The sequence below is a fragment of the Peptoniphilus sp. oral taxon 836 str. F0141 genome, assembly GCF_000179335.1.
In the GTDB taxonomy this organism is placed as follows: Bacteria; Bacillota; Clostridia; order Tissierellales; family Peptoniphilaceae; genus Peptoniphilus_A; species Peptoniphilus_A lacrimalis.
In genome coordinates, this window is sequence record NZ_AEAA01000050.1 from 1 (window position 1) to 57,671 (window position 57,671).

Annotated in this window: 49 protein-coding genes, 1 tRNA gene, 1 other RNA gene and 2 other annotated features (1 of these 53 running past the window's edge); of the genes, 41 read left to right on the plus strand and 10 right to left on the minus strand. The window is 30.2% G+C overall.

Annotation, left to right across the window (positions count from 1 at the left end; translation table 11 throughout):
• Positions 1-260: 260 nt before the first annotated feature.
• From HMPREF9131_RS01980 to HMPREF9131_RS01995, 4 genes are read left to right on the plus strand one after another with little or no spacing between them, the layout of a single operon-like run.
• A complete protein-coding gene (locus tag HMPREF9131_RS01980) occupies positions 261-1,184 on the plus strand; it encodes a metal ABC transporter solute-binding protein, Zn/Mn family (protein WP_004823786.1) in 924 nt (307 codons plus the stop codon).
• Positions 1,177-1,827, plus strand: a complete 651-nt coding sequence (locus HMPREF9131_RS01985; protein WP_009345119.1) for a metal ABC transporter ATP-binding protein — start codon at positions 1,177-1,179, stop codon at positions 1,825-1,827. The genes HMPREF9131_RS01980 and HMPREF9131_RS01985 overlap by 8 nt, the downstream gene beginning before the upstream one ends.
• Positions 1,820-2,614 carry a metal ABC transporter permease gene (locus HMPREF9131_RS01990; protein ID WP_009345124.1) on the plus strand — a complete coding sequence of 265 codons (795 nt, stop codon included), beginning with the start codon at positions 1,820-1,822 and terminating at the stop codon, positions 2,612-2,614. The genes HMPREF9131_RS01985 and HMPREF9131_RS01990 overlap by 8 nt, the downstream gene beginning before the upstream one ends.
• A 12-nt stretch (positions 2,615-2,626) precedes the next feature.
• Entirely contained in the window at positions 2,627-5,116 is a 2,490-nt protein-coding gene (locus HMPREF9131_RS01995; RefSeq protein WP_009345095.1) for a hypothetical protein, read from the plus strand.
• Between the two features lie 235 nt (positions 5,117-5,351).
• Here HMPREF9131_RS01995 and HMPREF9131_RS02000 read toward each other — a convergent pair whose 3' ends face one another.
• Both HMPREF9131_RS02000 and HMPREF9131_RS02005 read right to left on the minus strand, forming a co-directional pair.
• On the minus strand, positions 5,352-5,543 hold the full coding sequence (locus HMPREF9131_RS02000) for a hypothetical protein (protein WP_019035078.1): 192 nt from the start codon (positions 5,541-5,543) through the stop codon (positions 5,352-5,354).
• Positions 5,530-8,328, minus strand: coding sequence for a transglycosylase domain-containing protein (locus HMPREF9131_RS02005; RefSeq protein WP_009345110.1), 2,799 nt, complete (start codon positions 8,326-8,328; stop codon positions 5,530-5,532). Before HMPREF9131_RS02005 ends, HMPREF9131_RS02000 begins: the two co-directional genes overlap by 14 nt.
• Positions 8,329-8,417: 89 nt before the next feature.
• Between HMPREF9131_RS02005 and hflX the strand changes: the two genes are divergently transcribed.
• The 11 genes from hflX to HMPREF9131_RS02060 all read left to right on the plus strand — a co-directional run bounded on the left by hflX (position 8,418) and on the right by HMPREF9131_RS02060 (position 17,757).
• The gene (hflX, locus tag HMPREF9131_RS02010; RefSeq protein ID WP_009345104.1) at positions 8,418-9,686 is read left to right on the plus strand and encodes a GTPase HflX; all 1,269 of its coding nucleotides are present in this window, start codon (positions 8,418-8,420) and stop codon (positions 9,684-9,686) included.
• Positions 9,679-10,311, plus strand: a complete 633-nt coding sequence (locus HMPREF9131_RS02015) for a YigZ family protein (RefSeq protein ID WP_009345106.1) — start codon at positions 9,679-9,681, stop codon at positions 10,309-10,311. The genes hflX and HMPREF9131_RS02015 overlap by 8 nt, the downstream gene beginning before the upstream one ends.
• Before the next feature lie 4 nt (positions 10,312-10,315).
• Positions 10,316-10,693, plus strand: a complete 378-nt coding sequence (locus HMPREF9131_RS02020; RefSeq protein ID WP_009345132.1) for a CoA-binding protein — start codon at positions 10,316-10,318, stop codon at positions 10,691-10,693.
• Positions 10,686-11,414, plus strand: a complete 729-nt coding sequence (gene nadE / locus HMPREF9131_RS02025) for an NAD(+) synthase (protein ID WP_009345091.1) — start codon at positions 10,686-10,688, stop codon at positions 11,412-11,414. Before HMPREF9131_RS02020 ends, nadE begins: the two co-directional genes overlap by 8 nt.
• An 85-nt stretch (positions 11,415-11,499) precedes the next feature.
• Positions 11,500-11,727: a binding site (T-box leader), on the plus strand.
• 40 nt (positions 11,728-11,767) lie between these two features.
• Positions 11,768-12,748 (plus strand): ABC transporter substrate-binding protein, encoded by a 981-nt coding sequence (locus HMPREF9131_RS02030; protein WP_009345127.1) that lies wholly within the window; start codon positions 11,768-11,770, stop codon positions 12,746-12,748.
• Between the two features lie 60 nt (positions 12,749-12,808).
• Positions 12,809-13,039: a binding site (T-box leader), on the plus strand.
• A 39-nt stretch (positions 13,040-13,078) separates the two neighbouring features.
• Positions 13,079-14,062, plus strand: coding sequence for an ABC transporter substrate-binding protein (locus HMPREF9131_RS02035; protein ID WP_009345113.1), 984 nt, complete (start codon positions 13,079-13,081; stop codon positions 14,060-14,062).
• A 19-nt stretch (positions 14,063-14,081) separates the two neighbouring features.
• Positions 14,082-14,951, plus strand: coding sequence for an ABC transporter permease (locus tag HMPREF9131_RS02040; RefSeq protein ID WP_009345097.1), 870 nt, complete (start codon positions 14,082-14,084; stop codon positions 14,949-14,951).
• Positions 14,948-15,736, plus strand: coding sequence for an ABC transporter ATP-binding protein (locus HMPREF9131_RS02045; RefSeq protein WP_009345122.1), 789 nt, complete (start codon positions 14,948-14,950; stop codon positions 15,734-15,736). The genes HMPREF9131_RS02040 and HMPREF9131_RS02045 overlap by 4 nt, the downstream gene beginning before the upstream one ends.
• Before the next feature lie 152 nt (positions 15,737-15,888).
• Positions 15,889-16,155: a Veg family protein gene (locus tag HMPREF9131_RS02050; RefSeq protein ID WP_004825835.1), complete on the plus strand. Its 267-nt coding sequence runs from the start codon at positions 15,889-15,891 to the stop codon at positions 16,153-16,155.
• A gap of 62 nt (positions 16,156-16,217) precedes the next feature.
• Positions 16,218-17,066, plus strand: coding sequence for a 4-(cytidine 5'-diphospho)-2-C-methyl-D-erythritol kinase (gene ispE / locus HMPREF9131_RS02055; RefSeq protein WP_009345118.1), 849 nt, complete (start codon positions 16,218-16,220; stop codon positions 17,064-17,066).
• Entirely contained in the window at positions 17,044-17,757 is a 714-nt protein-coding gene (locus HMPREF9131_RS02060; RefSeq protein ID WP_232202572.1) for a hypothetical protein, read from the plus strand. The genes ispE and HMPREF9131_RS02060 overlap by 23 nt, the downstream gene beginning before the upstream one ends.
• Here the strand turns inward: HMPREF9131_RS02060 and ffs are convergent.
• Together ffs and HMPREF9131_RS02065 are read right to left on the minus strand one after the other, a co-directional pair.
• An RNA gene (ffs, locus tag HMPREF9131_RS08195) (signal recognition particle sRNA large type) lies at positions 17,758-18,022 on the minus strand.
• 3 nt (positions 18,023-18,025) lie between these two features.
• Positions 18,026-18,115, minus strand: a tRNA-Ser gene (locus HMPREF9131_RS02065).
• 115 nt (positions 18,116-18,230) lie between these two features.
• On the opposite strand from HMPREF9131_RS02065, the gene HMPREF9131_RS02070 reads away from it, so the two are divergent.
• On the plus strand, positions 18,231-19,214 hold the full coding sequence (locus tag HMPREF9131_RS02070; RefSeq protein WP_009345092.1) for a biotin--[acetyl-CoA-carboxylase] ligase: 984 nt from the start codon (positions 18,231-18,233) through the stop codon (positions 19,212-19,214).
• A gap of 11 nt (positions 19,215-19,225) precedes the next feature.
• On the plus strand, positions 19,226-20,437 hold the full coding sequence (gene pepT, locus HMPREF9131_RS02075; RefSeq protein WP_009345126.1) for a peptidase T: 1,212 nt from the start codon (positions 19,226-19,228) through the stop codon (positions 20,435-20,437).
• 397 nt (positions 20,438-20,834) lie between these two features.
• On the opposite strand, the gene HMPREF9131_RS02080 is transcribed toward pepT, so the two are convergent.
• From HMPREF9131_RS02080 to HMPREF9131_RS02100, 5 genes are read right to left on the minus strand one after another with little or no spacing between them, the layout of a single operon-like run.
• Entirely contained in the window at positions 20,835-22,508 is a 1,674-nt protein-coding gene (locus HMPREF9131_RS02080) for an ABC transporter substrate-binding protein (RefSeq protein WP_009345105.1), read from the minus strand.
• 30 nt (positions 22,509-22,538) lie between these two features.
• Positions 22,539-23,522 (minus strand): ABC transporter ATP-binding protein, encoded by a 984-nt coding sequence (locus HMPREF9131_RS02085; RefSeq protein ID WP_009345134.1) that lies wholly within the window; start codon positions 23,520-23,522, stop codon positions 22,539-22,541.
• Complete coding sequence (locus HMPREF9131_RS02090; RefSeq protein WP_009345109.1) at positions 23,522-24,514, minus strand: ABC transporter ATP-binding protein; 993 nt, start codon at positions 24,512-24,514, stop codon at positions 23,522-23,524. The genes HMPREF9131_RS02085 and HMPREF9131_RS02090 overlap by 1 nt, the downstream gene beginning before the upstream one ends.
• An 8-nt stretch (positions 24,515-24,522) precedes the next feature.
• Positions 24,523-25,557, minus strand: a complete 1,035-nt coding sequence (locus HMPREF9131_RS02095) for an ABC transporter permease (protein ID WP_009345103.1) — start codon at positions 25,555-25,557, stop codon at positions 24,523-24,525.
• A complete protein-coding gene (locus HMPREF9131_RS02100; RefSeq protein WP_009345117.1) occupies positions 25,557-26,489 on the minus strand; it encodes an ABC transporter permease in 933 nt (310 codons plus the stop codon). Before HMPREF9131_RS02100 ends, HMPREF9131_RS02095 begins: the two co-directional genes overlap by 1 nt.
• A gap of 306 nt (positions 26,490-26,795) precedes the next feature.
• Between HMPREF9131_RS02100 and HMPREF9131_RS02105 the strand changes: the two genes are divergently transcribed.
• The 7 genes from HMPREF9131_RS02105 to yihA all read left to right on the plus strand — a co-directional run bounded on the left by HMPREF9131_RS02105 (position 26,796) and on the right by yihA (position 34,995).
• On the plus strand, positions 26,796-28,508 hold the full coding sequence (locus HMPREF9131_RS02105) for a proline--tRNA ligase (RefSeq protein WP_009345090.1): 1,713 nt from the start codon (positions 26,796-26,798) through the stop codon (positions 28,506-28,508).
• Positions 28,495-28,716: a YdbC family protein gene (locus HMPREF9131_RS02110; protein WP_009345094.1), complete on the plus strand. Its 222-nt coding sequence runs from the start codon at positions 28,495-28,497 to the stop codon at positions 28,714-28,716. The genes HMPREF9131_RS02105 and HMPREF9131_RS02110 overlap by 14 nt, the downstream gene beginning before the upstream one ends.
• Positions 28,717-28,775: 59 nt before the next feature.
• Positions 28,776-30,158 carry a trigger factor gene (tig, locus tag HMPREF9131_RS02115; protein WP_009345098.1) on the plus strand — a complete coding sequence of 461 codons (1,383 nt, stop codon included), beginning with the start codon at positions 28,776-28,778 and terminating at the stop codon, positions 30,156-30,158.
• 35 nt (positions 30,159-30,193) lie between these two features.
• The gene (gene clpP / locus HMPREF9131_RS02120; protein WP_004825804.1) at positions 30,194-30,778 is read left to right on the plus strand and encodes an ATP-dependent Clp endopeptidase proteolytic subunit ClpP; all 585 of its coding nucleotides are present in this window, start codon (positions 30,194-30,196) and stop codon (positions 30,776-30,778) included.
• A 7-nt stretch (positions 30,779-30,785) separates the two neighbouring features.
• Positions 30,786-32,015: an ATP-dependent Clp protease ATP-binding subunit ClpX gene (gene clpX / locus HMPREF9131_RS02125; RefSeq protein WP_004825800.1), complete on the plus strand. Its 1,230-nt coding sequence runs from the start codon at positions 30,786-30,788 to the stop codon at positions 32,013-32,015.
• Positions 32,016-32,079: 64 nt separating this feature from the next.
• Positions 32,080-34,398 (plus strand): endopeptidase La, encoded by a 2,319-nt coding sequence (gene lon / locus HMPREF9131_RS02130; RefSeq protein WP_009345120.1) that lies wholly within the window; start codon positions 32,080-32,082, stop codon positions 34,396-34,398.
• Complete coding sequence (gene yihA / locus HMPREF9131_RS02135; protein WP_009345100.1) at positions 34,399-34,995, plus strand: ribosome biogenesis GTP-binding protein YihA/YsxC; 597 nt, start codon at positions 34,399-34,401, stop codon at positions 34,993-34,995.
• 279 nt (positions 34,996-35,274) lie between these two features.
• Here yihA and HMPREF9131_RS02140 read toward each other — a convergent pair whose 3' ends face one another.
• Positions 35,275-36,021: an IclR family transcriptional regulator gene (locus tag HMPREF9131_RS02140; protein ID WP_009345096.1), complete on the minus strand. Its 747-nt coding sequence runs from the start codon at positions 36,019-36,021 to the stop codon at positions 35,275-35,277.
• A 353-nt stretch (positions 36,022-36,374) separates the two neighbouring features.
• Here HMPREF9131_RS02140 and HMPREF9131_RS02145 point away from each other — a divergent pair, with 353 nt between their 5' ends.
• The 17 genes from HMPREF9131_RS02145 to HMPREF9131_RS02225 form a co-directional block, all read left to right on the plus strand.
• A complete protein-coding gene (locus HMPREF9131_RS02145; RefSeq protein ID WP_232202573.1) occupies positions 36,375-37,289 on the plus strand; it encodes a DUF2232 domain-containing protein in 915 nt (304 codons plus the stop codon).
• A 1-nt stretch (position 37,290) separates the two neighbouring features.
• Positions 37,291-39,318, plus strand: a complete 2,028-nt coding sequence (locus HMPREF9131_RS02150; RefSeq protein WP_009345123.1) for a DHH family phosphoesterase — start codon at positions 37,291-37,293, stop codon at positions 39,316-39,318.
• On the plus strand, positions 39,290-39,736 hold the full coding sequence (gene rplI, locus HMPREF9131_RS02155) for a 50S ribosomal protein L9 (protein ID WP_009345116.1): 447 nt from the start codon (positions 39,290-39,292) through the stop codon (positions 39,734-39,736). The genes HMPREF9131_RS02150 and rplI overlap by 29 nt, the downstream gene beginning before the upstream one ends.
• 2 nt (positions 39,737-39,738) lie before the next feature.
• Positions 39,739-41,100, plus strand: coding sequence for a replicative DNA helicase (dnaB, locus tag HMPREF9131_RS02160; protein ID WP_009345129.1), 1,362 nt, complete (start codon positions 39,739-39,741; stop codon positions 41,098-41,100).
• Between the two features lie 71 nt (positions 41,101-41,171).
• A complete protein-coding gene (locus tag HMPREF9131_RS02165; protein ID WP_009345112.1) occupies positions 41,172-42,035 on the plus strand; it encodes an undecaprenyl-diphosphate phosphatase in 864 nt (287 codons plus the stop codon).
• A 9-nt stretch (positions 42,036-42,044) separates the two neighbouring features.
• Positions 42,045-42,839, plus strand: coding sequence for a nitrilase-related carbon-nitrogen hydrolase (locus HMPREF9131_RS02170; RefSeq protein ID WP_009345093.1), 795 nt, complete (start codon positions 42,045-42,047; stop codon positions 42,837-42,839).
• Positions 42,840-43,009: 170 nt separating this feature from the next.
• Positions 43,010-43,492: a CarD family transcriptional regulator gene (locus HMPREF9131_RS02175; RefSeq protein ID WP_004826468.1), complete on the plus strand. Its 483-nt coding sequence runs from the start codon at positions 43,010-43,012 to the stop codon at positions 43,490-43,492.
• Between the two features lie 32 nt (positions 43,493-43,524).
• Positions 43,525-44,613: a PIN/TRAM domain-containing protein gene (locus HMPREF9131_RS02180; RefSeq protein WP_009345102.1), complete on the plus strand. Its 1,089-nt coding sequence runs from the start codon at positions 43,525-43,527 to the stop codon at positions 44,611-44,613.
• A 94-nt stretch (positions 44,614-44,707) separates the two neighbouring features.
• Positions 44,708-46,315, plus strand: coding sequence for a gamma-glutamyltransferase family protein (locus tag HMPREF9131_RS02185; RefSeq protein ID WP_009345089.1), 1,608 nt, complete (start codon positions 44,708-44,710; stop codon positions 46,313-46,315).
• An 81-nt stretch (positions 46,316-46,396) separates the two neighbouring features.
• Positions 46,397-47,419 (plus strand): phenylalanine--tRNA ligase subunit alpha, encoded by a 1,023-nt coding sequence (gene pheS, locus HMPREF9131_RS02190; protein ID WP_004824342.1) that lies wholly within the window; start codon positions 46,397-46,399, stop codon positions 47,417-47,419.
• Between the two features lie 8 nt (positions 47,420-47,427).
• Complete coding sequence (pheT, locus tag HMPREF9131_RS02195) at positions 47,428-49,809, plus strand: phenylalanine--tRNA ligase subunit beta (RefSeq protein WP_009345101.1); 2,382 nt, start codon at positions 47,428-47,430, stop codon at positions 49,807-49,809.
• Between the two features lie 8 nt (positions 49,810-49,817).
• Positions 49,818-50,366: a cell division protein ZapA gene (gene zapA, locus HMPREF9131_RS02200; protein WP_004824338.1), complete on the plus strand. Its 549-nt coding sequence runs from the start codon at positions 49,818-49,820 to the stop codon at positions 50,364-50,366.
• Entirely contained in the window at positions 50,356-52,683 is a 2,328-nt protein-coding gene (locus HMPREF9131_RS02205; RefSeq protein ID WP_009345135.1) for a U32 family peptidase, read from the plus strand. The genes zapA and HMPREF9131_RS02205 overlap by 11 nt, the downstream gene beginning before the upstream one ends.
• Complete coding sequence (locus HMPREF9131_RS02210) at positions 52,680-55,046, plus strand: endonuclease MutS2 (protein ID WP_009345099.1); 2,367 nt, start codon at positions 52,680-52,682, stop codon at positions 55,044-55,046. Before HMPREF9131_RS02205 ends, HMPREF9131_RS02210 begins: the two co-directional genes overlap by 4 nt.
• A 9-nt stretch (positions 55,047-55,055) precedes the next feature.
• Positions 55,056-56,765, plus strand: a complete 1,710-nt coding sequence (gene argS / locus HMPREF9131_RS02215) for an arginine--tRNA ligase (protein WP_009345111.1) — start codon at positions 55,056-55,058, stop codon at positions 56,763-56,765.
• Positions 56,766-56,775: 10 nt separating this feature from the next.
• Positions 56,776-57,543: a hypothetical protein gene (locus HMPREF9131_RS02220; protein WP_004824346.1), complete on the plus strand. Its 768-nt coding sequence runs from the start codon at positions 56,776-56,778 to the stop codon at positions 57,541-57,543.
• On the plus strand, positions 57,533-57,671 hold the beginning of the coding sequence (locus HMPREF9131_RS02225; protein WP_009345121.1) for a lipopolysaccharide assembly protein LapB. The gene runs 1,004 nt beyond the window's last position; 139 of the gene's 1,143 nt are visible here — the first part of the coding sequence; the start codon lies at positions 57,533-57,535; its stop codon lies off the right edge, out of view. Before HMPREF9131_RS02220 ends, HMPREF9131_RS02225 begins: the two co-directional genes overlap by 11 nt.

Below are 57,671 nucleotides of genomic sequence, written 5' to 3' on the forward strand. Positions count from 1 at the left end.
AGTTTTTTATTTTATTTATTTAATTGCAATTTTTGATAAATTCTAAGATTATTCTATGAATTTTTAATATATTTATATAAAGCTTAAATAGGTGAGATGTAAAATTTCATTATTTTTTCTTTTCGGATGAAAATTCAGCAAATTTTATAAAAAAATTTTTAATTACTAAAAATATTTTGTATTGACAAAGGAAAAATATATTTGTATAATTTTAAACGCAAATGATTCGCATTAACTTTAAAATATTTTTAGGAGGATTTATGAATAAAAATTTAAGAAAATTTATATTTTTGTTTTTTCTTATTTCTTTAACATTTACAGCTTGTGCAAAAAAACAAGCACTAAGCAATAATAAAGATGATAAAAAAGTAATTTATGCAAGTTTTTTTCCTGTTTATGATCTAACTTCAAGGATTGTTGGAGATAAGATGGAAGTTCGACAAATTATTGAAGGCAACCAAGAACCTCATGATTTTGAATTACAAGCTAAGGATATGGCTAAAATTTCTAATGCAGATTTAATTATTTATAACGGAGCAAATATGGAAGCTTTTATTGATGATTTAAAAGAAGTCGCTGGAGATGAAAATAAATTTTTAGACCTTTCAAAAGGACTTACCTTATTGACAAAGGGAGATAATTCAGAAACTGATAAGGCAAGGGTTAATCCCCATACTTGGTTGAGTATAAAAAATGATATTGTGGAGCTTACAAGTATTTATAAAAAAGTTTCATCAATGGATCCTAAAAATGAAAAATTTTATAGGGAAAATTTGAATAAATCTGTAGAAGAGTTCAAAAATCTTGATAATAAATTCCAACAAGAGCTATCAAAAATTACCGACAGAGAAAAATATTTTGTTGTTTCTCACGCTGCTTTTAATTATTTGGCAAGGGATTATGGTTTGAAACAAATAGCTGTTACAGGAATTTCTCCTGATGAAGAACCATCTGCTAAAGAATTAAAGGTTATAGCTGATTTTGTTAAGGCTAACAACATAAAAACAATATTTTTTGAAGGTAAAGCTACTCCAAAAGTTGCAAAAACTCTTGCGGAAAACACAAATACTAAGACTGATACCTTATATACAATGGAAAATTTAACACCTGAAGAGATGCAAAAAGGTTATCTGGAGCTTATGGAAGAAAATTTAGAGGCTCTAATGAGGTCCTTTAATGAATAAGGTAGTTGAAATAGTAAATTTATCTTTTTCTTATGATAATAAAAAGATTTTAAATAATATTAATCTTTATTTGTCTGAAGGTGATTTTGTAGCCTTAATAGGAAGAAATGGAGCAGGGAAAACCACCTTATTAAAACTCATTCTTGGAGAATTAAAGACAAAAGAAGGAAACCTTAGATTATTTGGAGAAACTTCTAAGAATTATAAAAAAATTTCTTATATAGGTCAAAATATAAGTTCCACCTATAAAAATTTTCCGACAAGCGTTGAAGAAGTTGTAAAAATCCATTTAAGGTTTTTAAAAAAGAAAGTTGATATAAAGAAATATTTAAATATGGTGGGACTTTATGAGCATAGAAAAAAAACTCTAGGCTCTTTATCTGGAGGTCAGCTTCAAAGACTTAGCCTTTTAATTGCTCTTATAAAAGATTCAAAATTAATTTTATTAGATGAGCCAACAGCTAGTATTGATAAGAAATTTTCTGACGAATTTTTAAAAATTTTAAAAGATTTGGCAAGACAAGGAAAAACAATTTTGATGGTAACTCATGATTTTTTCAATATTAATACTTATGTAAATAAAGTTTATGAGCTAAGAGATAAAGAGGTTTTTCCTTATAAAGGAGAACTTATATATGGTTGAAATGTTAAGTTATGAATTTATGAGAAGGGCTTTTATAGTAGGTTCAGTTCTTGCAATTATTCTTCCATGTATAGGCTTTACAATTTTATTAAAGAGATTATCTATGATGGGAGATACTCTTTCCCATGCCTCATTAGCTGGTGTAAGTATGGGATTATTTATTGGCATAAATCCTCTTTTGGGTTCAATAATTATATGTATAATGGCAGGTTTTTTTATAGAATTAATTTCAAAAAAATTAAAAGCCTATGAGGAAATATCGACAGTTATAGTTCTTGCAAGCTCAATAGGACTTGCAGGTATTTTTTCAAGCTTTAATGGAAATGCTGCTTCAATTTCATCATATCTTTTTGGTTCAATTGTAACGATAAGTAATGGAGAATTTTATCTGATACTTGGTGTTTCATCTCTTGTAATCATCATCTACAGATTAATTTATGACAGACTTTATCTATGTGTATTTGACTTGCAAAGTGCAAAATTAATGGGAATCGACACAAAGTTAATTGATTTTATATTTACAATTTTAGCTGCAGTTGCAATTTCTCTGTCAGCCAAAACCATAGGTTCGTTGATTGTATCATCAATTCTAGTTATTCCGGTAATAACTGCTATGCAGCTTGCAAAAACTTATAAGGAAACTCTGATATTGTCTATAATCTTATCAGTAATTTTTGTTTATGCAGGCTTAATTATATCTTATATTTTTAATTTGAAGCCAGGCTCTGTAATTGTTATTATTGCAGTCTTAGCTTTAGCATTAACAATGTTATTTAATAGAAATTAAAAGGAGAATAAAATGAATAACAAAATTTTAAAATTAACAACAATTTTTACCTTAACTTTAAGTCTTTGCGCTTGTAATAAGGCGAAAAATGTAAGTTTATCTAATAATTACCAACCACAAGAAGAAAGTAAGTATCAAGTTGATGATACAACAGAAGTTCTTTTAGATGATTCCAATATTGATAAAGATGAAATTGTAAAAGTAATTCAACACGGAGACCACTGGCATGTTTTCACAAAAGATGGCAAGGAACATATTACCTATACTGACCCAAATAGCATTTCATCTGATCAATTAATGGAAATGGTTAGTGTTGTGAGCCTTGATCAATTAAAAGGTATGAATGTAAAAGAGATTAAAGTTCACGGAAATCACTGGCATGTTTTCACAGATGATGGAAGCGAATATTTGACTTATGATGATCCAAAAGATGCTTTTCCAAATATAAAAATCACAAAATATGAAGCATCTCACGAGGGTCATAAAAATTCAACACTTGCAAAATCATCTAAAACTGTAAAATTTCATGAGTCAAAAAATAAGCTCAATTCAGATGAAGTAGTAAAAATATTAAAACATGAGGACCACTACCATGTTTATACAGCATCAGGTAAAGAATTTATAACCTATGAAGATCCAAGTTCAATGTATCCAGGGATAAAAGTTGGAACTTACACAGGTAATCATGGAAAAAATCAAAAATTATCAGTGAAAAATAGAAGTTTAGCTTCTGCAAGTGCAAATAATGCGAGAATAAATAAAAATTTATCTGCCCATAATAATATTGAGTTTATTAGTACTATCAGTGGTGCAGATATGAAAAATCTTGATGTTGGAAAGATTTTAAAACATGGCGATCACTATCACATATATACAAAAGATGGAAGGGAATATATAACTTATGATAATCCTCAAAATATATTTCCTAATATAAATATAGGAACTTATGTGGGAATCCACAAGTCAAATAGAAATTCTTTGGCTAAGGGTAATTTTACTGGAGCAAATAATTTATTTTCAAACACTAATGCAAATAAAAATTTTTCAAATAATAATATTTTCTCAAACCCTATGGCTAATAATTTGGCAAATGCAAACAATGCTTTGAATGATCCAAATAGAGTTGTAAAAATATTAAAACATGAGGACCATTACCATGTTTATACAGCATCAGGTCAAGAATTTATTACCTATGAAGATCCAAGAGCAATGTATCCAAATGCAAGTTTTGGAATGTATCAAGGAAGTCACGCACCACTTAATGGGGGAACAAATAATGGAAATAGTGGATTTATGCCTAATTTAGCAAATAATAATATGATTAATCCAAATTATCCAAATTATCCGACTTATCCAAACTATCCAAGTATGCCTAACTATCCAAGTATGCCTAACTATCCAAGTATGCCTAACTATCCAAGTATGCCTAACTATCCAACTTATCCTAGCGAAAATCCACAAAATCCAAATAATTTCTTTATAAAAACCATTGGTTTGAGAGAATTGAGCTATTTAAAAATAAATAAAATAAAAAAACATGGAGACCACTATCATATTTATGATATTAGAGGAAATGAGTATATAAGTTATGTAAATTTAGGACCTGTAGGTTCAACTTATAGAGATGTAGTTATTGAAAAATATGTCGGAAGTCATGGTCACAATGATAAGCCCCACAACAATGAAAGTGATGCTTGGCCAAAGGGAGTAACAAAAATAGTTGACCACGGTGATCACTGGCACCTTTACGTTGGAGAAAAGGAAGTTGGTATTGTAAGAGTAAATCCAAAAAATATATATCCAAATGCTGAATATATTAAAGAATATATTGACCACACTGATGTGGAAATTAATGATAATGATATGTTTTCTTATGGTGAAGTACCAGCCCAACTTAAAAAATCAGTTCTTGCTTATCTAGATGAAAATTTACAAAAAATGACTAATTTTGGAAATATTAATTCAGATTTGCCAGTTTATGGTTCAAATGGTCAAAGAAATAATGTATTTTATTGGTTACACGGAAGCCATTACCATGCAATATCTATAAAACAAATCATTCAAAATGCAAAGGCTGGAGTCTATGGAGGAAACTCAGCTAGAGATGTCGTGGCAACTTTGAAATATTTAATCAGTCACAAAAATATTGATATTGAAGAAGAAAAGCCTGAACTATCAGTAACCATGGAAGAGGCTATAAGTTTCCTTAGAAATCATTATGGACCAGATGCAAGCATAAGTAATGATTTTGGTCAAAGTATCCTTGTAAGTAAAAATGATGAAGATAAAAGATTTAATTTAGCAGATTTTGATAAGGTGAATGGTGCAGTTATCTACAAGCTTGGAAAACTTGAAGACTTTAAAAAAACTATTAAAGTTGATGGGGAAATTGAGAAAAAAGAAAATATAGAAAAATTCCCTGAAGATAAAAAAGAAGTCACATCAGAAAATAAAAATGCAAATCAAGACAATAATACAGAAATTAAAGCTGGTAGAAATTAAAGGCGATAATAAAGCTAAGAGAAAATATTCGGAAGAATAAATATATAAAATCCTATGGGAATAACCTGTAGGATTTTTAAATTTGGAATTATTTCATATTTTTAAGAATAAGTTTATTTGAATTTTAAAAGGGACCTGTCCCTATTTGGGACTGTCCCCTATAATAAAATATGAAAAATTAAAATTAAAAAAGTTAATTAGTTTAATAGCAAGGAATTATTCCTTATAATAAACACTATTTCATATTTTTAAGAATAAGTTTTCTTGCTTTAATTCTTCCTAAATGATACAAAATTTTTCCACCATGCTTAGGACTGGTAATTAAATTTAGTTTGAATTTTTTTACAAATCTATTTTTTTTATTTTTCTTAATATTTCTTTTAATTAAATATTTTCCCACTATTAATGCTGGTTTAATCATTTTCATTATTTTTGTCTTCACTCCCTTTAACATTTTCCTTGTACCAGCTTCTTGTGTGAATATCACAATATTTCTTTGGAATTTCTACATAATCATCAGGATAAATATTATAATGTTCTTTTGGGTCATAACCACCAGGTCTTTCAAATAAAACATTATATTCAACACTTTCAGCTGGACAGTATTGTGTAGATAAAAGTCCTGAATCTACACATATTAATACTTTCTTATATAAATCATCATAATCAGTCGGTTCAGTGCCTTTAATAAAGATTTCCTTATAATTTGCACCGGCATCGTTTGTTAATTCTGTACCCAATTTTCCGCTTTTATTACATATATTTTTTTCTACAATGAAAGATGGTCTGTATTCATCTTTAGAATCATCATTAATATTAGAGGATAATTCATTAAATATCTTAGTAATAATATCCTCATCAGCATTCAAAGATATTTTTGGAGAATCGGCTCCAAGCCAAGTTCCAATTGTATATTTCTTAGAAAATCCCACAAGCCAAAAATCAGATGAAAATTCATTAGTTCCTTTATATGCGTAAGTTGTTGCACTATCAATTTTACTGCCTTTTGCATTACCTATTTCGACATTTGTTTTTAAAGCGTCTTTTAGAAGGTAAGCAGTTTCTTTATTGATTATATTTTTATGATTTGCCCTGTTATCAATAATAACTTTGCCAGTATTATCTTCAATTTTTACAATAGCAGTTAGGTCTTTAAAATCTCCCTCATTGGCAAGGGTTTGATACATAGATGTTATTTGAGCTAAACTTATACCTTTTTTCATATTGCCAAGACCAAGAGCATTTAAGTTCATATCATTTTTATCTGAATTTTCATTATCATCAATATAGGAATAATCAGAAGGGTTATTTTCAATAATATTAAACCTTTGAAGAACTTCCTTTGCTTTTTCAAGACCCAAGTCTTTTAAAATTTTAGCACAGACAACATTTGATGAATTTTCTATAGCCATCCTTAAAGTCATAAGACCTTTAAATGACTTATAATTATTTTCAGGCCACATATAGCCATCGGTAGTTATAGGTACATCATCAATCACAGTTCCTAAGGTGTAAGAATTTTCAAGAGCGGGAAGATATACGGTAAAAGGCTTAATTAAAGTTCCAGGGCTTCTGTGAGAATCAACAGCCCTATTTAAAATTTTTGCCTTATTTGTTTCAACATCAAGCCCACCAACAATAGCCTTTACAAATCCATTTTTATTATCAGCAATAATAGATGCTGATTGAGGCTCAATTATAGGATTTTTATTTAAATTAATATAGGTTGGATTTATAATTAAATTTTTATTTTGGTCGATCCTATAAAAATCACTGTGTTCTTTAACAAAGCTACCATCAATTATTAAATAATTTTTCTTCATTGCCATATAAGAACTATCAATATTTAAGTTACCTATATCAAAAATATTTAAAATTCCTCTTTGGTCAATTACATATAGGTCAATAAAATCAATTTTTTTACCTAATTGACGGAAAAATCTTCTATTTATTTTTATATCATTTTTTGAAGAAATATTGTAATCTGAAGGATTTACAATGAATGAAAAATCTTCTGCGAAATGGTCAAACCTCTTGTAATACAAAATTTCGTTATTGTATATAATTGAACCAAACTCATCTAAGGAAAAGTTGAGCATTTTGCTGCCACCCTTAGAACTTTTATTTTCTATAAAATTCTGTGCAAAATTTTCATATAAATTTTCAACTTTGTTTTGGAGGTTTTCATCAATTGATGAGTAAACTTTATAACCACCTGTAAATAGTTTGTGTTCCCCCTCATCAAGGGAAATCTTATAATATTTTGCTAAATATTTTGCAGCATCCTGTTTGATAAAATCTGTAGAATAAGAAGACATAGTGTGATGCTTTAAATTTGCCGGTTTTAAATCTCCGACAATATCAAAATTTAGAGCCTCCTTATATTGATTTTTGTCAATATAATTTAGTTCATACATTCTTTTTAAAACAATTTTTTGCCTGTCAAGGGATTTTTGATTTAAAATTAAGTACATTTCTTCGCCATTTACCACTCTATTTCCAACTAATATATCTTCTGGACTAATATATTGAGATGGTACGGTCTTAAAAGGCGGATATTCAGCAGGAGATTTTGCAATACTTGCAAGTATTGCACATTCTGAAGTATTCAATTCCCAAACATTTTTTGAAAAGTAAGTTTGACTTGCTGCCTGAACCCCATAGGCACCTTGACCTAAATTGATTCTATTAAGATAGGCTTCTAAGATTTGCCCCTTAGATAAATTTTCTTCAACTCTTAAAGCTAAATAAGCCTCTTGAATTTTTCTGTTAAAATTTTTATCGTTTGTTAAGTAAATTGAACGGACCATCTGTTGAGTAATTGTTGAACCACCTCTAGTAAAAGCTCCAGTTTTTATATTAGTTAATATAGAAGCACCAATTCCAATAGGGTCAAGACCATTGTGTTCAAAAAATCTATGGTCTTCTATTGCAACAAAAGCCATTTGAAGATTTTTAGGAATTTTCTTTAAAGGCACAACAGTCCTATATTCAAGGGAATCAATCTTTTCTAATAACTTTCCGTTTTCACTATATATGGATGAGGTTTGATTAAAACTATTTGATAGATTCTCAAGAATTGTATCAGGAGTTTTTACAATAATTGCCAAAACAGAGGAAATTAAAATACTCACAAATAAAATGATAAGCATTAAAATAGCCAATAATGAAATATATAATTTTTGCTTTTTACTTAAATCTTTAAGTTTCATATACTCACCTAATTCATTATAACATTAGCAGAAAATTAATACTATAAAAACATATTTTTGCAAAAGCTTAAATGTAGTATAATGAATCTATGGAAGATGTATCAAGTAAAAAAATTGAAAGAGTAATAACTGTTGGCACTGATATAGGGGCTTATCCAAATTCATTAGAAACTTCAATGAAAGAACTAGATGAGCTTTGCTATGCAGATGGGGCTGAAGTTATTGGACAGATGACACAAAATCTTGAAAAATTTAATCCTAAATATCTGATTGGTAAAGGAAAGGTTAAGGAAATAAAAGAAATGGCTGAAAATTTAGAGGCGGATGCCATTGTCTTTAACGATGAATTAACAGGTATTCAGTTAAGAAATTTAGAAGATACAATTAAAAAGAAAGTTGTTGACAGAACTAATTTAATTTTAGATATTTTTGCCTTGAGGGCTTCCACATATGAAGGAAAACTTCAGGTAGAGCTGGCACAGTTGGAGTACCAACTGCCTCGACTTCTTGGCATTAAAGGTTGGTCAAGGACAGGAGGTGGTATTGGTACCAGAGGACCTGGTGAACAAATAATTGAAACCGATAGAAGAAGGCTTTTAAGAGAAATTGATAAAATTAAAGAAAAATTAAATAAAGCTAAAAAAACTAGAGATACCACAAGGTCAAAGAGGATGAATTCTAAGATTCCAACTGTATCTCTTGTTGGATATACAAATGCTGGAAAATCTACGATTCTAAATAGGATAAAAGAAGATGATTCTAAGGAAGTTTTTGTTAAAGATATGCTTTTTGCAACTCTAGACCCAAATTCTAGAAAAGCAAGGTTGCTTTCAGGTAGGGAATTTATAATATCAGATACTGTAGGCTTTGTTTCAAAACTTCCAACAAAATTAATTGAAGCTTTTAAATCAACTTTGGAAGAAATAAAATATTCTGATTTAATAGTTCATGTAATTGATGCTTCTAGTAAAGATTTAGAAATTGCCTATGACACAACAATGAATATCTTACAGGAAATAGGAATTAAGGATAAAAAAATCCTCACAGTTTTTAATAAGTCTGATAAGATTGATCTTAATAGCACTACCATACCATTAAAAATTAAGTCACAAAAGATTTATATTTCTGCCAAAAATGATCCTGATATGAATAAGTTATTACAAGCCATAGAAGAAAATTTGCCAGAACAATATATTTATACAAAATTAAACTTTCCCTATGATGACACAGATATTCTTTATAAATTAATTGAAAGATTTGATCTTAAACCTATATATAAAGAGAATTTCATAGAAATTGAGCTTAGTTTAAGTAAAAAAGAGTACAATAAATTAAAGAGGTATGTAGCAAATGTATAATTCAGTTTTATCAGGCGGAGAAGGAGATTTTGTAGAAAAAAAATCTCGCTTTATTGGAGGCGGCTATTTTGTAAAATCAGAAGAAGAGGCACTTAATAAAATCTCCCAAATAAAAGAAATTTATAAGGATGCGACTCACAATACCTACGCATATATTATTGGAAAAGACGCAAAAATTCAAAGATATTCAGATGATGGGGAACCTCAAGGAACAGCAGGTATTCCCATGCTTGAAGTTTTAAAAAAAGAAGAAATGAGAAATGTTTTAGTAACTGGGACTAGGTATTTTGGAGGAATCCTCTTAGGCTCAGGTGGTCTTTTAAGGGCATATACAAAGTGTGCAAGACTTGGATTATTAGCTGCAAAAAAAGTTGTTAGAGAAAATTTTAACAGAACAAAGTTTTCTTATGATTATACCTATCACGGAAAAATTTTAAACTACCTTACGATAAATGGGTATAAAATTTTGCAAGAGGAATTTACAGATATAGCATCTTTAACTTTATATGTAAAGGAAAATGCTCCAATCATCAAGGATTTAAAAGATATGACAGGGGCAAAAATCAAAATTGAAGTTAAAGCTTGTGAAGAATTACCAACAATAGATGGAAAAATTATGAGGTGAAATTATGGACGCATTGGAAATGTTAAAGGAAAAAAATTGGGCAGTTATTGGTGCAAGCATTGATAAATCAAAATTTTCTTATAAAATTCCTAAAATTTTAAAAGAAAAGGGTTATAAGGTTTATCTTATAAATCCAAAATATGATGAAATTGAAGGTCAAAAAGTTTATAATAATCTAAAGGAAGTTCCAGGAAAAATTGATGCTATTGATATGATAGTAAATCCCAAATTTGCAAAAGGATATTTAGAAGAAGCTAAGCAATTGGGGATAAAAAATATATTTTTCCAACCAGGTTCTTTTGACAAAAGTCTTGAAAAAATTTTAGAAGACAGTAATTTTAATGTAGTAAATGATTGTGTATATAGGAGATTAAATGAGTAATATGAATTATGAAAAACTTAGAGATGATTTAGTTAGTTGGCTAAGAGAAAGAGCACAAGAAGCTCACGCAAAGGGTTTTATTTTTGGACTTTCAGGTGGGATTGATTCTGCTGTGGTGGCAGGTCTTGCTAAAAGGGTATTTCCAGAAAATTCACTTGGTTTAATAATGCCTTGTGATTCCATAGATGATGACAAAAATGATGCCTTAAAAATCGCCAAGTCCTTGGACCTTGAAGTTAAAGTTGTAGATTTAACTAATACCTACAATGAGCTTTTAAAAGCATCTTTTACTTCTGAAAATAAACTTGCAAGGTCTAATATTAAGCCAAGATTAAGGATGACAACCTTATATTATTATGGACAAGATTTAGGATATCTTGTAGTTGGACCGTCAAATGGCAGCGAATGGTATGTAGGTTATTCAACTAAATATGGAGATAGTGGAGCTGATATTTATCCTATAGCAAATATTTTAAAAACTGATATATTTAAGCTCGCTAAAGCCTTAGATTTGCCAGATTTTATTATTGAAAAGAAACCATCAGCAGGACTTTGGAAGGGTCAAAGCGATGAATCTGAAATGGGATTTACTTATGAAGTTCTTGATTCATATATTAGAGGAGAAAAGATACCAGAAGAAGAAATTAAGAAAAAAATTGATGGAATGCACAACAGGTCAAATCACAAGAGAGTTCCTGTGCCCATGTTTAAAATAAAATAAAAATCTAAATTATTTTAAAAAAAGTATTGACAAAAATTTTATATCAAGTTAAGATATAAAAAATTAAAAAAAGCAATAAATAATATTAGATGCAATGATAGAGAGAAAGATATCCTAGTTATTTTTTAGAGAGTGAGGTTAGGTGAAAGCTCACAGATAAATAGATATGTAATATTCACTCTAAAGCATGGCGGTTGAAATTTAAGTAGACTGCTACGGAAGCCCCCGTTATTAAGGACAGAAATTGATAGATTTCTTGAGATAATTATTTTAATTATAAAATTAGGTGGTACCGCGATCCTTCGCCCTATGTGGGTGAAGGATTTTTTTATTGCAAGAGGAGGAAAAAAATAATGAAAAAAATAATCTTATCTACAACTTTAGCACTTAGCTTAGCAATGCTTGTGGGCTGTTCCACAAAGGATAAAGCAGAAAAAAAGATAGACGATTGTAAGTATAAAGTAGGCATAGTTCAATATATGGACCAAATTTCTTTAGATAATGCTAAAAAAGGTTTCATTGATGGTCTAAAAGAAGAAGGAATAGATGCAGAAATCGAAGTTCAAAATGAAAATGGAGATTCAACTTTGACAACAACTGTTCCAAAAAAATTTCAATCAGATGATGTGGATTTAGTTTATGCAATTGCAACGCCAGCAGCCCAAGGAGCAAAAACTGCTTTGCCAAACAAAAATATTATTTTCTCAGCGGTTACTGACCCTGTTGCTGCAGGATTAGTTGAATCTAAAGATAAAATTACAAACATAACAGGGGTAACAGATGCAGTCCCAATAAGAAATCACTTAAAAACTTTACTTGAGTTAAATCCAAATATAAAAACTTTGGGACTTATTTATTCAACTTTTGAAAAAAATTCCCTAGTTCAACTTGAAGAAGTTAAAGAAATTTGTAAAGATATGGGGCTTGACCTTGAATATGTAGGAATAAATAATATAAATGAGATTCCTCAAGCCATAGCATCAATTTCAGGAAAGATTGACGCCCTTTATGCACTAACAGATAATACAGTAGCATCTGCAGCTCCAATAATTTCAAAAACTTTAAATGAAGAAAAAATTATTTCTTTTTCAGCAGAAGAAGGACAAGTAACAAATGGCTTATTAATGTCTGAAGGAGTGGATTATTACCTACACGGAAAGCAAGCTGCAAAGATGGCAGCAAGAGTTTTGAAAGGAGAGGATATTAAAAATATTTCAGTGGAAGATAATAAAGAAAATGTTAAAAAAGTAAATAAGAAAACGGCACAAGCCCTAGGAATAGATTTAAATAGTCAAATATTTAAAGGGGCAGAAATTGTTGGAATTAAAAAATAAAAAAATTTAAAAAATTTACTTGACAAAAGTTTGCCTATATATTATATTAAAGTAAATTTCAAAAAAGCAATTATAGAGAAAAAAGAGATTGTACGGAAAAATCAGAGAATTGCCGGTTGGTGAAAGGCATTTTTTTCAAATCTTAATACACTCTGTAGCTTATTTGTTGAATTTAGTAGGCAAATACGGAAGCCACCGTTAACTGAGGCTAGAGGTTGTTGGACCTTAAATGAGAGGTAATTATTATTACAAATCGGGTGGTACCGCGAAGTCAAGTCTTTCGTCCCTTTATAGGACGAAGGACTTTTTTTATACTATTTGGAGGTAAATATGAAAAAGTTAGGTAAATTTTTAGGATTGTTATCATTGTTATTTTTATTGGCTGCTTGCAATAAAGAAGCTAAAAGCCAAGGACTTTCTTCAGATAATAGCGACAAGAAAGTCAAGATAGGAATAGTTCAGATGTCAGAACATGTTGCTTTAGACAGATCAGAAAAAGGCTTTGAAGAAGAAATAAAAAAAGAATTTCCTGATGCAGAAATTATTTTAAAAAATGCATCTGGAGATGTAACTTTAATTCCAAGTATTGTTTCAGCTTTTCAAGGACAAAAATGTGATTTGATATATGCTATTGCAACTCCAGCAGCACAGGGAGCAAAAAATATAGTAAAAGATATTCCTATAGTATTTTCTGCAGTTACTGACCCTGTATCAGCAGGTCTTGTAAAAGATTTAGAAAAGCCGGAGGGAAATATTACCGGAGTAAGCGACTATATATCAATAAAGATGCAGTTGGAAAATTTCTTAGAATTATTTCCACAAACAAAAAATATTGGAGTATTATTCTCTACAAATGAAGTTAATTCAAAATATCAAATAGAAGAGTTAAAAAAAGCTTGTCAAAACTTATCCATAGGAGTAAAGGAAGTTGGAGTTAATAACATTAATGATGTTTCACAAGCCATGACAAGTTTTAAGAAAGACATAGACGCATTCTATGCTTTAAGTGATAATCTTGTAGCATCATCAGCTAAAGTAATTTCAGAAAGATTGATTGAAAATAAAATACCTTCCTTTGCAGCAGAAGAAGGGCCAGTAGAAAATGGAATTCTTCTATCAAATGGAGTTGATTATTTAGACTTAGGTAAAAAAGCAGGAGAAATGGCTGTAAAAATTTTAAAAGGAAGTCCGATTAAGGATATTCCAGTATATTTTTCTACAGAGTCAAATAAAGTTTGTAATGAAGATAGTTGCAAGAAACTTAACCTTGAAAATTTAGACCAAGTTTTAAAAGATGCGAGATTAATAAAATAAAAAATTAAAAGGAGAAAAGATGAGTTCAGTTTTAATGGAGTCCTTGGTTACAGGATTGATTTTTTCAATCCTTGCCATAGGCGTAGTGATTACATTCAAAATTTTAAATTTAGCAGACCTTTCAGTAGAAGGAACATTTCCTCTGGGAGCATTTGTTTTTGCCAAGGTTTTAACTTTGGGATATTCACCATTTTTAGCTATGGCTCTTGCCTTTGTAATGGGTGGGGTATTTGGTTATTTGACTTATTTTTTATATAAAAGATTAAAAATTGATGCAATTCTTGCAGGAATTTTGACCATGACCATACTTTATACGGTAAATTTGAGAATAACAGGGACATCAAATGTAACATTTTATGAACTAGATGTGATTTTTTCGATTTTTTCATCTATACCCAAAATTGTTATTTTGCTGATAATAGTAGGACTTATAAAAATAATAATGGATTGGTTTTTGAAAACGGAAAAGGGATACCTTCTTTTGGCAACAGGAGATAATGAAAGACTGGTAAAATCTTTGGGAGAAAATCCTAACAAATTTTATGCTTATGGTCTTATATTATCCAATGCTTTAGTAGCCCTAGCCGGTTCACTTATGGCACAATCTACCGGTTATTGTGATATTACAATGGGTCAAACAATTATAGTTTCAGCCCTTGCATCAATAGTTATAGGTGATGCTTTCTTAAAAAATGCAAAATTTTTAAATAGAACAACAAGAGCCATCATTGGAGCAGTTGTTTATAGGGTAATTTTTGGAATTGCAATATCAGCAGGCTTACAGCCATCAGATTTAAAAGCAGTAACAGCTATTATAGTAATAATTTTTATAGTTTATAACAATATGGCAGGTTTAGGAATAAGTAAATTAAGGAAGAGAAAGGAATGATTAAGATGCTAAAAATAGATAATATTACAAAGACTTTTTACAAGGGGACAGAAGAAGAAAATAGAGTTTTTGAAAATTTCTCCCTAAAATTGGAAGAAAATTCCTGTACGACAATTTTAGGTGCTAATGGTTGTGGAAAATCTACCTTATTTAATATTATTTCTGGAGAAATTCACCCAGAATCTGGACAAATTTTATTGGGAGATTTAAAAATTTCAGATTTAGATGAACAAAAACGTGCAGCATACATTGGTAAAGTCAATCAAAACCCTTCTATGGGAGTTTGTCCCTCATTAAATATTTTGGAAAATATGTCAATGGCATTGAATAAGGGCAAAAAATTCACACTAAGAAAACTTGTGCAAAAATCAAATATAGGTGTAATAGTTGAAAAGCTAAAAGAAATTGATCTTGGACTTGAAAATAAATTAAATACTCAAGTTAAATTCCTTTCAGGAGGTCAAAGACAATCCTTATCCCTTATTATGGCAACTATAAAAAGACCGGAGCTTTTGCTTTTAGATGAGCATACAGCAGCCCTAGACCCAAAAACTTCAAAAATAGTTATGGATAAAACAGAAAATTTAATAAAAAAGGAAAAAATTACCACTCTTATGATTACTCATAACCTAAGAAATGCTCTTGATTATTCAGATAGGATTATTATGCTTGACAAGGGTAAAATTGTTCTTGATGTTAAACCTAAAGATATATCAGAAAATGAATTAAGAAATGAATATAACATCAGGCTTAGAGATCAGGAAAAAATGAAGCTTGTTTCATAAATATCAACTAAAATTATGAACTTTTAAAATATTGTCTAAGTATATTGACAAAAAAAATAATATGAGTTAAAATATACTATTTTCTTGACACAAGTTGACTTATCTGTTAAACTGTATTAGTAGTAATAGGTCGTAACAGAAAGGAATTGCTTATGAATCAAATGGAAATTATTAAAAACGAACTCAAGTCACATGTTGGTAAAAAGATAATTGTTAAAGCCAATAAGGGTCGTAAGAAAATTGTAACTAGGAAGGGGATTTTAAAGGCAATTTATCCAAGCTTATTTGTAGTTGATGTGTTCAACGGAGATGAAGTTGTTACCTCAACATTTACCTACTCTGATGTTCTTACATCAACAGTTAAATTAACAATTTTAGATGACGATGCAAATTATTCAGATACAAAGATGATTTCATAAAAGACATTTTATATGTCTTTTTTTTTATACATATTTTTATTATAATGGTTCTGAGGTGGCTTATGATAGTAAAAAAAGCATATGGGAAAATTAATTTATCTTTAGATGTGATAAATAAAAGATCTGATAATTATCATAATATAGGAAGTATAATGGCAAAAATAAATCTTTACGATGTTTTATCTTTTGAAAAGAAAGATAAAGGAATTGAAATTATTGGAGATTTTGATTTTAATATGGAAGATAATTTGATTTATAAAGCTTATAAATTGCTTATGGATAAAGCGGGAAAAGATTTAGGGATAAGAGTAGAAGTTGAAAAAAACATCCCTCAGGCAGCCGGTCTTGCTGGTGGCACAGCAGATGGTTGTGCGACCTTATTAGCTCTTAATGAACTTTATTCTTTAAACTACAGTCTTTTAGACTTGATGAAAATTTCTACAAGTTTAGGTGCTGATTTTCCCTATATGTTAAATAATAAAAATATGTATGCCCAAGGTATTGGTGATGTTTTAGAACCTTGTGGGGACTTTTTTTACACAAATATTTTAATATTAAATCCTTCATATGGTATCAGCACTCCTTATGTTTATAATAATTTGAAACTTGATAATAAAAGGATTGATTTTCATAAGTTAATAGATGCCTTAAATAATTATGATTATGATTATTTGAAGGCAAATTTAGAAAATAAAATGGAAAGCTTTGTATTTAGTGAATATAAAGACCTAATGGAAATAAAAAATAAACTTAGAGAGTTTAAAGGAATTTCTCTTATGAGCGGGTCAGGACCTACAATATTTTCTATATTTCAAAATAAAGACGACTTAAATAGAGCCTATGATTTTTATAAAGGTACATATAAAAATCTATATAAAACTTGTGGTGGTGATTTTTTTGGCAATTTATGATTCTAATGTCGGTATCATTAATATTTTTAAAGAATATGATCATAATTTAAACTATTATGTAGATAATCGTTATTCTTCCTATGGAGTTTATGGGCATGAAGAAATAAAAATAAGAGCTAAAAAAGTCTATGAGTTTTTAAAGGAAGAAAAAAGAATAACAGTATCTGATCTAGATGCGGCAGGAATTTTATATAAAAATAAAAATATTTTTTACGGAGAAGATAGTTTAAAAAGAATTTTAAAAGATAAAAATATTTTAATGTTAACCTCTAAAAACTTAAAAGAAAATAATTTTATCGCAAATATTGTTGATGCAAATTTTCAAATTTTAGATGTCACTTATTTGATTAATGCATCTTTATGTTTTGCCGGAGATTTAGTTGTTGAAGAAATTTTAAGGCAATATTTAGAAGGCATTAATTTATCATCCTATGATTTAATATTTTTTGCAGCAAGTCCCCTACATCTTTACAGAGATTTATTTAAAAAGGTTTTGAATAAATATAGGATACTCACAAATATTGACCCTATTTTAATGGATTACACCTATATTAAGGAAAATATACTTAGAGATTATTTTTATTTGACTGGCTCAAAAAGAGATTTTTATTTGCTTGCAGAAAATTATCTAAGAGCTGAAAAAAGGTTAAAAAAAGAGGAGATATTAAATATCTCCTCTTGGTCTATGTAACCATGCACCCTATTTTGATAATCTGCTCCACACGGTACCTGAACAGTTAGCTCAAATAAGGCACTCCATACGGCACACGAAAGGTCTTACTTAGTGCTGCTCCGATCAAGGCCTGACACGGTTCATAAGTTTTCGTTGCGTAGGACCCGATTCTCAACACCACTTTTTCAGGGCAGACTGCATAGCAAAAAACCGAGATAGGGAATTCGACCCTGCTGTAGCGAATTGCAGGTACAGGACATCGCTAATTTCCCGTCTAGCATGGTAATGGCGGAGAGAGGGGGATTCGAACCCCCGATACGATTGCTCGCATACACGCTTTCCAGGCGTGCTCCTTCAACCTCTCGGACATCTCTCCAGGTCAGAATTTAATTTTACATTAAATTGACTGTTATGTCAAGATTCTTTAATTTTAGCCATTAATTTACAATAATAATTAAATAATATATACTTAAATAAAAGTTGGTGATTAGATGAATACAAAAGAAGTAGTGCTTCAGGAATTAGAAAAAAATAGAGGCAGATATATCTCAGGTCAAGAATTGGCAGACAGACTTAAGATTTCAAGAACAGCCATATGGAAGGCTATTAATGCATTAAAAAGTGATGGATTTATAATTGATTCTCAAACAAAGAGAGGATATAAATTAGATGATGCATCAGATATGATTTCTGTGCCAGGTATAAAAGAATATTTGATACCTGAGCTTAAAGATATAGATATTATATTGTATGATGAGATTGATTCAACAAATACTGAAGCAAAGAGGTTATTATATTCAGGTGAGATTAAAAATTTTACCTGTCTTGTTAGCGATTATCAAACTAGTGGCAGGGGAAGAACTGGAAAATCTTTTAAATCTTATAAGGGTACGGGAATTTATTATTCCATAATACTTAAGCCTAAAGATAATTTTGATTTTTCCTATTTTGACTTAGTAACAATACGTTCAGCAGTTTCGGTATCTAGGGCGATTGAAAAGTTATTAAAAGAATCTCCTCAAATAAAATGGGTTAATGATATTTATCTTAAGGGTAAGAAAGTTTGTGGTATTTTATCAGAACTTGATGCAGACTTTGAATCTAAAACAGTATCTTCTATCATAGTAGGCATTGGAATAAATCTTAAATACCCGCCAAAACTTGATGAAGATATAAAAGATATATTTGGAGCTTTAAATACAGATATTTTGAGAAATAAAATTATAGCAAGCCTCTTAAATGAATTTTATCTAAGCTATTATGAAAAAGATACAGAAAGTATTCTTAAATATTATAAAGACCACTCTCTAGTATTAGGAAAAGAAGTTTTCTATGAACTAAATGGTCAAAAGAAACAAGGCAAGGCAATTGACATCAACAATAAAGGAAATTTAGTAGTAGATGTTAATGGTAAAGAAGAAATTCTTTCAAGTGGAGAGGTTTCCATTAAGGGAGATTTTTTAAATAAAAAATAAAGGAGAAAAAATTGGAAAAATTAGTAGAAAGATTTTTAAAATATATAAGTTTTGAAACAACATCAGATGAAAGTTCAGATAATTGCCCTTCAAACCCTAAAGAATTTGAACTCGCTAGATATCTTGAGAAAGAAATGAAAGACTTAGGTCTTAAAGATGTATATTTATCAGAGAATTGCTATTTATATGCAACACTACCGGGAACCGATAAAAATAAGAAAACCATTGGATTTATTTCACACATGGATACATCTCCAGATATGAGCGGAAAAAATGTAAATCCCAGAATCATAGAAAATTATGACGGTAAAGATATAAAATTAAATGAAGAATTTGTAACAAGTCTTAAAGATTTTTCATTTTTAAAAGATTTAAAGGGACATGATATCATAGTAACTGACGGAACAAGTCTATTAGGTGCTGATGATAAGGCTGGAATTGCAATAATTATGACTGCAATAGAAAATTTAATGAAATCGAAGGAAAAATATGGAGATATAAAAATTGCCTTTACTCCCGATGAAGAAATTGGAAGAGGGGCAGATTTATTTGATGTAGAAAGATTTGCAGCAGATTTTGCTTACACAGTAGATGGAGGAGCAGAAGGGGAGTTTGAATATGAAAATTTCAACGCAGCCTCAGCAAAAATTTCTATTCAAGGCAAAAATGTCCACCCAGGATCAGCCAAAAATGCTATGGTAAATTCTATTTTAATAGCAATGGAATTAAATTCACTACTTCCAGCAGACCAAAGACCCGAACACACAGAGGGAAGGGAAGGATTTTTCCATCTAAATGACTTTAATGGAAATGTAGAATATAGTCAAATGTATTATATAATTAGGGACCACAGTTTTGAAAAATTTGAAGAAAAAAAGAAATTTTTAGAAGAAGCTGTAAAGTTTTTAAATATTAAATATGACAATAGAATTAAATTAGAAATAAAAGACCAATATTATAATATGAAAGAAAAAATTCTTCCTCATATGGAAATTGTAGATTTAGCTTTGGAATCTATGGAAAAAGCAGGAGTAAAATCTGAAATCATAGCCACAAGAGGAGGCACAGACGGATCACAATTATCATATAAAGGTTTGCCATGCCCAAATCTTTTCACAGGAGGATATAATTATCACGGTAGATATGAATTAGTATCAATAACAACTATGAAAAAAGCCGTAAAAACAGTTGAAAATATAGGAAAAATAGGAGTAGAAAAATAATAAACTAAAAAACAAGGCTGTAGCATCAAATTTGCTACAGCTTATTTTTTTCTTATATATAATTTTCTATTGAAGTGAGTCTTGTAACTTTATATCAGCTTTATCAAATTAAAAATATTGTTGAACTGGTGTATATTATTAGATATAAAAGCATCATTTTTTAGGAAAATCTAGCAATTTTTCTCTATAATATTCATATTGTTTTTGTCTTTTTTTAATATCTCTAGGCATACATTTTATAGAAATTAAGTTGTAATAAAATATAAATAGAAGAATTAAACGTAAAAAATACCAGAGAGTATATAAAATATCTCTGGTATTAATCTAAGTTTATGGAATCACTTTAATTATATAGTAATATTAGTAATTAAATTTAATTCCATTTAAATATTTAATTTTAGAATCCGCTTGTTTTTCCAAAGAAGTAGAATCCAAGTGGTACATAGTAAAGACCTTTAACATTTGGTTTTAGCATATCTGTTGAAGTATAGAAATAAATTGGAGCTACTACGCCATCATCTTTTATTAGTATATCTTCAGCCTTGTGCATAAGTTCCATTCTTTTTGCTTGGTCTGCAGTTGCTTTTGCTTCTTTTATTAGCTTATCATATTCAGGGTTTTCATACTTAGCATCATTATTTCCGCCACCTGTTAACCACATATCTAAGAAACTCATTGGATCGTTAAAGTCTGCAACCCATCCGTGACGGGCGATTTCGTAGTTTCCTTGTTGTCTTTCGTTAATAAATACATTCCATTCTTGATTTGAAAGTGTAACTGTTACACCAAGAACTTGTTGCCACATATTTTGTAAAGCTTCTCCTATTGCCTTATGAGCATCATTGGTATTATATAAGTATGTTATTTCAGGGAATCCCTTACCATCTTTATATCCAGCTTTTTCAAGAAGTTTACGTGCTTCTTCACAATTTTTTTCATAATCTTCAGCTTTTACTGAGTAGTACTCTCCTCCGACTTTTCTGAATTCTTCTCCTTCAGTTCCTTTAGCATCATAAATACCATTTGGTACATATGCAGGTGCAGGTACTTGACCAGCTTGAGTTACTTGTTCAATTATGAAATTTCTGTCGATTGCAAGTGAGAAAGCTTTTCTTACATCAGGATTATCAAAAGGAGCTTTCTTATTGTTGAAACATACGAAGTAAGTTCCTATTTGTGGACGAACATTTAATTCACCACTAGCGATTAGATTTGGAATTTCTTCTGTTGGTGCAAATGCTCCGATAAAATCAAGTTCTCCGGATCTATAAGATGCATAGATTGCATTATGGTCATCTTTTAAGTGGAAATTAATTTTTTCTGCAGTGTAAGAATCTGCATCATAATATTCAGGATTTTTTACCATTTTAATTGTTTGGTTATGATCCCAAGATTCCATTTTGTATGGTCCATTAGATATATAAGTTTCTGGAGAAAGTGTCCATTGGTCATTATTTTCAACTACATCTTTCTTTACTGGATAAGTAGATGGGAATGCACAAATTTCTTCAAAATATGGGCAAAGATTTTTTAAATGAACAACGAAAGTTTTTTCATCGGGTGCTTCAACTTTAAGAACTTTTTCATCATAACCATCAACCATATCTAGCATGTATTCATATTGAGCTGTTGTTTCTGGTTTTACAAGTCTATTCCATGAATAAACAAAGTCATTAGCAGTTACAGGAGTACCATCATTAAATTTGATGCCATCTCTTAGGTGGAAAGTCCAAGTTAAACCATCTTCGGATTTATCCCAAGATTGTGCTTGTCCAGGAACAAGTTTTGCTGCCCCGTTTCCATCGTCATCCCATTTAATAAGACCTTCTGACAAATGTTGGATCATAGTTGCTCCATCAACTGTAGTGTTAAGAGCAGGGTCAATAGATTCAGGTTCTGATGCTATACAAACATCAAGTTCGCCATCTTCTCTTCCGGGTTCAAAATTACCTTTAGCCTCAGCACTTCCTTCAGCGCCTTTTGAATTGTTAGCTTTATTTCCACCACCGCAAGCAGTTAGGGAAAGGACTAAACCAAAAATTAAAGCTATAATCCAAATTCTCTTCTTCATAATTTTACCTCCTTAATATTCCAATATGTTTTATTTTAAGTTGTGACAACTAACATAGTGGCCATTTTCATATTCTCTAAAGACAGGTTCTTCCTTTGAACAGATTTCTGTTGCCATGGGGCATCTTTCATGGAATCTGCATCCACGTGGGGGATTAATTGCTGAGGGAATTTCTCCCTTTAATTTAATCCTGTGAGAATTTCTGTTGACTTCTGGGTCGGGTATAGGAATAGCTGAAAGTAGAGATTTTGTATAGGGGTGTAGAGGATTTTTGTATAATTCAAAAGAATCAACAAGTTCCACAAGTTTACCCAAATACATTACACCAATTCTATCAGAGATATGCTTAACAACGGATAAGTCATGGGCTATGAATAAATATGTTAGTCCAAATTCTTCCTGCATATCTTCTAGCATATTGACAATTTGAGCTTGAATAGAAACATCAAGAGCTGATATTGGCTCGTCGCATACAATAAATTCCGGTTCTACCGCTAAAGCTCTAGCAATACCGATTCTTTGTTGCTGACCGCCTGAAAATTCGTGAGGATATCTATTTGCGTGTTCCTCGTTTAGCCCAACTCTTTGTAAAAGTTCTCCAATTCTATTTTTTCTTTTATCTTTTCCTTTATAAAGTCCATGTATGTCTAAGGATTCACCAATAATTTCACCTACAGTCATACGAGGGTCCAAGGATGCTGAAGGGTCTTGAAAAATTATCTGCATTTTTCGGCGATAAGGTAACATTGATTCAGAAATATTGTTTTCACCGTCAAATATTACTTTTCCGTCATAAATAATTTTTCCGCTAGTAGGTTGGTATAACCTGAGTAATGTTCTACCAAAAGTTGTTTTTCCACAACCTGATTCTCCAACCAAACCGAGCGTTTCACCCTTATTTATATATATTGAAACATCATCTACAGCATGGACAACATTTTTTTTGCCAAAGGGGCCTGATACATCAAAGTGTTTAACTATATTTTCACAGACAAGGAGTTTTTTGTCTTCCATTATATAGCCCCCTTTCTATTTAAATGTAACCAACATTTAGAATAATGATCTTTAGACATTTCAAACATAGGTGGTTCTTTTCTTAAACAAATATTCATGCAATGTCCACATCTTGTTGCAAAACCGCATCCTTCAGGTGGATTCAACATGTCGATTGGTGTACCTTCAATTGATTTTAATCTTTCATATTCAGTGGCATCAATTCTTGGCATGGATGCCAAAAGACCTTTTGTATAGGGATGCGCATTTTCATAAAAGATTTGATCAATAGTTCCTTGTTCGACAATTTTTCCTGCATACATTACACTAACTTTGTCACATATTGAGGCAACAACACCTAAATTGTGAGTTATAAATATAATACTCATCTTTGTTTTTTCTTGAATTTCTTTCATAAGCTCTAGAATTTGAGCTTGGATTGTAACATCAAGAGCAGTTGTAGGTTCATCGGCAATTAGTAGTTTTGGTTCACATATAAGTCCCATACCTATCATAACTCTTTGTCGCATACCACCTGAAAGTTCATGAGGGTATTGTTTCATTCTTTTTTTAGGATTTGATATTCCGACTAATTCTAACATTTGACAAGCTTTTTCATAAGCCTCTTTTTTAGGAATTTTTTTGTGTACCAAGACAGCTTCCATAAGCTGATTACCAATGGTGTAAACAGGGTTTAAACAAGTCATTGGATTTTGGAAAATCATTGAGCATTTATTACCACGAAAATCTTCCATCTGTTTTTTAGAATAGTTAAGGATATTTTCTCCTTCAAATTCTATATTTCCTTCTTTTATTTTTCCAGGAGATTGCAATAGCCCCATTAAAGCATAGGCTTCAACAGACTTACCTGAACCGGATTCTCCAACTATACCCATAACTTCATTGTATCCTAGGGAATAATTTATGCCATCAACTGCTTTAACTTCTCCTGCAGGAGTAAAGAAAGAAACTTTTAAATTTTTTATACTTAATAAGTTGTTTTTTTCTTCCATAAATTCACCTACTTTTTAAGTCTTGGGTCTAGTGCATCTCTTAAGCCATCACTGAAAAGATTTAGTGAAAGTATCATAAGTGACAATATAATTGAAGGAATTATAAGTCTGTATGCAAAGGAATAAATTCCACCAAGGGCATCCGCAGCCATAGCTCCAAGGGAAGTCATGGGAGCTTGAACTCCTATACCTAAGAAAGATAGGAAAGATTCCAAGAATATAGCGGATGGTATTTGCATTGCTGTCATTACTATTATTTGTCCTATACAGTTTGGATATAAATGGCGTCTAATTATTCTCCATTTGCTACCACCTAAGGCATTAACAGCCATAACAAATTCTTGTTGTTTTAACATTAAGACTTGTCCTCTGATAACTCTTGCCATTCCTACCCAGTATAAAAGTCCAAAGGCTATAAATATTGATATCAGTGCCGGTCCAAGAGTTGATAATTTTTGAGCAAAAGCTGAGTGAGAATTATTTACCCAAGATCTCAGAGGCTCATTTATACCGATTGATATTAGAATAACTACCAAAACATCAGGTACTGAATAGACAAGGTCTATTATTCTCATCATGACTAGGTCAATTTTGCCACCAAAGTAGCCTGAAATAGCTCCGTATAAAGATCCAATTATAAGAACGATTAAGGAAGCAAACACACCAACTATTAAGGAAACACGAGTTCCATACATAGTTCTAGTCAAAATGTTTCTACCTAACTTGTCTGTACCAAAAGGGTATTTTAATGATGGATATAAATTTTCATCTCCACGGAATTGAGTTGTATAATCACCTTTTACGAAGTAAGGTCCAATAAAAGCAAAAATTATTACAATTATTAAAAAACCAAGAGCAACCATTGCAACTTTATTCTCTTTTAATCTTCTCCAAGCATCTGCCCAATAGGAAACAGAAGGTCTTTTAGTAATAAAAGATTTCTTATCCTGAGAATCTGCTTTTAGAAAATCGTTATCCAAAATTTCAAACCCTAAATCTTCAGGGGTTGTTTGAAGTGAAAAAAATTTAGTAAGATTTTCCATTAGTTACCCCCCTTTGTAATATCTATTCTTGGGTCTACAAATTTATACAGAATGTCTACAACCAAATTCATAAAAATAACGAGAGCTGCAAAAAATATTGTTGTAGCCATAATAATAGGATAATCTCTATTTAAAATTGAATTTATGAAATATCTTCCCATACCTGGTAAAGAAAATACACTTTCGACAACAAAAGAACCACATAAAATTGAGGCTGTCAAGGGTCCTAAATATGTTAATACAGGAATAAAAGCATTTCTTAAAGCGTGTTTAAATAAAATTTTACTTGCAGGAACACCCTTTGCTCTAGCAGTTCTTATATAGTCTTGGTTTATTACATCAAGCATTGAAGATCTTGAAAGTCTTGCTATATAACACATTGGATTAAATCCTAATGAAAAGCAAGGCAAGACATAAGCCGAAACTTTACCAAGACCCATGGTGGGTAAAACTTTTAGTTTTACACCAAAAAATATAAGAAGAAGTGTTGCCACAACGAATCCTGGTACCGATATACCAATTGTAGTCAAAACTCTTAAAAACGAGTCAACACCATCACCTCTGTGATAAGCAGCTAAACACCCTAAAGGTAAGCCGACAAGGATTGACCAACTAAGTGCTATTAGACCAATTTTGGCACTGGTTGGAAACATTTCCTTAAGAATTTCAATTACAGGTCTATTTTTTTGCATTTTTAAAGATACTCCGAAGTCTAATTTTAAAGTATTTATTAAATACTTTTTAAGCTGAACACTTAAAGGTTTATCCAAACCATATTTTTTGTTAAGTTGTTCCATGACTTCAGGGGATGGGGGTTTTTCACTAAGAAATGGGCTTCCTGGTACCATGTTCATAAGTAAAAATGTAATTGTTGCTACTAAGATAAGTACCAAAAAAGATTGCAAAATTCTAGTTATTATATACTTTCCCATGATCCTCTCCTTTCAATATATTACTTTATTCTATTAATTATATATCGGCTATTAGTTAATTACAAGACAATTAAAACCTAGTGTTTAACTAGACATTTAGCAAATGTGAAAAATTACGCTTATTTATTAAAAAAATTTGTGAAAAATTGCAAAAAATTTTTGTAGATTTTCTCCATAATGTTTAAAATTTTAAAATTTATAGTATAATAGAGAAAGCCGAAGTTCAAATTGAACTTTTTTATTATGCTCGTTTTATTTGAAAAAATTTTATATAATATTATAATACTTTACATATGGGGAGGTTATATGAGATTATCAAAACTATACATGCCGACATTAAGAGAAGACCCGCAAGATGCGGAAATAGTTTCTCATAAATTTTTGTTGCGTGGAGGATTTATAAGGAAAAGTGCAAGCGGGATTTATACTTATTTAACTCTAGGTTATAGAGTTGTTAGAAAGATAGAAAATATTGTAAGAGAAGAGATGGATAGGTGCGGTTCCCAAGAAATATTGATGAGTGCTATTCAGCCTCGTGAAATTTGGGAAGATTCTGGAAGATGGGAAAAATATGGTCCAGAAATGTTTAAACTAAAAGACAGACATGACAGAGATTTTTGCTTAGGTCCAACTGCTGAGGAATATTTTACTACTCTTATTAAAGATGAAGTCAATTCTTATAAGGATTTACCTTTAAACTTATATCAAATTCAAACTAAATATAGAGATGAAAAAAGACCTAGATTCGGTATTAATCGTGCCAGGGAGTTTTCAATGAAGGATGCCTATACTTTTGATGAAGATTTAGAGGGCTTGGAAAAATCTTATATGAATATGTATAGAGCCTATGAAAAAGTTTTTGATAGGCTATCGCTTAATTATAAGATTGTTGAGGGTGACAACGGAGCTATGGGTGGTTCAGGTTCTCATGAATTTATAGCTCTTGCAGAATCTGGAGAAGGGGTTATTGTATTTTCTGAAAATGGAAAATATGGTGCAACTGATGAGAAAGCTCCTGTTGAGTATAAAGCTCCCCAAAAAGAAGATAAAAAAGAGTTAGAAAAAGTTTATACACCTAATTGTTCTAGCATTGATGATGTATCAAAATTTTTAAATATTGAAAAGGGAAGATGCGCAAAAGCTGTTGATTTAATGATTGAAGATAAGCCTTATATTGTCTTGATTCCTGGAGATAGGCAGTTAAATCTTATAAAGTTAGTTTCTATTTTAAAGGTAGCTGAACATAAGGTTAGGATGATGAATGATAAAGAAATTTTAAATATTGGTTCTTGCCCTGGTTTTACAGGTCCTATTGAATTGAAAGAAGATGTCAAAGTTTTGGTTGATGCTTCATTAAAAGATATAGACAATTTAGTTATTGGTTCTAATGAAGAAAATTATCATTATATTAACGCAAATTATGGAAGAGATTTTAATGGAGAAGTTGCAGGAGATCTTTTATTAGTCGAACAAGGGGATTTAATTCCAGGGACTTGTGATGAGTATAAATTTGCAAGAGGTATTGAAGTTGGAAATATCTTCCAATTAGGTACTAAGTATTCTAAATCTTTGAATGCAACTTATTTAGATAGAAATGGCAAGGCACAATATTTTTATATGGGTTCTTATGGAATTGGTATAACAAGAACTGTAGCAGCTATTGTGGAACAAAATTATGATGAAAATGGAATAATTTGGCCTGTAGCTACGGCACCATATGAATGTATAGTTACTGTTATTAACCCTAATAATGAAGAACAAAAAGAACTTGGAGAAAAAATTTATAAGAGTCTTCAAGAAAAGGGTATTGAAGTATTGATAGATGATAGAGATTTAAGAGCTGGTGTTAAATTCAAGGACAGAGATCTTATAGGTATTCCTGTAAGAATAACTGTTGGCAAAAAAGCTAGTGATGATGTTGTTGAATATTCTTTAAGAAAAGAAATGAAAAACAGCGAAATTTCATCTCAAAGTGCTATAGAAAGTGCGATAAAAGAGGTATATGATGGCAGACTTTAAATTTGAAATAGTTGAACATTTAGGTGTTTTATCTGAAGATGCTAAAGGTTGGACTAAAGAAATAAATAAAGTGTCTTTTGGTGGTAGACCTGCAAAGTATGATATTAGAAGTTGGGACCAAGATCATTTAAAAATGTCTAAGGGTGTCACATTGAATGATGAAGAATTTGAAAATCTTATCGGTATATTGAAAGTTAAAGGGTTTTAATATATTTTTTTGAGAAAAAATGATATAATAATTTTTATTGATAGTTTAGGAGGAAATAAATGGAGATTAAAAGTAAAGAAAAAAATACAGTGAGCTTTGACTTAGTGTTAAAAGATAAAGATATAAAGGATGCAGAAACTGAAGTTTATAAGAAGAATAAAAAGAGTTTACAAGTACCAGGATTTCGTAAGGGACATGTACCAAGAAAATTAATTGAAAATATGTATGGCAAGGATGTATTCCTTGAAGATGCAATAAATGAAATCCTTCCAGAAGTGTATGCAAAAGCTGTTAAAGAATTAAAGCTTGATGTAATTGACCAACCAAATATTGATATTCCTGAAGAAAGAAAAGATGGAGAAGATTTAATTGTCAATGTAAAAGTTGATGTTAAACCTGAAGCAAAATTAGGTGAATATAAGGGACTTGAAATCGAAGATCCTACAATGGAAGTTACTGACGAAGTAGTAATGCAAGAAGTCGAAAACGAGAGAGAAAAAAATGCAAGAATCATTAATGTTGATGATAGGGCTGCCCAAAAAGGAGATAGCGTAAATATTGACTACAAAGGTTCTTGTGATGGTGAATATTTCAAAGGCGGAGAAGATAAGGGTCATAATCTTGAACTTGGTAGCGGTGCCTTTATTGAAGGCTTTGAAGACCAAATTATCGGACATAAAGTTGGAGAAGAATTTGATATTAATGTTAAATTCCCCGAAGACTATCGTGACGAAAATCTTAAGGGTAAAGAAGCTAAGTTTGAAATCAAATTAAATGGTATTTCTTATAAAGAACTTCCTAAACTAGATGATGAATTTGTTAAAGATATTTCAGAATTTGATACTCTTGAAGAATATAAAGAAGATATAAGAAAAAATAAGCAAGAAGAGTATGATGTCAATGCAAAAATGGAAAAGCAAAGAAGAATCGTTGAAAAATTGGGAGAAATTGCAGAAGTTGAAGTTCCAGAAGTAATGGTAAATAGACAAATTGACGAAATACTTCAAAATTATGAAAGAAGCTTAATGGGTCAAGGAATTTCTTTAAATGATTATATAAAGATGACAGGTTCTTCAATTGAAGCTATGAGAGAATCTCTAAAAGAAGGAGCAAAAAATACTGTTAAAAATGATTTAGCTTTAGATGCTCTTGTTAAGGCTGAAAATATCAGGATTTCTGATGAAGATGTGGAAAAAGAAGTTAATGAAGTAGTTGAAGATTATTTCAAAGACGACAAGGAACATATGGAAAAAATGAGATCTTATATGCTTAACGAAAATAAAGAACAAATAAGAGATGATTTAGCTAAGAGAAAGGCTGTTGATATTATTCTTGAAAGTGCTAAATTAGTTGAACCTAAAAAATTAAGCGAAGAAGAAGCACAAAAGGCTAAACTTGCAAAAGAAGAAATAGAAAAACTTACAGAAGAAGAAAATAAATAAAATTTTAAGAATTAATTAAAAAGAAAGGTGATTTTATGGCACTTGTGCCTATGGTAGTTGAACAAACAAATCGTGGTGAAAGGTCTTATGATATTTATTCAAGACTTTTGAAAGATAGAATAATATTTGCATCAGGTGAAGTTAATGATACAATGGCTGATTTAATAGTAGCCCAACTTTTATTTTTAGAGTCTGAAGACCCCAATAAGGATATTCAACTTTATATTAATTCACCTGGAGGAAGTGTAAGTGCTGGACTTGCAATTTATGATACTATGCAATATATTAAACCTGATGTTTCAACTATATGCATAGGGATGGCAGCATCAATGGGCGCTATACTTCTATCATCAGGAGCAAAGGGTAAAAGATTTGCCCTACCCAACTCAGATATTATGATTCACCAACCAAGTGGCGGCACTCAAGGTATGGCTACAGATATTCAGATTACGGCTGAAAAGATCTTAAAGACAAGAAAATCTTTAAACCAAATATTAGCAAAAAATACTGGTCAAAAATTAGAAAAGATTGAAAGAGATGCTGACAGGGATTTTTGGCTTGATGCTAATGAAGCGAAAGAATACGGATTGATTGATAAGGTAATAGAAAACAGAGAATGAGGTATTAATGGAGACAACAGAAAAAGTCTTAAGATGTTCTTTTTGTGGAAAAACACAAAATCAGGTTAAAAGACTTATTGCCGGTCCAAATGTTTCAATATGTAACGAATGTGTGGACTTGTGCAACAATATTTTAGCAAATGAATTGAATAGTGATGATACTGAAAACTTTGATTTACCAAAACCTGCACAGATAAAACATATACTAGATTCATATGTAGTAAAACAGGAATCAGCAAAAAAAGCTTTAGCAGTAGCTGTATATAATCACTATAAAAGAATAAATTCTAATAAGAAAATCGAAAATTCAGATATTGAGCTTCAAAAATCTAATATTTTAATGATTGGACCTACTGGAAGTGGTAAAACACTTTTAGCTCAAACATTAGCTAAACTTCTTCATGTGCCTTTTGCTATATGTGATGCCACAACATTGACAGAAGCTGGTTATGTAGGTGAAGATGTTGAAAATATTATATTAAAATTAATACAAAATGCTGATTATGATATAGAAAGAGCTGAAAAGGGAATAATATATATAGATGAAATTGATAAGATTGCAAGAAAATCTGAAAATGTCTCAATAACAAGGGATGTTTCAGGAGAAGGTGTTCAACAGGCTCTTTTAAAAATTATTGAGGGTACTGTTGCTAATGTTCCTCCACAAGGAGGCAGAAAACATCCTAATCAAGAGTTTATTCAAGTAGATACTACAAATATCTTATTTATTGTTGGAGGAGCTTTTGACGGTTTAGAAAAGATTATTGAGCAAAGAACTATGAAATCATCTATGGGTTTTGAAGCTGCAATTTATGATAAGAATATTGAAAGAAAAGCTATTCTTAAAAAAGTGGAAACTGAAGATCTTTTGAAATTCGGCTTAATACCTGAACTTATAGGTAGATTACCAGTAACTATTACTTTGGAAGAACTTGATGAAGATGCTCTAGTGGAAATTTTAACTAAACCAAAAAATGCTTTAGTTAAACAATATAAGGAACTTATGAAATTAGACAATGTTGATTTAATTTTTGATGATGATGCTTTAAGAGATATAGCAAAAAAAGCTATAGAAAAAAAGGCTGGAGCCAGAGGTTTAAGAGGTGTTATTGAAAATACAATAATGAACATTATGTATGAAGTTCCATCAAGAGAAGATGTAGTGGGAGTAGAAGTTACTAAGGCTTCAGTTGAAGGAAAAGAAGCGCCAAAGTTAATTAAAAAGAAAGCTCAGTAGCAACTTTTTAATATAAAATGATAAACCTTGCAATGCAAGGTTTTTTTAATAGAAAGGAAACTATATGGAAACATTAAAAATACCTATGATTCCCATGAGGGATTTAGTCATATTTCCTAAAAGTGTTACTCATTTTGATTGTGGGAGAGAAATATCTATAAATGCGGTTGAAAATGCAGAACTTCATGATTCAAAAATTTTTCTGGCAAGTCAAAAAGACTCGATGGTTAAAGAACCAAAAATTGACGATATTTATAAATATGGAACTATAGCTGAGGTAAAGCAGATACTAAAAGTGCCAGGAGGTATTGTTAGAGTTTTAGTAGAAGGAATTGAAAGAGCAAGGATGATTTCTCTTAATGAAGAAGATGGATATTTACAAGCAGAAATTGAAGTTTTTGAAGAAGAGGAAGTTTCGGAAGGAAATAAAGACATTGAAGCGGCCTTGAGATTAGTGGAATCTGATATATATTCTTATGGAGAGCTTGATGACAGATTAATACCTGGTCTTTTACAGTCAGCGGTTGATTCTTCAACACCGGGAAGGCTTGTTGATACTGCTTGTTCCTATTTGAATTTAAAATTAAAAGATAGTCAAAAAATTCTTGAATCAGTTGATGTTTACGAAAGACTTGTTAATTTCCATGCAATTATGAAAAGGGAAATAGAAGTATTATCTATAGAAAAAAACATTGATAATCAAGTAAAAACAAAGATGAATAAGATTCAAAGAGAGTATTATTTAAAGGAACAATTAAAAATAATCCACAAAGAACTTGGTGATGACGAGGAAGAAGAGGAAACAATTTCAAAATATAAAAGACTTATTAAAGAAAAAAACTTGCCTGATGAGGTAAGGGAAAAAGCTTTAAAAGAAGTTAAAAAACTTGAAAATACAAACTCAATGTCACCTGAATATTCAGTAGGCGTGAATTATTTAGATTGGATTTTAGAACTTCCTTGGATGGAAGAAAAGAAATCAAAAATTAATTTGTCTAAGGCAAGAAAAATTCTTGATAAAAACCATTACGGTTTAAAAACTGTAAAAGAAAGAATTTTGGAATTTATTGCAGTTAAAAAATTGGCAGGAAATGATTTAAAAGGTCCCATACTTTGCCTTGTTGGACCACCTGGAGTAGGAAAAACTTCTATTGCACAATCTGTTGCAGATGCTCTAAATAGAAATTTTGTTAGAATGAGCCTTGGAGGAGTTACTGATGAAGCTGAAATAAGAGGCCACAGAAGGACATATATTGGATCCATGCCAGGAAGAATAATTTCTCTTATCAGAAAAGCTAAAACAAAGAATCCAGTATTTTTATTTGATGAAATAGATAAGATTGGAAATTCATATAGAGGTGATCCTGCAAGTGGCTTGTTAGAGGTGTTAGATCCTGAACAAAATTCAACATTTACAGACCACTATTTGGAATTACCCTTTGATCTATCAAATGTATTTTTCATAGCAACAGCAAATACAACATCAACAATTCCACGTCCGCTTTTAGATAGGATGGAAGTGATAAATTTAGGTGGTTATACACCAAATGAAAAATTTAATATAGCTAAAAAATATTTGGTACCAAAACAATTTGAAGAAAATGGACTAAAGAAAAACCAAATAAAAATTTCAGATAGGGCTATAAGGGATATTATAGATTTTTACACTAGAGAAGCAGGTGTGAGGTCCTTGGAAAAAGAAATTTCAAAGATTGCAAGAAAAGCTGCATTAAAAGTAGTAGAAGATGATAAATTTGACTCAATTGTTGTAACAACAAGAAATGTTAAAAACTTTTTAGGTGAAAAGAGATTTTTAATAGATGAAGTTTCAAAAAAAGATGAAGTAGGAATTGTCAATGGACTAGCATGGACAGCGGTTGGAGGAACAACTCTCTCAATTGAAGCAACAATAATGGAGGGTTCTGGTAAAATAACACTTACAGGTTCTTTGGGCGATGTAATGAAAGAATCAGCTATAGCTGGTATTTCTTATATTGCTTCTAATGCAGAAAATTTCAACATAGACCCTACATTTAGAAAAACAAAGGATATACACATTCACGTTCCTGAAGGAGCTGTTCCAAAGGATGGACCTTCAGCCGGAATAACAATAACAACAGCAGTATTATCTGCATTGAGTAATAAAAAAGTGTACAGAGATATTGCAATGACAGGAGAAATAACCTTAAGAGGAAAAGTTTTGCCTATTGGGGGCTTAAAAGAAAAATTATTAGCAGCAGAAAGATTTGGTGTTAAAAAAGTTTTAATTCCTATGGAAAACAAGAGAGATTTAGAAGAAATTGAAGACGATGCAATTAAAAATCTTGAAATAATTCCAATATCGTCAATGGAAGATGTTGCAAAAATTAGTCTAGGTGATTAAATGAAAGTAAAGATATCAGATTTAGAAAAAGTAACAGTAAAAAAAGAAACTTATCCAGCAAATAATTTGCCTGAATTTGCTTTTGCAGGCAGGTCAAACGTAGGTAAATCATCTTTTATAAATGCAATGCTGGGAAGAAAAAATCTTGCTAGAACTTCTTCAACACCAGGAAAAACACGAACTATTAATTTTTACAAGGTTAATGAGGATTTAAGGCTTGTGGATTTACCGGGATACGGATATGCAAAAGTTTCAAAAAAAGAAAAAGATAGCTGGGCAAATATAATAAATGAATATTTAGAAACCAGAGAAAATCTTTTAGAAACAATACTTTTAGTTGATATTAGACATGACCCAACACAGCTTGATCTACAGATGTATGATTATCTGTTAGCTTCAGGATTTTCGGGAATAGTTATAGCAACAAAAAAAGATAAAATATCAAAAAGCTCGGTGAAGAAAAATATAGATAATATAGCAAGAAAATTGAAAGCTCCAGTAAAAGAAAATATAATACCATTTTCTTCTGTTGATAAAGATGAAGTTGATGAATTGTGGTATATATTGGAAGATATAATTAAATTTAAAAAGGCTTAGAGGGAATTTTGATTTGTAGTAATTAATATATATAATTAAAAATTTATATAAATTTTAAATATTAAATTATATTATTAAGCTATTTAATAAGCGATTAAAAAAGATTATGTCTAAAGAAATTTGAAAAGAGAAACATTAATAATTAAAAGATTAAAAAATGCCAAAGTGAGTTTTAATGCGAAATCTAGTATTGGTGAAAACTTTATGGTGAAGCTTATAAAACACCCCCCTAATATTAGGAGGGTGTTTTTGAGTATATAAAAAATTTAATTAGTAAGCTTAATTTGTGTAACCAATATTTTTTGAAAGCTTTTCAGCACAAGATTTTACAGAATTTATAAAACTTTCTTTGTTTTCTTCAGTCATTCTTTCTTTAGGCAAAACTATTCCTAAAGCTCCTAGGAGTTCACCGTTATAATTAAAAACGGGTGCCCCTATTCCTGCTGCATTCGTGATATAGTCGGAATTAGATGTTGATACCATATTTTTTCTGATTTCTTCTAATTCTTTTTTTAATTTTTCAACATCAACTTTTCCGTTAAGATTGTCGGACAAACCTTCACTTATATATTTATCTATAAATTCTTTGCTTTGGAAAGCCAAGATAACTTTTCTTATTGCTCCCCAATGAAGGTCAATTTCGTATCCAAAATTTTCTACTATTTTTAGAGGGTGTTTTCCTTCTACTTTTGAAATTACTAGCCCCTTTCTACCACTTTTTATAATCAAAAAAGAATCCTCGCCAGTTTGTAATGATAATTCTTTTAAAACGTCTGAAGTTTCTCTTTGAGGATTTACAAATGCTGTTGCTGAAAATCCCAAGGGTATAAGTCCAGAACCTAAAGAATATAAATGAGTTTTTTCATCCTTGTAAACATATTTTACAGAAATCAGGGTTCTCAATATTCTGTGGGCTGTTGAGGGAGGCAAATCTAAATGTTCTGAAATTTCAGCTATTGTAAGTTCTCTATTTTCAGTTCTTAAAAAATTCAAAACATTTGCAGCTTTAACCAAGCTTTGAATCATACTATCACTCCTCAAATATATTATATCATAAAGTGGAATGTATTTCATAATATAATGCTTAAATTTTTATATTTTTTAATTATATATGGGTAAAATTAATATACTCTTAGTCAGTGAAAAAAATTAATTCATTAATTGCAAATTTAACTTTAGTTTTTTAAACTTATTATAAGTTTTTTATATTTTAAAGTTAATTTATGAAATGTTTTGTAGAAAAATCTTTAAATTTATTTTTAGACATGGAATATTATTAAATAATATTTCTTTTTCTCTAATTTTCCGTCTTTTTGAAAATCTGTATTCTTGTATAAACTTGTACTGGTATGGTAAAATATGTTGGAGGAGTTGATTCTTTGGAAGATAAAAAGAACTATGGAGATTTACTCATGTTGGCTATTAAATCAATTCTTTTAGCCTTATGTGGTGTAGTGTTTCCATTTTTATATATTTTTTTCCCTTCGATGTATATTGTAGAATCCATTAAGGAGGGAATCCTTAAAATTATGGGAATATTTATAGGGGTTTGTGTGCTTTTAGGTGCAATTTTTAATCCTATAGATGGTTTTGTTGTATTTACAATTTTCGGACCCTTAATTTTGGTTTTCCATTATATGATTACGAGTAGAAGGTCAAGAACTCATATCTTTATAGCTGGTGCAATTTCATTTTTTGCATCCGTTATAGTTTTACTGGTTTCTTTTGGTATTAATTCAGAGGTTTTAAATTCTAAAAAAACTCTTGAGGGATTAATCAACATTTATACCAATATAGGAAGTGAAGTCGGTCTTGCAGATACTGAAATTTTTGATATCACATCAAGAGTTTCAAACTTGTATTATACTTTCTTGCAAATGGCACCATCTTACCTTATTATTTCATCTTTGGTTTTTTCTTATATAGTATATATTTCAGTTGTCAGGACTATGTTTGCAAAGGGAAGAATAATTATAGGTCCACCATCTTTGGAATTTATTAAGATACCAAAAGAGGTTATTTTTTTAGGCTTTGCGACTATTGGTGTTTTATATCTATTGAAATTTCCACAGGGAACAGAGATTATTTATAAAAACTTATTGTTTATTCTTTTATTTTTACTCTTTGTTGAAGGTCTAGCAATTATAAAGTTTTTCATGACTTCTATGAAGATTAGTAGATTTTTGCAAACTATTATTATAATTGTTAGTCTAACTTTTCCATTCTTGCAAATGCTATTTATATTTTTAGGCGCAGTAGATTTGTTTATAGATTTTAGAAAGATAGGTGTGTAATATGAAAAATGATTTTTCAATGAAAGATTTTGCTGCCTATATGATTTTTGGCCTTATAGCAATTGTTGTAGCTGGTCTATATAAAATTCAAGCAGGTCTTGGCCTATTTCTAATTTTTATTTACATTATTATAATCACCTACAAATCTATTGAAAAGAAAAATGAAGATAATAAAAAATATGTGGAAAATTTAGATGAGGACTTTGATTCATTAACTAAGACAGCAATATTTAATATGCCTCATCCGCTTGTTGTTACAGATGAAAAAGGAATTATTATTTGGTACAACACTCATTTTCTAAATCTTTTTGAAGATATGGAACTTATGAATGAGAATATTGATGATTTTATTAAAGACGTTGATTTCAAAAATATTTTAAAGGATGATGATAAAAAATCCTTTGATGTAAATATTGCTATGGATTACTATAGAGCTTATGTAAATATTTGTGACACATCTAAGTCAAAAGGTGGAAGAGATAAGGTAATTTTATTTTATTTCGTAAACAATTCAGCTTATTTTGAGCTAAAGAAAAAATATACAAATGAGTATCCTATAGTTGTTAAATTAGAAGTAGATAATTATGATGAAGCTATGGATTCCACTCCATCAGCTAATAAACCACAATTAATCGCAGCTATTGACTCAACAATAAGATCATATTTTGAACAGTACGATGCTTTATTTAGAAAATACAATGAAGATTCTTATTTGGTTATTTTAGATTATAAATCTTTCCTTGATATCAGGGAAAAAAGATTTGATATTCTTGATGATTTAAGAGAATTAAATAGAGAAAACTCTATGCCTATTACCTTATCCATTGGGACATCTTCAATCGGTCTTAATTTTAAGGCGGCTAATGTTGAAGCAGATTCCTGTTTGGATATAGCTTTAGGACGTGGTGGAGATCAAGCTGTCATAAAAGTTTCAGATAACTATGAATTCTTTGGTGGAAAATCGAAGGCTGTAGAAAAAAGAAATAAAGTAAAAGCTAGGGTAATTGGTGAAGCTTTAAGACAATTAATTGATAGATCAGAAAATGTTTATGTTGTGGGCCATATAAATGCTGATATGGATGCAATAGGTGCAGCAATAGGTGTTCTTAGGGCGACTTTAAATAGAAATAAGGATGGTTTTATTGTTTTAGAACAATCAAATCCATCTATAGATAATTTAATAAAAAGAATGAAGAAAGAGGAGCCTGAAACTTATAGAAAAATTGTTTCTAGAGATGAGGCTCTGTCAAGTATTAAAAATTCTTCATTGCTAATACTTGTAGATAATCACAAACCATCTTTTACAGAATGTCCCAAACTATTAAATGGAACAACTCAGGTTGTAGTAATTGACCATCACAGGCGTGGCGGAGAATTTGTTAAAAATCCTGTATTGACATATGTTGAGCCCTATGCTTCATCTACTTGTGAATTAATTACAGAAATGCTTGAATATATGTCAGATGACTTAAACTTAACTCATTTTGAAGCTGATGCATTAATGAGTGGTATTGTTGTAGATACGAAAAATTTCTCTTTCCAAACAGGAGTTAGAACTTTTGAAGCTGCTTCAACTTTGAGAAGAGCAGGAGCAGACATGACAAAAGTTAAGGCGCTTTTTGAAGATGATTTTTCAACTATGATATATAGGGCTGAAGTTATTCAGTCTGCAAAAATAATTGGCGGAAATATTGCTGTAGCAAAATTTGAGAAAGAACTTGACAATTCAGTTTTAGTTGCAGCTCAATCTGCAGATGCACTTCTTGAAATTAATGGTATTGACGCTTCTTTTGTTATGACTTTATCGAAAGATAAAATTCATATTTCTGGAAGGTCTAGGGGTGAAGTTGTTTCTGTTCAGTTAATTTTAGAAAAAATTGGTGGTGGAGGTCATTTGAATATGGCTGGAGCTCAGCTCGACACCAAGGATTTTGAAGTAGCAGAGAAAAAATTAACAGATGCTATTAATGAATACATGGAAGAAAATAAGGAGAATAAAGATGAAAATAATTCTAATAAAAGACCATAAAGATTTAGGAAAAAGTGGGGATTTAATTAATGCCAAGGATGGATATGCTAGAAATTTCTTAATCCCAATGAAAATTGCCATTGAAGCAACTAAAGAAAATTTAGCAAAATGGCAAGAAGAAAAAAGAATAGAAGAAGAAAATGAAAAGGAAAACAGAAAACAAGCTTTGGAACTTAAGAAAAAGTTAGAAAGTAAGAAAATATTAATCACTGCTAAAGCAGGTGATGGTGGAAAATTATTTGGAGCTATTACCTCAAAAGATATAGCTGATCAAATAAAAAAGCATTACAATGTTCAGATAGATAAGAAAAAAATAGATCTTGCAGAAAATATAAAATCTATAGGGATAAAAAATATTGAAATAAAATTATATCCTAAAATAGTTGCAAATATAAAAGTTGAAGTTGATGGTGAATAAAAATGGAAGATATGGAATTAAATAATTTGGATACGGAAAATTTAAGAATCCCACCCCACAATAATGATGCTGAAACTTCAGCTCTTGGGGCAATGCTTTTGTCTAAAGAGGCAATTACTTTATCTATTGAAATAATTTCAGTAGAAGATTTTTATTCTCCTGCTCACCAAAAAATTTATTCTTCCATATTATCTATATACAACAGAAATGAAGCCTGCGACGTGGTAACTTTATCAGAAGAATTATTAAGAACTGATTCTTTGGAAGAAGTAGGTGGAAGCGTATATTTAGCTGATATTTCTTCATCAGTTGCAGCGGTTTCAAATTCAAGATATTATTTAAACATCATTAAAGAAAAGTCTATTTTAAGAAAATTAATAGATTCTTCTTCAAAAGTCATAACAAAGGCTTATTCACCACAGGCAGCTGCGTCAAGTTTAATTGAACTTGCAGAAAAAAGTATTTTCGAAATTAATGAAGATTCTAATAGACATGGACTTGTAAACATTAGAGATATTGTACTTGATTCTTTTAGTCAAATGGAACAAAGAGCACAAAATCCTGGTGGACTTACAGGCTTATCAACTGGTTTTGTAGATTTAGATAGAAAACTTTCAGGACTTCAAAAATCAGATTTAGTTTTAATTGCAGCTAGACCTTCAATGGGAAAAACAGCTCTAATGGTAAATATTGCTACAAATGCTGCTTTAAAAAATGATGCTAGGGTGGCGATATTTTCTTTGGAAATGAGCAAAAATCAACTAGTACAAAGAGTAATTTCATCAAATGCACACGTAGATTTGCAAAAAGTTATTTCTGGAGATATTAATGAAGATGAGTGGACAAAAATAATTAATGCAATGCCAATTATATCTGATTTAAAAATAGAAATAGATGATACGGCTGCTATAAGCCCTTTAGAATTAAAGGCTAAGTGTAGGAGAATGAAAGTTGAAAAGGGTCTTGACCTTATTGTTATAGATTATTTGCAACTGATGCAGATGTCTGGAAGGGTTGAATCAAGGCAACAAGAAATCTCAACAATCTCTAGAAATCTAAAGGCAATAGCAAAAGAATTAGATGTACCAGTAATAGCTTTGTCACAACTTTCCAGAGCGCCCGAACTTCGTAGCGACCACAGACCTATTCTTTCTGATTTGAGAGAATCTGGAGCAATTGAACAAGATGCAGATGTTGTTATGTTCTTATACAGGGATGAGTATTACAATAAAGAGGAATCTGAAAAGCCAAATATTGGTGAACTTATAATTGCTAAACATAGAAATGGTCCTACAGGAACTGTAGAGCTGGTATTTAAAAAAGAATATACAAAGTTTTTAAATTTAGAAAGAGGAGGGGAGTAACCTCCTTTTTTTCGTTAAACACTATGTAAAATTTTATGCTAATGGTATAATTATTCACTATGGAGGTTAGTATGATTTTTGATTTATTTAAAGTTTTAATTCTTGGAATAGTTGAAGGCTTGACAGAATTTTTACCTATTTCATCAACAGGACATTTAATTCTTTTTGGAAAATTTATTGAGCTTAGTCCCAAGGAATTTTCTAATGCATTTTTTGTAATAATTCAATTAGGAGCAATATTATCTGTTTTGTATTTATATTTTAATGATTTAAACCCTATAGGAAAATATAAGATACAAGAAAAAGTTGGGGATAAATATAAAAGCTTATCTTTAAAGGACAAATGGAAATTAAGAGATATGCCAACTATGCGACTCTTAGCAAAAATAATAATAGGTTTTTTACCAGCAGCAGTATTGGGATTTTTATTTGATGATTTAATTGACAAGTATTTATTTAATGAAGTTACTGTATCTATAGCCCTTATTTTTTATGGGATAATTATTATTTTAATGGAAAAAAAGAATAAAGATTCCTATTTTAAGTATAATGATTTAGATGATATTTCTTTGAAAACAGCATTTTTTATTGGTGTATTTCAATGCTTAGCTATGGTACCAGGCACTTCAAGGTCTGCAGCGACAATAATTGGAGCTATGTTACTTGGATGCTCAAGAACATCAGCTGCAAAATTTTCCTTTTATCTTGCAATCCCAACTATGTTAGGAGCAACGGCTTTAAAAGTTATAAAAATTGGTATTTCCTTTGGTTTATGGCAATGGTTTTTGATTATTGTTGGCGGAATAGTTTCATATATTGTAGCATTAATTGTAATAAAAAAATTTCTATCATATATTAGAAATAATGACTTCACATATTTTGGGATTTATAGAATAATATTGGGAATTTTAGTATTGTTTATTAGGTTTATATAAGGAGAAAAAATGAAAAATTTTAAGGTCGGCATGATTCAGATAGCTTCTAAAGGTGATAAGGATTACAATTTAAAAAGAATGGAAGAACTTGTAGATATAGCTTGCCAAAAAGGAGCAGATGTAGTTGCACTTCCTGAAATGTGGAATTGCCCCTATCAAAATTCTTATTTTACAAAATTTAAGGAGCAAGAGGGGGAAGAGTCCTATGAACTTATGAAAAAGCTTGCTAAAAGGTATGGGATATATCTTGTTGGTGGTTCTATTCCTATTAGTGACGGAGATAAAATTTATAATAAGTCTTTTGTATTTAATGCTTGTGGCAAAGAAATTTTTTCCTATTCAAAAATAAATCTTTTTGACATAGAAGGTTTTAAGGAATCAGATACCATTACAGGTGGTAAATCTCTAGGAGTATTCCAAACTGAATTTGCAAATGCAGGTCTTTTGATATGTTATGATTCAAGATTTCCTGAGCTATTTCAAAGTCTTGTAAATTTTGGAGCAGAAGTAATTTTTATGCCCTCAACTTTTATGATAAAAACTGGAAAAAGATTTTGGGAGCTTTGCAACAGAGCAAGAGCTATGGATACTCAATGCTTTTTAATTTCTCCTTCAATAGCAAGGGATAATGAACTTTCAAAAAATGCCTGGGCTCATTCCATGATAACATCACCCTATGGAGAGGTTTTAATCGACATGGGCGAAGATGAAGGAGTAGAGGTTTTTTCTATTGAAGCAGATCTGGTAAAAGAAGCAAGAAAAAATTTTCCCTACAAAAAAAGTAGAGAGAATAGAAGTTTATAGAATATATAGAAAACGTGGATTTTTCCACGTTTTTTTCTATATTAATAAGATTAAAAAAATATAAAATATTTATCTATATATTTTGCAATAATTTTATTTCTATGATATACTAAAAATTTTACTTTTTTATCTTTTTCTGATATACTTTAATATGGTATTGGAGGTAGAAAATGTTTAAAATAGGCGATAAGGTTGTTTATCCCATGCATGGGGCGGGAACAATTGTAGCGATAGAAGACAGGGAAATTTTAGGAAAAAAACATGAGTACTATGTTTTGCTTTTACCTATAAATAAATTAAAAGTTATGATCCCTGTAAAAAAAGCCGATGAGGTCGGTGTGAGAAAAATCATGGAAATCAGTGAAATGGAGGAAGTTCTAGAAATTCTTTCTTCAGAAGAAAAATTTAAAATGCCCACAAATTGGAACAGACGATACAGATTCAACTTGGATAAAATCAAGTCAGGAAACCTGATCGAAATAGCTGGAGTTATAAAATCTTTGGAAAAGTTAGATTCAAAAAAATCTCTTTCTACAGGTGAGAGAAAAATTTTAAATGAAGCAAGGATTATTATAATTTCAGAAATGGCGCTAGTATTTGATAAAGATGTTGATGAGGTTGTTTCAATGGTTGATGAGGCTATTTTTGGATAGGGGGAATATTTATTAATAAGAACCGTTCTATAGTGGCAAAAATATTTAGAATTTTGTTTACTCTTATTGGTGCCGGAGCTGGTTATTTTTTGGTATCAATCATTACTCAGATTGATTTGGTGAAAAGTATCGGCAATGATAATGTTATCTTTGTTATTTCTTTAGTTATTGTTATTTTATTTGCACTTATATTTTTTATTTTTTCATCTAAAGTTTTCAATTCTTTGATAGAACTTTTAACTATATGGGAAAAGGAACTAAAACAAAGGTCATTAACAGAAATTATCTTTGCGGTATTAGGAATTATTATTGGTTTTATATTGGCTTTTTTAATTTCTCAGCCTATATACAAAATCCCAATTCCTTATGTGGGTAGTGCCATCTCAATTATTTTATATGGAATATTTGGGTACTTAGGATTAAAAATTGGTCTTTCAAATAAGGATGTATTAAATTTTAAGATTAAAGATTTTGTTGTGTCCAACAAAAAACCACCTAAAGATAAAATAAAATATAAAAACTTTGATGGGACTCCAAAAGTTCTTGATACATCAGTAATTATAGATGGAAGAATTTTGGATATTATTAAATCAGGTTTTGTTGAGGGGACAATTGTTATACCAGTTTTTGTCTTGGAAGAATTGCAACATATTGCTGATTCTTTTGATTCTTTAAAAAGAAAAAGAGGAAGACGAGGCTTAGATGTTGTAAAGGAGATTCAAAACCTCAATGATGTAAATTTAGTTATTGAACAAGAACCCTATGAAGATATTTCAGAAGTTGATTCAAAACTTCTTAAACTTACAGGTGATTTAAACGGTAAAATCGTAACAAATGATTACAATTTAAATAAAGTCGCTCTTGTTCAAAAAATTCCTGTTTTAAACATTAATGAACTTGCCAATGCAGTAAAACCCGTTTATTTGCCGGGAGAAGAAATGCAAATTCAAATAGTAAAAGCCGGTCGTGAATTTAACCAAGGTTTAGGTTATCTTGATGACGGGACTATGATTGTTGTCGAAAATGGCAAACATCTTATTGGAAAAACTATTGATGTTACAGTTACCTCCGCCCTACAAACTGCAGCAGGCAAAATGATTTTTGCAAAGCCTAATGAATAATAATTTAAAAGCTCTGATATATTCAGAGTTTTTTCTTTATTTATCATTGAAAAAATTCACTTATGTTAAAATATAAAAATAAGTAGGAGGATTTATGGAATTTAATTTTAATTCTTATCCATACTCTTCAAGAAGAGGAGTAGTATTTTCAAATAAATCAATGGTAGCAACATCTAATCCAAGTGCTGCACTAGCGGGTATTGAAATTTTAAGAAAAGGTGGAAATGCTATTGAGGCAGCCCTTGCAGCAGCTATTTCTATGCCAGTTGTGGAACCGACCTGTAATGGTTTGGGTGCTGATCTATTTGCCATAATTTCATATAAAAATAAATTATATGGTATCAATGGAAGTGGTAGAAGTCCTAAGAAAATATCAATACAAGCTCTTAGAGAAAAATCTTATGAGGATATGCCTTTCTTTGGAGTAGATTCAGTAAACACACCGGGGGCAGTTGGGGCTTGGTTTGAAATTTATAATAAGTTTGGTAAATTGCCTTTAAAAGAAATCTTTGAACCAGCAATTAATTATGCTAAGAATGGTTACGCCCTTTCTCCAAAAGTTGCAAAACTTTGGGATGATGAAGTTAATAAATATAAAAATTTAAAAGATATTTGTGGCTTAGAAGAATTTTTCAAGGTATTTTCTGATAAGGGGAAAGCACCAAAAGCTGGAGATATAGTAAAAAATGATAATTTGAAAAATACCTTGGAAGAAATTTTAGAAACTGAGGGGAAATCTTTTTATAGTGGTGATTTGGCAAGAAAAATTTCTACTTCTGTTAAAGACCTTGGCGGTTTTTTAGATATAGATGATTTGAAAGCATATAAGCCTTTATGGGTAGATCCTATAAGTACAAAATATAAAGGTTATGATATTTGGGAGATGCCACCGAATGGTCACGGAGTTTCAGTTTTAATGGCGTTAAACATTTTAAATAAATTAACTTTAACTGACAGGGAAGACCCAAAAACTCTGCACAAAATTATCGAGGCTATAAAAATTGCTATGACGGATGGCAAAACATATATTTCAGACCCATCTTTTATGAAAAAAAGAGTAGATGAACTTTTATCTGATGAATATGCCGAAAAAAGAAAAAAATTAATAGGAACTTGTGCAAAAAATTATAAAAATATTTTACCTATTTCACCTTCTACAGTTTATATGGCTACGGCTGATAGTGAGGGAAATATGGTTTCTTTAATTCAATCAAACTATAATGGATTCGGTTCTGGTATTGTAGTACCAACTACAGGAATTGCATTAAATAATAGACTTGCTAATTTTTCTTTTGATTCTAACAGTGTAAATGCTTTGAGTGGAGGAAAACTTCCTTATCACACAATAATTCCAGGTTTTATTAGTAAAGATAATAAAGCAATAGGTCCCTTTGGAATTATGGGAGGTTTTATGCAGCCACAGGCTCATGTTCAAGTACTAACAAATATGATTAATTTTAATTTGAATCCACAGGCGGCTCTTGATGCTCCAAGATTTATGTGGACAGGAGATAAAAATGTGGAAATAGAAATGGATTACGGAAATTATATGATTAATACTTTAAAGGAATTTGGTCATAATATGATTATAAGATCTGATTATACAGATATGGGCAGAGGACAAATTATTTTAAGGCTAGAAAACGGATCTTATGTAGGTGCTACAGAAAAAAGAACTGACGGATATATTGGTATTTATTAATTTATTGTAAGTATATTTAGAAAAATTTTTGTATTGCTTTTATCCTAATGGTATAATTATAAGGAAAAAAGGGAGGATGTTATGAGAGAGGAACTTTTCAAAATTAAAGAAGCATCTTTAAATAATATTAAGGATGCCATAGATTTAAAAACAATTGAAGAGATAAAGATAAAATATTTAGGTAAAAAAGGAGCCTTAACGGGACTTTTAAAGGAAATGGGCAAACTCTCTAAGGAAGAAAGACCTAAAATGGGAGCCCTTGCCAATGAAATTAGAGAAAATATTGAAAACTCACTAAAAGAAAAAGAAAATATTATAAAAAATGCACTTTTGGAAGAAAAGTTAAAAGCTGAAAGAATAGATGTTACCTTAGAAACTGATAATTTAATTCTTGGACACTACCATCCATTAAAAAGAACTATCGAAGACTTGGAAGATTTGTTTATTAAAATGGGATTTTTAGTATATGACGGACCTGAAATTGAAACTGTAGAAAATAATTTTGATTTATTAAATACTCCGGCAAATCATCCTTCCAGAGATATGACAGATACATTTTATTTTGATGATAAAAAATTACTTAGAACACAAACTTCACCTTGTCAAATCAGAGCTATGAAAGAAATAGGAGCTCCTTTGAGAATGATATGTACAGGAAGAGTTTTTAGAAATGATGAAGTTGATGCAACACACTCACCAATGTTCCACCAAATGGAAGGTCTAGTAATAGATAAAAATGTAACAATTGCTAATCTAATGCATTCGCTCGATTATTTTGTCAAGGCATTTTTTGGAAAAGATATGAAAACAAGATATAGACCTCATTATTTTCCTTTTACAGAACCTTCTTTGGAAGTAGATACCACTTGTCCAAATTGCAAAGGCAAGGGATGCCCTAGCTGTAATCATACAGGTTGGTCAATGGAACTTTTAGGCTGCGGTATGGTTCATCCTAACGTTCTTAGAAATTGTGGTATTGACCCTGAAATTTATTCAGGCTTTGCCTTTGGTATGGGAATTGACAGAATAGCCATGGTAAGATATGGCATAAAAGATATTAGAATGATGTTTGAAAATAATACTAAGTTTTTGGAACAATTTTAGGAGGAGAAATGTACGTACCTATTAAATGGTTGAAGGATTATATAGATTTAGATGAAGATATAAAAACACTTGCAGATAAACTTTCAGACTCAGGTTCTCACGTTGAATCTATTATTACAAGGTCTGAGGGCATAGAAGGTGTATATACTGGTAAAATTATAGAAATAAAAAAGCATCCTGATGCTGATAAATTAGTTGTTTGCAAAGTTAATTTTAAAGATAAAGATTTACAAATTGTTACGGGAGCGAAAAATGTTTTTGAAGGAGCAATTGTCCCTGTAGCCCTTGACGGAGCAAAACTTCATAATGGAATAGAAATTAAGAGTGGACTACTTAGAGGAGTAGAATCACAAGGGATGATGTGTTCTTTAGAAGAACTTGGATACGATGTTTCTGTTATTCCTAAAGAAGCAAGAAATGGGATATTTATTTTTCCAAAAAATACAGAAGTTGGCGCAGATGTAATAGAACTTTTAGACTTAAATGAACCAATTATAGAGTTTGAAATTACTCCAAATAGACCAGATTGTCTATCAATCATAGGCATGGCTCTAGAAACAGCGGCAACTCTTGATAAAAAAATAAAAAGACCCTCTGTTGAAGTTAAAAATGCCAAAGGAAATATCAAGGACTTTTTAGAAGATATTCAAATAGACACACCAAATTGTTATAGATATTATTCAAGAGTTTTATCTGATATAAAAATTGAACCATCACCCTTGTGGATGCAAAATTATTTGATGGCAGCAGGAGTTAGACCAATTTCAAATATTGTTGACTTAACTAACTTTATTATGCTTGAATTAGGAACTCCTATGCACGCTTTTGACCTAGACTCTTTGAAAAATAAAAAAGTAGTAGTTAGAGAAGCAAGAGATGGAGAAAAATTTAAGACCCTTGATGGAAAAGAAAGAGATTTGAAAAGTGGAGATATTTTAATTACTGATGGAGAAGAAATCATAGGTCTTGGTGGAATAATGGGAGGCTTGGATTCTGAAATCAACGAAAACACTAAAAATGTTTTAATTGAAGGAGCTTGCTTTAATGAAGACAATATCAGAAAAACATCAAAAAGATTAAACCTTCGCTCTGAAGCTTCTGGAAGATTTGAAAAGGGGCTTGACCCAAATCTTTGTGAAATATCTGTAAATCGTATGTGCCATTTGGCTCAAGCTTTAAACATTGGTAATGTTATTGATGGACATATTGATGTATATAAAAATAAGGTAGAAGAAAAAGTAATTGAACTTTCTAAAGAAAAAAATAACAACCTAATGGGCATAGAACTTTCAACAGAAGAAATTGCATCTATTTTGCAAAGGCTTGAAATTAAATGTCAAATTAATGGAGATATAATAAGCGCAAAAGTTCCAACATTTAGAAGAGATATAAATATAGCCGAAGATTTAATTGAAGAAGTGGCAAGAATTTATGGCTATGCAAATATTGAAAAAAAGCCTTTGCGTGGGGAACTTTCAGTTGGCTCTCGCCCTCATTACAGGGAAATTGAAATAAGAATTAAAAACTTCTTGACTGGGCTTGGCTACAATGAATTTATGACTTATTCTTTTGTAAGCCCAACAATATTTGATAAGTTAAATATTGATAAAGATGACCCAATAAGAGATACTTTAAATATTTTGAATCCCTTAGGCGAAGATTATTCTATTATGAGACCTTCTCTAATTCCTTCAATGATCGATGCTCTTTCCAAAAATGCAGCAAGATTTAATGAAAATGTAGCAGGATTTGAAATTGGAAATACATTCTTTAAATCTCAAAAAGAATTACCAGAAGAAAAATTAAAACTTGTAATGGGATTTTATGATATTGGTGATTTTTATTATTTAAAAGAAAGCATTGAAAAAATATTGTGGAATGTAGGACTATCAGGCTTTACCTATAAAAGAATAAAAAAATCATATCTTCACACAGGTAGATGTGCAGAGATATTTTATAAGGGCCACAGTTTGGGAATACTTGGAGAAGTTCATCCTTTAGTTCTTAAAAATTACTCAATGAAGAAAAAAGTTTATGTAGCAGAACTTGACTTTGACTTTATCACTGAAAATTCAATTAATAATTATACTTTTAAGGAACTTTTCAAATATCCTTCAATAAAAAGAGATTTTGCTTTTGTTATGGATAGAGATATTGAAGCATCTCAAATTGAAAAAATTGCAAAAGATAATGGAAAAGACTTATTGGAATCCTTTAAAGTATTCGATATTTATGAGGGAGATAATATAGAAAAAGGCAAGAAATCTTTAGCTTTCTCTTTAGTATTTAGAAGTAAAGATAGAACCTTAACTGATGATGATATCAGCACTATTTCAGAAAATGTTGTAAAATCAATTGAAAAACAATTGGGGGCAGTATTGAGAAGTTAGGAGGATTTATGTCACAAAAGCGTGTAGAAGTAAAAATTAAAGACATGAAATTCTATGTGGTAGGAGGAGAAGACCCATCTTATATAAAAAATCTTGCCACAGAGTTAAATGAAAGAATTACTAATATTGAAAAGTCCAATTATAAGTTAAATCAATTGGAATCAACTATTTTAACGGCTCTAAATATTCTAGATGAGTTGCAAAAGGAAAAGAAATCAAAGGCTGAAATGGGCAAAATCAGTCAGGATAAAGCACAAGCTTTAGAAAAGGTTGAAGAAATTTCTAAACTTAAGGAAGAAATTTCCAAATTAAGAGGAGTCAATAAACAATCCAATGATGAAATTTTAGACTTGCGTAAAAAATTCAACAAAACTAACGAAGAACTCAAAGAAAAATCTAGTGATAATTTTAAAAAGAATGATAAAATCAAAATTCTAAACGAAGATATTAGTAACTTAAGAAAAGAAAATAATAATTTAAAAAATCAAAATCAACAAGCACAAAAAAAGATAATAGACTTATCAAGAGAATTGGAAAGTTTATATGATGAGAAATAATTATGAAATTTTGGCACCTGCAGGAAATTACGAAACATTTATTGTGGCAATATCGGCAGGTGCCGATGCAGTTTATTTGGGTGGTCAAAAATTTTCAGCAAGGGCTAAGGCATCAAATTTTTCTGTAGATGAAATTGAAAAAGCAGTAAATTATGCACATTTGAGAAATAAGAGGGTTTTTGTAACAGTAAATATTTTAATTGCAGATAAGGAAATGAATGAGGCAATGGATTTTGTTAAAAGCCTATATGATATAGGTGTTGACGCACTCATTTTGCAAGATATTGGCTTTGCCATGAGAATAAAAAAAGAATTAAAAGATTTTGAACTTCATGCTTCTACACAGATGACAATAAATAATTATTATGGGGCAAAATTTCTTGAAAATTTAGGGTTTTCTAGGGTAGTTTTAGCTAGAGAAACACCACTTTATGAACTTGAACTCATAAAAGAAAAGACGAATTTAGAAATTGAAGTTTTTATTCATGGAGCCTTGTGTGTATCATATTCAGGTCAATGTTTGATGTCTTCAATGATAGGAGGAAAATCTGGTAATCGTGGAGAATGTAGGGGTGCTTGTAGAAAATCTTATGAACTCATAAGTAAAAATGGCCAAAGTCTTTCACAAAGACAATATTTTTTATCTCCAAAAGATTTGAATTCTTTAGATACTGTAAAAAATTTAATAGACTTGGGAGCCTATTCTTTAAAAATCGAAGGTAGGTTGAAAAATCCAGAGTATGTATATCAAATTGTTAGCACCTATAAAAAAGTTCTTGATGGCGAGTTAAATAAAAATGATAGGGAAGAAGTCCTGCAGATATTTAATAGGGGATTTACTAAAGGCATTAATAATAAAGATTTTGGTAAAAATTTTATTTCCATAGATAGACCTGATAACAGAGGGATTGAGATTGGAAAAGTCTTTGAAGGTAAAGGAAATTATTATAAGGTAAAATTTAGTAGGGATATTGAAGTTGGAGATGGATTGGAATTTTTAGGACTTAAAGAGAGAGTTGGGCAAAAATCTTTTAAGGACTTTAAAAAAGACAAAATATATGAGATAAATTTTAATAAAAAAATAAAAGTTCCCTCAGTGATTAATAGAACTTTTTCCATAGATTTACAAAAAAAATTAGAAAAAAAGATTAATAGAGAAGATGATTTTTTTCTAGATTTAGACTTAAATATGAAAATTAAAAAGGGAGAAAAAGCCCATTTAATAGGATATTGTTCTGGCTATACAATAGATATTTATTCAAAAGATTTTGTGGAAAAATCGCAAAATGCTCCACTAAGTCAAGAAAAGATAAAAGACCTTTTAGAAAAATTAGGGGATACAGTTTTTAGGATAAAAAATATAAATATTGAAATGGATGAAGATTCATTTTTAAAAACCTCTCAGATTAATCAAATGAGAAGGGAATTGGTCAGCATATTTGAGGAAAAATTATCAGCCGTAGATAGAAATGAAAGAGAAGAAAATTTTAAAAAAGCACCTACTTATAAGAAAGAAGATGGCAAAATCTTTGTTGAAATTTCCTCTTTAAGTCATTTAAAACTACTTAATGATGAAAATATTAAGATAATTTTAAGATATGAAGATTTAGCTAAGATAGATTTAGATAAATTAAATTTTAAAAAAGTATATATAAAGTTAGGGAAAATTTATGATTCTAAAGAGCTTGAACAAATAAGGGATAATATTAAAGATAAAAAAATACAGGGTATTTTTATAAATAATATAAGTCAAATTGAAGTGTTATGGGATTTAGGTTTTAGCCTTCACGCTGATATTGGACTTAATATTTTTAATATTTCAGATCTTAATTTTTTGAAGGAAATTGGCTTTTCTTCTGCAGTTTTATCTCCTGAACTGAATTTATCCCAAATTAAAGAGATAAGGGAAAATACTGATTTCAATTTAAGCCTAATTGTTTATGGAAAAATACCAGTTATGACCATGCACCATTGTCCATACGCTTTAGTCAAGGGTTGTTTGGATGATTCTAACTGTAAAAATTGTGCATATACAAATTATTATTTGAGAGATGAAAAAAATGTTGATTTTGAACTGATCAGAAGAGGACATATTTCAGAAATTTTAAATTCCTATCCTATATTTTTAGATAAGGAAATGAACGATTTAAAAAAATTAAATATAAGCCCATATATCATTTCAGATGAATTTTTAGAAGATGTTTACTCACATTACAAATTAGGCTACAATAAAGAAAAGACAGAAAAGTTAAAGATTAAGATTAAAGAAAAAACTCATTCATTAACAAAGGGACACTTCCACAGGGGGATATTATGACTTTTAAAAAAGCTATAAGAACTTTGGAACTTAATAAGATATTAGATAAATTAAAATATTTTGCTTCTGCAAACATAACCAAAGATTATATAGATGAAATAGAAATATCAACCGATTATGAAGAAATTAATAAAAGGTTAAAAGAAACTTCTGAAGCTGTAAGTTTAATTGTAAAAAAAGGGGAACCGCCTCTTTTTGCAATTATTTCCTTAAGAGATGTTTTACGAAGAGCATCATTAGGTGGAATATTAAACCCTTCTAATCTTATTGACATAAGTAATTTTTTAAGAGTTTCTAGGCTTTTAAAAAATTACTTAAAAAAAGATGATAAGGATGAAAATACAGAAAACATAAGTATAATTAAAGATTTAATTGATAATTTATATATTAATAGAAATTTAGAAGACTCCATAAATAAAAAAATAATATCAGAAGATCAAGTTGCTGATGATGCATCAAGAAAACTTCTTTCAATAAGAAGAAACATAGTTAAATTGCAAGGCTCTTTGAGAGAAAAGCTAGAAAAAATTTTACAGAGTCAAAAAGATTATCTTCAAGATTGTATTATCACTATGCGTGAGGGTAGATATGTAATTCCTGTAAGAAATGAAAACAAGTCAAAGGTAAAAGGTCTTGTCCATGATATTTCAGGGTCAGGGCAAACTGTATACATTGAGCCTATTGAAGTTGTTAATGCTAATAACGAAATAAAAACTTTAAAAATTGAAGAAAAAGAAGAAGTTGAAAAAATTTTAAAAGAATTATCTGAAGAAGTCGCTGAAGTTTCAACTTCTATTGAGTCAAACGAATTAATTTTAAGAGAAATTGATTTTATTTTTGCTAAAGGCAAATTATCTCTTGATATGGGAGCAAATCTTCCCAAGGTCAATAAAAATAGATATATTGATTTAAAAAATGCCTATCATCCATTGTTAAATAGGAAAATTGCAGTACCTATAAATATTTATATAGGTAAAGATTTTACATCCTTAATAATAACAGGACCCAATACGGGTGGAAAAACAGTAACTTTAAAAACCCTAGGAATTTTACAGCTTATGGCTCAGTATGGTTTACATATACCAGCCGATGAAGATTCACAAGTGGGCATATTTAATAATTTATTTGCAGATATAGGTGACGAACAGTCTATAGAGCAAAATTTGTCTACCTTTTCATCACATATGACTAATATTGTAGAAATTTTAGAAAAAGTAGATGAAGATTCATTAGTATTATTTGATGAATTAGGAGCGGGAACAGATCCCACAGAAGGAGCGGCTCTTGCTCGTTCAATAATGGATTTTATGTTAGAAAGAAAAATAAGATGTATTTCAACAACCCACTACAATCAGCTAAAGATTTATGCTCTGACAACAGAAGGGGTAAAAAATGCATCAATGGAATTTGATATAAATACCCTAAGCCCCACCTATAAACTTTTAATCGGTCTGCCTGGGAAATCTAATGCCTTTGAGATTTCAAAAAGGCTTGGTCTATCTCAAAAAATTATAAATCATGCTAGGGATCTTATATCTCAAGAAAATATAGAATTTGAAAAAGTTCTTGCATCTATTGAAAAAGATAGGACCAAGACAAGAGAATTTAAAGAACTTGCAAAAAGACATAAAAGCGATCTGGAAAAGCAAAACGCAAGGCTTGAAAATGAATTAAAAAAGATTGAAAATTCTAAGGAGAAAATTCTTAAAGAGGCAAAAGATGAGGCGAGAAGAATTTTATTATCAACTAAGGAAAATGTGGACTTAATTTTAGATGAGATATCATCTTTAAAGGCTGAGATTTCATCAGACCAAGCACGAAGAATACAAGAGTCGGGTGATTTATTAAGAAATAGCATAAGAAAAGTTGATAATGACAAGAAATTTGTAATTGAAAAGGCAAAAAAACCCATTGAAGATATAAAAGTAGGCGATCAGGTAAGAAATTCATTTGGAAATATTTCTACAGTTTTGGAATTGCCTGATAGTAAAGGTAATATCTATATACAATCAGGTATAATGAAAATGAAAGTACCAAAAGAATCTCTTACAAAGATTGATCCAATAGATGAAGTGTCAAAGACAAAAACCAGAAACATCATTAAATCAAAAACCATGGATGTTAAAAGCCAGATAGATTTAAGGGGTAAAAACTTTGAGGATTCACGAGATCTTGTTGATAAATATCTTGATGACGCCTTTTTGGCTGGCTTAAAAACAGTGAACTTAATCCATGGTAAAGGCACAGGGGTTTTAAGGAAAAAATTAAGAGAATACCTAAAAAAACAAAAAAATGTTAAATCATATTCAGATGCACCCTATAATGAAGGTGGAGATGGAGTAACTAGAGTAATTTTAAAATAAGGAGAGATTATGATTAATTTTAAAGAAGAAATTATAAATATTTTAAATGAAAATATCGAGGGCTTGAATAAAGATGAAATAGAGAGAATGGTTGAGATTCCACCTGATTATAAAATGGGAGATTTTGCCTTTCCAGTATTTTCATTAGCAAAAATTTACAGAAAAAACCCAGCAATTATAGCAGAAGAGTTGGCAAAAAAAATTGAATCTAAATATTTTGCAAAGATTGAAAATAAAAGTGCTTATTTGAATTTCTTTATAGATAAAGATATTTTGGCAGAAGAAGTCCTAAAAGAAACTATTGATAAAAAAGAAAATTTTGGCAAAAGCACCATAGGTAGGGGAAAGAATGTATGCGTAGAATATTCCTCTACAAATATAGCTAAACCATTTCATATAGGTCATATCAGATCAACAGTAATCGGAGATTCCATAAAAAGAATTTATCAATTTTTAGGTTATAATACCATAGCAATAAACCATTTGGGAGATTATGGAACTCAATTTGGTATGCTTATATATGCCTACAAAAAATGGGGAGATAAGAAAAAAATAGAAGAAAATCCTATTGATGAGCTTTTAAAACTTTATGTTAAAGTCAACACATTAGCAGAAGAAGACAAAGAAGTTAAAGAAGAGTGCAGATATTGGTTTAAAGAATTAGAAAACCAAAATCCTGAAGCTGTAGAGATTTGGAAATGGTTTAAAGAAGTTTCCTTAAAAGAATTTAACAGAGTTTATAAGATGCTTGATATAGAATTTGATTCCTATAATGGAGAAAGTTTTTATTCAGATAAGATGCCTGCATTGATTGAAGATTTAAGAAATAGAAATATTTTAGAAGAATCTCAAGGTGCAGAGGTAATAAACTTAGATGAGTATGATTTGCCGCCAGCAATCGTAGTTAAAAGTGATGGTACAACAATTTATTTGACTAGAGATTTAGCTGCAGCAAAATATAGACACGAAAATTATAAACCTTTCAGAAGCATTTATGTAGTTGGTTCTCAACAAAGTTTGCATTTTAAACAATTAAAAGCTGCTCTTAAAAAGGCAGGCTTTGATTGGTATGATGAAATAATCCATGTGGCTTTTGGTATGGTATCTTTAGAAGACGGAACCCTATCAACAAGAAAAGGTAAGGTAGTATATCTTGAAGATGTTTTGAATAGGGCTATAGAAAAAGTAAGAGAAATTTTAGACCAAAGAGAAGAAAAAACATCAAGAAAAATTGAAAACAAAGAAGAGTTGGCTGAAATTGTTGGTATAGGAGCAATAAAATTCCAAGAATTATTCAACCAAAGAATAAAAGATTATGTATTTAATTGGGACAAAACTCTATCTTTTGAAGGAGAAAGCGGTCCATATGTTCAATATGTACACGCCAGAATATCATCACTACTAGAAAAAGGTGAATTTTCCTTAGATAAGAAATTTGATTTCTCCTTATTACAAGGTCAAGAAGAAGTTGATATTTTGAGAAATTTATACAATTTCACAGATGTAGTTATAGATGCACATAATAAATTTGAACCCTATATTATTACAAGATATATTGTAGAACTTGCAAAAAATTTCAACAAATTTTACACCCAAAGACCTATACTTGTAGATGATGAGCTAACAAAAAATACTAGACTATTATTATGCTATAGCGTAAAAAATGTTATAAGAGAAGGGCTTGATTTGTTAGGAATTAAAGCACCTGAAAAGATGTAAAGGAGGCTTTATGAGTTTTTTTGAAGATTTAACTTTAGTTTATAATAAAGCCATAAAAAAAACACTTAAAAACATAAAAAATAATCCTGTAATATTATTAGGACCAATTTTTTATGGAGCCTTATATCAAATAGCTATAAATATTTTTTCAATATTTATAGCCCCAACTTTAGGGGTATTATCTGGATTTTTGTTGCCTATAGTATCTTCTATGATATTATCTAGTTATTTTTCTATGCTTAGTGATGTCATATATTACAACAGAATATCTTTTAACAATTTTACAAGGTCATTTACAGACTATTTCTCATCAATATATTCAGTATATTTTATATTGATAATAATTTCATGGATAACACCAATGCTTGGAAATTTACCCGTAGCACACTTATTCATAAGCGTGATTTTAGTAGTTCTTTTTAACCCCATAGCAGAAGAAATATATATTGGAGGAAATACTTATACTCAAGCCTATAGCAAGTGCGTAGAATTTTTAAAAGAAAATGCCTTTTTATGGATGTTACCTTTTATATTATATTTATTAATAACACAAGTTATGGGATTTTCAATTGCACAAGGATTAATGATGTCAAATGTAATCGACATTCCTCTTGGCAATTTTCAAATGTCACCACTAATGGGCACAAGCAATATAAAGGCGATAATCGCCCTTCTTTTGACTGGAGTTTATGCAATCTTTAGGGGCAATTTATTTACAATATTAAACAATTCAACAAGAAGAAAAAGAGCCTATATGGGAGAATATTATGACGATTGAAGAAAAACTAGAAAAAGAAATTAATGAAAAAATTGAGAGAATAGGATTTATAGAACTAAAAGAAAATATAAAAATTAAAGATGATATGTATTTAAAAAAGGGGATAGATTATCCCCTTAAATTTTCAT

What these genes read in the sequence shown, in the direction of transcription:
- HMPREF9131_RS02210 (WP_009345099.1), top strand. Translation starts at nt 52,680, where the DNA reads ATGACTTTTAAAAAAGCTATAAGAACTTTGGAACTTAATAAGATATTA.
- HMPREF9131_RS02015 (WP_009345106.1), top strand. Translation starts at nt 9,679, where the DNA reads ATGTATAATTCAGTTTTATCAGGCGGAGAAGGAGATTTTGTAGAAAAA.
- tig (WP_009345098.1), top strand. Translation starts at nt 28,776, where the DNA reads ATGGAGATTAAAAGTAAAGAAAAAAATACAGTGAGCTTTGACTTAGTG.
- clpP (WP_004825804.1), top strand. Translation starts at nt 30,194, where the DNA reads ATGGCACTTGTGCCTATGGTAGTTGAACAAACAAATCGTGGTGAAAGG.
- HMPREF9131_RS01980 (WP_004823786.1), top strand. Translation starts at nt 261, where the DNA reads ATGAATAAAAATTTAAGAAAATTTATATTTTTGTTTTTTCTTATTTCT.
- HMPREF9131_RS01985 (WP_009345119.1), top strand. Translation starts at nt 1,177, where the DNA reads ATGAATAAGGTAGTTGAAATAGTAAATTTATCTTTTTCTTATGATAAT.
- zapA (WP_004824338.1), top strand. Translation starts at nt 49,818, where the DNA reads ATGTCACAAAAGCGTGTAGAAGTAAAAATTAAAGACATGAAATTCTAT.
- rplI (WP_009345116.1), top strand. Translation starts at nt 39,290, where the DNA reads ATGAAAATAATTCTAATAAAAGACCATAAAGATTTAGGAAAAAGTGGG.
- HMPREF9131_RS02050 (WP_004825835.1), top strand. Translation starts at nt 15,889, where the DNA reads ATGAATCAAATGGAAATTATTAAAAACGAACTCAAGTCACATGTTGGT.
- HMPREF9131_RS02165 (WP_009345112.1), top strand. Translation starts at nt 41,172, where the DNA reads ATGATTTTTGATTTATTTAAAGTTTTAATTCTTGGAATAGTTGAAGGC.
- HMPREF9131_RS02020 (WP_009345132.1), top strand. Translation starts at nt 10,316, where the DNA reads ATGGACGCATTGGAAATGTTAAAGGAAAAAAATTGGGCAGTTATTGGT.
- HMPREF9131_RS02185 (WP_009345089.1), top strand. Translation starts at nt 44,708, where the DNA reads ATGGAATTTAATTTTAATTCTTATCCATACTCTTCAAGAAGAGGAGTA.
- HMPREF9131_RS02095 (WP_009345103.1), bottom strand. Translation starts at nt 25,557, where the DNA reads ATGGAAAATCTTACTAAATTTTTTTCACTTCAAACAACCCCTGAAGAT.
- dnaB (WP_009345129.1), top strand. Translation starts at nt 39,739, where the DNA reads ATGGAAGATATGGAATTAAATAATTTGGATACGGAAAATTTAAGAATC.
- hflX (WP_009345104.1), top strand. Translation starts at nt 8,418, where the DNA reads ATGGAAGATGTATCAAGTAAAAAAATTGAAAGAGTAATAACTGTTGGC.
- ispE (WP_009345118.1), top strand. Translation starts at nt 16,218, where the DNA reads ATGATAGTAAAAAAAGCATATGGGAAAATTAATTTATCTTTAGATGTG.
- lon (WP_009345120.1), top strand. Translation starts at nt 32,080, where the DNA reads ATGGAAACATTAAAAATACCTATGATTCCCATGAGGGATTTAGTCATA.
- HMPREF9131_RS02140 (WP_009345096.1), bottom strand. Translation starts at nt 36,021, where the DNA reads ATGATTCAAAGCTTGGTTAAAGCTGCAAATGTTTTGAATTTTTTAAGA.
- HMPREF9131_RS02000 (WP_019035078.1), bottom strand. Translation starts at nt 5,543, where the DNA reads ATGAAAATGATTAAACCAGCATTAATAGTGGGAAAATATTTAATTAAA.
- clpX (WP_004825800.1), top strand. Translation starts at nt 30,786, where the DNA reads ATGGAGACAACAGAAAAAGTCTTAAGATGTTCTTTTTGTGGAAAAACA.
- HMPREF9131_RS02100 (WP_009345117.1), bottom strand. Translation starts at nt 26,489, where the DNA reads ATGGGAAAGTATATAATAACTAGAATTTTGCAATCTTTTTTGGTACTT.
- argS (WP_009345111.1), top strand. Translation starts at nt 55,056, where the DNA reads ATGATTAATTTTAAAGAAGAAATTATAAATATTTTAAATGAAAATATC.
- HMPREF9131_RS02040 (WP_009345097.1), top strand. Translation starts at nt 14,082, where the DNA reads ATGAGTTCAGTTTTAATGGAGTCCTTGGTTACAGGATTGATTTTTTCA.
- HMPREF9131_RS02170 (WP_009345093.1), top strand. Translation starts at nt 42,045, where the DNA reads ATGAAAAATTTTAAGGTCGGCATGATTCAGATAGCTTCTAAAGGTGAT.
- HMPREF9131_RS02085 (WP_009345134.1), bottom strand. Translation starts at nt 23,522, where the DNA reads ATGGAAGACAAAAAACTCCTTGTCTGTGAAAATATAGTTAAACACTTT.
- HMPREF9131_RS02005 (WP_009345110.1), bottom strand. Translation starts at nt 8,328, where the DNA reads ATGAAACTTAAAGATTTAAGTAAAAAGCAAAAATTATATATTTCATTA.
- pheS (WP_004824342.1), top strand. Translation starts at nt 46,397, where the DNA reads ATGAGAGAGGAACTTTTCAAAATTAAAGAAGCATCTTTAAATAATATT.
- HMPREF9131_RS02150 (WP_009345123.1), top strand. Translation starts at nt 37,291, where the DNA reads ATGAAAAATGATTTTTCAATGAAAGATTTTGCTGCCTATATGATTTTT.
- HMPREF9131_RS02080 (WP_009345105.1), bottom strand. Translation starts at nt 22,508, where the DNA reads ATGAAGAAGAGAATTTGGATTATAGCTTTAATTTTTGGTTTAGTCCTT.
- HMPREF9131_RS02205 (WP_009345135.1), top strand. Translation starts at nt 50,356, where the DNA reads ATGAGAAATAATTATGAAATTTTGGCACCTGCAGGAAATTACGAAACA.
- pheT (WP_009345101.1), top strand. Translation starts at nt 47,428, where the DNA reads ATGTACGTACCTATTAAATGGTTGAAGGATTATATAGATTTAGATGAA.
- HMPREF9131_RS01990 (WP_009345124.1), top strand. Translation starts at nt 1,820, where the DNA reads ATGGTTGAAATGTTAAGTTATGAATTTATGAGAAGGGCTTTTATAGTA.
- HMPREF9131_RS01995 (WP_009345095.1), top strand. Translation starts at nt 2,627, where the DNA reads ATGAATAACAAAATTTTAAAATTAACAACAATTTTTACCTTAACTTTA.
- HMPREF9131_RS02045 (WP_009345122.1), top strand. Translation starts at nt 14,948, where the DNA reads ATGATTAAGATGCTAAAAATAGATAATATTACAAAGACTTTTTACAAG.
- nadE (WP_009345091.1), top strand. Translation starts at nt 10,686, where the DNA reads ATGAGTAATATGAATTATGAAAAACTTAGAGATGATTTAGTTAGTTGG.
- HMPREF9131_RS02070 (WP_009345092.1), top strand. Translation starts at nt 18,231, where the DNA reads ATGAATACAAAAGAAGTAGTGCTTCAGGAATTAGAAAAAAATAGAGGC.
- HMPREF9131_RS02035 (WP_009345113.1), top strand. Translation starts at nt 13,079, where the DNA reads ATGAAAAAGTTAGGTAAATTTTTAGGATTGTTATCATTGTTATTTTTA.
- yihA (WP_009345100.1), top strand. Translation starts at nt 34,399, where the DNA reads ATGAAAGTAAAGATATCAGATTTAGAAAAAGTAACAGTAAAAAAAGAA.
- HMPREF9131_RS02090 (WP_009345109.1), bottom strand. Translation starts at nt 24,514, where the DNA reads ATGGAAGAAAAAAACAACTTATTAAGTATAAAAAATTTAAAAGTTTCT.
- HMPREF9131_RS02175 (WP_004826468.1), top strand. Translation starts at nt 43,010, where the DNA reads ATGTTTAAAATAGGCGATAAGGTTGTTTATCCCATGCATGGGGCGGGA.
- HMPREF9131_RS02220 (WP_004824346.1), top strand. Translation starts at nt 56,776, where the DNA reads ATGAGTTTTTTTGAAGATTTAACTTTAGTTTATAATAAAGCCATAAAA.
- HMPREF9131_RS02030 (WP_009345127.1), top strand. Translation starts at nt 11,768, where the DNA reads ATGAAAAAAATAATCTTATCTACAACTTTAGCACTTAGCTTAGCAATG.
- HMPREF9131_RS02105 (WP_009345090.1), top strand. Translation starts at nt 26,796, where the DNA reads ATGAGATTATCAAAACTATACATGCCGACATTAAGAGAAGACCCGCAA.
- HMPREF9131_RS02110 (WP_009345094.1), top strand. Translation starts at nt 28,495, where the DNA reads ATGGCAGACTTTAAATTTGAAATAGTTGAACATTTAGGTGTTTTATCT.